61 protein-coding genes, 1 riboswitch and 2 other annotated features (1 of these 64 running past the window's edge) are annotated in these 57671 nt (G+C 40.1%); of the genes, 7 read left to right on the forward strand and 54 right to left on the reverse strand.

Translation table 11 applies throughout. From position 1 onward, the window contains the following. Positions 1 to 160 precede the first annotated feature (160 nt). From HNR53_RS14585 to proB, 9 genes are all read right to left on the reverse strand, one after another. A complete protein-coding gene (locus tag HNR53_RS14585) occupies positions 161 to 1354 on the reverse strand; it encodes an ABC transporter permease (RefSeq protein WP_184527279.1) in 1194 nt (397 codons plus the stop codon). After that, the gene (locus HNR53_RS14590; RefSeq protein WP_184527281.1) at positions 1351 to 2043 is read right to left on the reverse strand and encodes an ABC transporter ATP-binding protein; all 693 of its coding nucleotides are present in this window, start codon (positions 2041 to 2043) and stop codon (positions 1351 to 1353) included. Before HNR53_RS14590 ends, HNR53_RS14585 begins: the two co-directional genes overlap by 4 nt. Beyond that, a complete protein-coding gene (locus tag HNR53_RS14595; RefSeq protein ID WP_184527283.1) occupies positions 2040 to 3167 on the reverse strand; it encodes an efflux RND transporter periplasmic adaptor subunit in 1128 nt (375 codons plus the stop codon). The genes HNR53_RS14590 and HNR53_RS14595 overlap by 4 nt, the downstream gene beginning before the upstream one ends. Beyond that, positions 3167 to 3835 (reverse strand): YknW family membrane protein, encoded by a 669-nt coding sequence (gene yknW / locus HNR53_RS14600; protein ID WP_184527285.1) that lies wholly within the window; start codon positions 3833 to 3835, stop codon positions 3167 to 3169. Before yknW ends, HNR53_RS14595 begins: the two co-directional genes overlap by 1 nt. A gap of 156 nt (positions 3836 to 3991) precedes the next feature. Beyond that, positions 3992 to 4816, reverse strand: coding sequence for an alpha/beta hydrolase family protein (locus tag HNR53_RS14605; RefSeq protein WP_184527287.1), 825 nt, complete (start codon positions 4814 to 4816; stop codon positions 3992 to 3994). Then, positions 4813 to 4959 (reverse strand): Fur-regulated basic protein FbpA, encoded by a 147-nt coding sequence (locus HNR53_RS14610; RefSeq protein WP_246439590.1) that lies wholly within the window; start codon positions 4957 to 4959, stop codon positions 4813 to 4815. The genes HNR53_RS14605 and HNR53_RS14610 overlap by 4 nt, the downstream gene beginning before the upstream one ends. 122 nt (positions 4960 to 5081) lie before the next feature. Then, positions 5082 to 5498, reverse strand: coding sequence for a hypothetical protein (locus tag HNR53_RS14615; RefSeq protein ID WP_184527291.1), 417 nt, complete (start codon positions 5496 to 5498; stop codon positions 5082 to 5084). 343 nt (positions 5499 to 5841) lie between these two features. Then, entirely contained in the window at positions 5842 to 7089 is a 1248-nt protein-coding gene (locus tag HNR53_RS14620) for a glutamate-5-semialdehyde dehydrogenase (protein WP_184527293.1), read from the reverse strand. Between the two features lie 11 nt (positions 7090 to 7100). Then, positions 7101 to 8207, reverse strand: a complete 1107-nt coding sequence (proB, locus tag HNR53_RS14625) for a glutamate 5-kinase (protein WP_184527295.1) — start codon at positions 8205 to 8207, stop codon at positions 7101 to 7103. A gap of 570 nt (positions 8208 to 8777) precedes the next feature. After that, positions 8778 to 8853, forward strand: a riboswitch (glycine riboswitch). A gap of 123 nt (positions 8854 to 8976) precedes the next feature. Here proB and HNR53_RS14630 point away from each other — a divergent pair. Then, positions 8977 to 9252, forward strand: coding sequence for an ACT domain-containing protein (locus tag HNR53_RS14630; protein ID WP_184527297.1), 276 nt, complete (start codon positions 8977 to 8979; stop codon positions 9250 to 9252). Between the two features lie 17 nt (positions 9253 to 9269). Continuing rightward, entirely contained in the window at positions 9270 to 10631 is a 1362-nt protein-coding gene (locus HNR53_RS14635; protein WP_184527299.1) for a PFL family protein, read from the forward strand. A gap of 101 nt (positions 10632 to 10732) precedes the next feature. Here the strand turns inward: HNR53_RS14635 and HNR53_RS14640 are convergent, their stop codons facing one another. After that, a complete protein-coding gene (locus tag HNR53_RS14640; protein WP_184527649.1) occupies positions 10733 to 11572 on the reverse strand; it encodes a DMT family transporter in 840 nt (279 codons plus the stop codon). Positions 11573 to 11827: 255 nt separating this feature from the next. Here HNR53_RS14640 and HNR53_RS14645 point away from each other — a divergent pair, with 255 nt between their 5' ends. Beyond that, positions 11828 to 12928, forward strand: a complete 1101-nt coding sequence (locus tag HNR53_RS14645; RefSeq protein WP_184527301.1) for an AI-2E family transporter — start codon at positions 11828 to 11830, stop codon at positions 12926 to 12928. Between the two features lie 82 nt (positions 12929 to 13010). Here the strand turns inward: HNR53_RS14645 and cdaS are convergent, their stop codons facing one another. The 22 genes from cdaS to HNR53_RS14755 form a co-directional block, all read right to left on the reverse strand. Continuing rightward, the gene (cdaS, locus tag HNR53_RS14650; protein ID WP_184527303.1) at positions 13011 to 13607 is read right to left on the reverse strand and encodes a sporulation-specific diadenylate cyclase CdaS; all 597 of its coding nucleotides are present in this window, start codon (positions 13605 to 13607) and stop codon (positions 13011 to 13013) included. A gap of 474 nt (positions 13608 to 14081) precedes the next feature. After that, a complete protein-coding gene (locus HNR53_RS14655) occupies positions 14082 to 14696 on the reverse strand; it encodes a phosphoribosylanthranilate isomerase (RefSeq protein ID WP_184527305.1) in 615 nt (204 codons plus the stop codon). Further along, entirely contained in the window at positions 14693 to 15484 is a 792-nt protein-coding gene (trpC, locus tag HNR53_RS14660; protein WP_184527307.1) for an indole-3-glycerol phosphate synthase TrpC, read from the reverse strand. The genes HNR53_RS14655 and trpC overlap by 4 nt, the downstream gene beginning before the upstream one ends. Further along, on the reverse strand, positions 15485 to 16504 hold the full coding sequence (gene trpD / locus HNR53_RS14665) for an anthranilate phosphoribosyltransferase (protein WP_184527650.1): 1020 nt from the start codon (positions 16502 to 16504) through the stop codon (positions 15485 to 15487). Beyond that, positions 16504 to 17088 carry an anthranilate synthase component II gene (locus tag HNR53_RS14670; RefSeq protein WP_184527309.1) on the reverse strand — a complete coding sequence of 195 codons (585 nt, stop codon included), beginning with the start codon at positions 17086 to 17088 and terminating at the stop codon, positions 16504 to 16506. Before HNR53_RS14670 ends, trpD begins: the two co-directional genes overlap by 1 nt. After that, on the reverse strand, positions 17072 to 18484 hold the full coding sequence (gene trpE, locus HNR53_RS14675; RefSeq protein ID WP_184527311.1) for an anthranilate synthase component I: 1413 nt from the start codon (positions 18482 to 18484) through the stop codon (positions 17072 to 17074). Before trpE ends, HNR53_RS14670 begins: the two co-directional genes overlap by 17 nt. A gap of 78 nt (positions 18485 to 18562) precedes the next feature. Further along, positions 18563 to 18796, reverse strand: a binding site (T-box leader). 83 nt (positions 18797 to 18879) lie between these two features. Beyond that, positions 18880 to 19132 (reverse strand) — a binding site (T-box leader). Between the two features lie 148 nt (positions 19133 to 19280). Continuing rightward, positions 19281 to 20258: an NAD(P)H-dependent flavin oxidoreductase gene (locus HNR53_RS14680; RefSeq protein WP_184527313.1), complete on the reverse strand. Its 978-nt coding sequence runs from the start codon at positions 20256 to 20258 to the stop codon at positions 19281 to 19283. Positions 20259 to 20488: 230 nt separating this feature from the next. Further along, the gene (locus HNR53_RS14685; protein ID WP_184527315.1) at positions 20489 to 20644 is read right to left on the reverse strand and encodes a hypothetical protein; all 156 of its coding nucleotides are present in this window, start codon (positions 20642 to 20644) and stop codon (positions 20489 to 20491) included. A gap of 10 nt (positions 20645 to 20654) precedes the next feature. Then, entirely contained in the window at positions 20655 to 21683 is a 1029-nt protein-coding gene (gene splB, locus HNR53_RS14690) for a spore photoproduct lyase (RefSeq protein ID WP_184527317.1), read from the reverse strand. Positions 21684 to 21819: 136 nt separating this feature from the next. Next, positions 21820 to 22773, reverse strand: a complete 954-nt coding sequence (gene uvsE / locus HNR53_RS14695) for a UV DNA damage repair endonuclease UvsE (RefSeq protein ID WP_184527319.1) — start codon at positions 22771 to 22773, stop codon at positions 21820 to 21822. 154 nt (positions 22774 to 22927) lie between these two features. Continuing rightward, complete coding sequence (gene hprK / locus HNR53_RS14700) at positions 22928 to 23836, reverse strand: HPr(Ser) kinase/phosphatase (RefSeq protein WP_184527321.1); 909 nt, start codon at positions 23834 to 23836, stop codon at positions 22928 to 22930. A gap of 207 nt (positions 23837 to 24043) precedes the next feature. Then, positions 24044 to 24739, reverse strand: a complete 696-nt coding sequence (narI, locus tag HNR53_RS14705; protein WP_184527323.1) for a respiratory nitrate reductase subunit gamma — start codon at positions 24737 to 24739, stop codon at positions 24044 to 24046. 15 nt (positions 24740 to 24754) lie between these two features. Further along, entirely contained in the window at positions 24755 to 25351 is a 597-nt protein-coding gene (gene narJ / locus HNR53_RS14710) for a nitrate reductase molybdenum cofactor assembly chaperone (protein ID WP_184527325.1), read from the reverse strand. After that, positions 25348 to 26850, reverse strand: coding sequence for a nitrate reductase subunit beta (gene narH, locus HNR53_RS14715; protein ID WP_184527327.1), 1503 nt, complete (start codon positions 26848 to 26850; stop codon positions 25348 to 25350). Before narH ends, narJ begins: the two co-directional genes overlap by 4 nt. Further along, positions 26840 to 30502, reverse strand: a complete 3663-nt coding sequence (locus tag HNR53_RS14720) for a nitrate reductase subunit alpha (RefSeq protein ID WP_184527329.1) — start codon at positions 30500 to 30502, stop codon at positions 26840 to 26842. The genes narH and HNR53_RS14720 overlap by 11 nt, the downstream gene beginning before the upstream one ends. Beyond that, positions 30483 to 30779 carry a hypothetical protein gene (locus HNR53_RS14725; protein WP_184527331.1) on the reverse strand — a complete coding sequence of 99 codons (297 nt, stop codon included), beginning with the start codon at positions 30777 to 30779 and terminating at the stop codon, positions 30483 to 30485. Before HNR53_RS14725 ends, HNR53_RS14720 begins: the two co-directional genes overlap by 20 nt. A 72-nt stretch (positions 30780 to 30851) precedes the next feature. Further along, positions 30852 to 31277 (reverse strand): hemerythrin domain-containing protein, encoded by a 426-nt coding sequence (locus tag HNR53_RS14730; protein ID WP_184527333.1) that lies wholly within the window; start codon positions 31275 to 31277, stop codon positions 30852 to 30854. Positions 31278 to 31394: 117 nt separating this feature from the next. Further along, complete coding sequence (locus tag HNR53_RS14735; RefSeq protein WP_184527335.1) at positions 31395 to 32894, reverse strand: nitrate/nitrite transporter; 1500 nt, start codon at positions 32892 to 32894, stop codon at positions 31395 to 31397. Between the two features lie 190 nt (positions 32895 to 33084). Next, complete coding sequence (locus HNR53_RS14740; protein ID WP_246439592.1) at positions 33085 to 33360, reverse strand: YqhV family protein; 276 nt, start codon at positions 33358 to 33360, stop codon at positions 33085 to 33087. Positions 33361 to 33488: 128 nt separating this feature from the next. Continuing rightward, positions 33489 to 33959, reverse strand: a complete 471-nt coding sequence (locus HNR53_RS14745) for a 2-thiouracil desulfurase family protein (protein WP_184527340.1) — start codon at positions 33957 to 33959, stop codon at positions 33489 to 33491. Positions 33960 to 34104: 145 nt separating this feature from the next. Beyond that, on the reverse strand, positions 34105 to 34242 hold the full coding sequence (locus HNR53_RS14750; protein ID WP_184527342.1) for a hypothetical protein: 138 nt from the start codon (positions 34240 to 34242) through the stop codon (positions 34105 to 34107). Between the two features lie 182 nt (positions 34243 to 34424). Continuing rightward, positions 34425 to 35342 (reverse strand): Na/Pi symporter, encoded by a 918-nt coding sequence (locus HNR53_RS14755; protein WP_343065338.1) that lies wholly within the window; start codon positions 35340 to 35342, stop codon positions 34425 to 34427. 276 nt (positions 35343 to 35618) lie between these two features. On the opposite strand from HNR53_RS14755, the gene HNR53_RS14760 reads away from it, so the two are divergent. After that, positions 35619 to 35840 (forward strand): hypothetical protein, encoded by a 222-nt coding sequence (locus tag HNR53_RS14760; protein WP_184527346.1) that lies wholly within the window; start codon positions 35619 to 35621, stop codon positions 35838 to 35840. A 67-nt stretch (positions 35841 to 35907) separates the two neighbouring features. Here the strand turns inward: HNR53_RS14760 and HNR53_RS14765 are convergent, their stop codons facing one another. The 18 genes from HNR53_RS14765 to HNR53_RS14850 all read right to left on the reverse strand — a co-directional run bounded on the left by HNR53_RS14765 (position 35908) and on the right by HNR53_RS14850 (position 53862). Then, entirely contained in the window at positions 35908 to 36729 is an 822-nt protein-coding gene (locus HNR53_RS14765) for an alpha/beta fold hydrolase (RefSeq protein ID WP_184527348.1), read from the reverse strand. 444 nt (positions 36730 to 37173) lie between these two features. Then, positions 37174 to 37611, reverse strand: coding sequence for a GlcG/HbpS family heme-binding protein (locus HNR53_RS14770; RefSeq protein ID WP_184527351.1), 438 nt, complete (start codon positions 37609 to 37611; stop codon positions 37174 to 37176). Positions 37612 to 37755: 144 nt separating this feature from the next. Then, entirely contained in the window at positions 37756 to 38178 is a 423-nt protein-coding gene (locus HNR53_RS14775) for a universal stress protein (protein ID WP_184527353.1), read from the reverse strand. Positions 38179 to 38372: 194 nt separating this feature from the next. Beyond that, a complete protein-coding gene (locus tag HNR53_RS14780) occupies positions 38373 to 39536 on the reverse strand; it encodes a toxic anion resistance protein (protein ID WP_184527355.1) in 1164 nt (387 codons plus the stop codon). 3 nt (positions 39537 to 39539) lie between these two features. Beyond that, on the reverse strand, positions 39540 to 40184 hold the full coding sequence (locus tag HNR53_RS14785; protein ID WP_184527357.1) for a 5-bromo-4-chloroindolyl phosphate hydrolysis family protein: 645 nt from the start codon (positions 40182 to 40184) through the stop codon (positions 39540 to 39542). Between the two features lie 280 nt (positions 40185 to 40464). Further along, positions 40465 to 41244: a uroporphyrinogen-III C-methyltransferase gene (gene cobA, locus HNR53_RS14790; RefSeq protein ID WP_184527360.1), complete on the reverse strand. Its 780-nt coding sequence runs from the start codon at positions 41242 to 41244 to the stop codon at positions 40465 to 40467. A 76-nt stretch (positions 41245 to 41320) separates the two neighbouring features. Beyond that, complete coding sequence (cysC, locus tag HNR53_RS14795) at positions 41321 to 41920, reverse strand: adenylyl-sulfate kinase (protein ID WP_184527362.1); 600 nt, start codon at positions 41918 to 41920, stop codon at positions 41321 to 41323. A gap of 18 nt (positions 41921 to 41938) precedes the next feature. Beyond that, positions 41939 to 43087, reverse strand: a complete 1149-nt coding sequence (sat, locus tag HNR53_RS14800) for a sulfate adenylyltransferase (protein WP_184527364.1) — start codon at positions 43085 to 43087, stop codon at positions 41939 to 41941. Positions 43088 to 43151: 64 nt separating this feature from the next. After that, a complete protein-coding gene (gene cysP, locus HNR53_RS14805; protein WP_281391842.1) occupies positions 43152 to 44231 on the reverse strand; it encodes a sulfate permease in 1080 nt (359 codons plus the stop codon). A gap of 15 nt (positions 44232 to 44246) precedes the next feature. Continuing rightward, positions 44247 to 44960, reverse strand: coding sequence for a phosphoadenylyl-sulfate reductase (locus HNR53_RS14810; protein WP_184527367.1), 714 nt, complete (start codon positions 44958 to 44960; stop codon positions 44247 to 44249). Positions 44961 to 45348: 388 nt separating this feature from the next. Continuing rightward, a complete protein-coding gene (locus HNR53_RS14815; protein ID WP_343065339.1) occupies positions 45349 to 46557 on the reverse strand; it encodes an MFS transporter in 1209 nt (402 codons plus the stop codon). Between the two features lie 91 nt (positions 46558 to 46648). Beyond that, entirely contained in the window at positions 46649 to 48139 is a 1491-nt protein-coding gene (locus HNR53_RS14820) for an acyl-CoA synthetase (RefSeq protein ID WP_184527369.1), read from the reverse strand. A gap of 22 nt (positions 48140 to 48161) precedes the next feature. Continuing rightward, positions 48162 to 49043, reverse strand: a complete 882-nt coding sequence (gene phaZ, locus HNR53_RS14825; RefSeq protein WP_184527371.1) for an intracellular short-chain-length polyhydroxyalkanoate depolymerase — start codon at positions 49041 to 49043, stop codon at positions 48162 to 48164. A 139-nt stretch (positions 49044 to 49182) separates the two neighbouring features. Further along, positions 49183 to 50178 (reverse strand): branched-chain amino acid ABC transporter permease, encoded by a 996-nt coding sequence (locus tag HNR53_RS14830; RefSeq protein WP_184527373.1) that lies wholly within the window; start codon positions 50176 to 50178, stop codon positions 49183 to 49185. A 4-nt stretch (positions 50179 to 50182) separates the two neighbouring features. Then, positions 50183 to 51043 (reverse strand): branched-chain amino acid ABC transporter permease, encoded by an 861-nt coding sequence (locus tag HNR53_RS14835; protein WP_184527375.1) that lies wholly within the window; start codon positions 51041 to 51043, stop codon positions 50183 to 50185. A 17-nt stretch (positions 51044 to 51060) separates the two neighbouring features. Next, the gene (locus tag HNR53_RS14840) at positions 51061 to 51768 is read right to left on the reverse strand and encodes an ABC transporter ATP-binding protein (RefSeq protein WP_184527377.1); all 708 of its coding nucleotides are present in this window, start codon (positions 51766 to 51768) and stop codon (positions 51061 to 51063) included. Next, a complete protein-coding gene (locus HNR53_RS14845) occupies positions 51737 to 52519 on the reverse strand; it encodes an ATP-binding cassette domain-containing protein (RefSeq protein WP_184527379.1) in 783 nt (260 codons plus the stop codon). The genes HNR53_RS14840 and HNR53_RS14845 overlap by 32 nt, the downstream gene beginning before the upstream one ends. Before the next feature lie 125 nt (positions 52520 to 52644). Then, the gene (locus HNR53_RS14850) at positions 52645 to 53862 is read right to left on the reverse strand and encodes a substrate-binding domain-containing protein (protein WP_184527381.1); all 1218 of its coding nucleotides are present in this window, start codon (positions 53860 to 53862) and stop codon (positions 52645 to 52647) included. Positions 53863 to 54064: 202 nt separating this feature from the next. Here HNR53_RS14850 and HNR53_RS14855 point away from each other — a divergent pair, with 202 nt between their 5' ends. The 3 genes from HNR53_RS14855 (at position 54065) to HNR53_RS14865 (ending at position 56217) form a co-directional block, all read left to right on the forward strand. Then, positions 54065 to 54418, forward strand: a complete 354-nt coding sequence (locus tag HNR53_RS14855; RefSeq protein ID WP_184527383.1) for a DnaJ family domain-containing protein — start codon at positions 54065 to 54067, stop codon at positions 54416 to 54418. Positions 54419 to 54570: 152 nt separating this feature from the next. Then, a complete protein-coding gene (locus tag HNR53_RS14860; protein WP_246439599.1) occupies positions 54571 to 55479 on the forward strand; it encodes a DMT family transporter in 909 nt (302 codons plus the stop codon). 108 nt (positions 55480 to 55587) lie between these two features. After that, positions 55588 to 56217, forward strand: a complete 630-nt coding sequence (locus tag HNR53_RS14865) for a helix-turn-helix transcriptional regulator (protein WP_184527387.1) — start codon at positions 55588 to 55590, stop codon at positions 56215 to 56217. Positions 56218 to 56268: 51 nt separating this feature from the next. On the opposite strand, the gene HNR53_RS14870 is transcribed toward HNR53_RS14865, so the two are convergent. The 4 genes from HNR53_RS14870 to HNR53_RS14885 all read right to left on the reverse strand — a co-directional run. Beyond that, positions 56269 to 56565: a HesB/YadR/YfhF family protein gene (locus tag HNR53_RS14870; RefSeq protein ID WP_184527389.1), complete on the reverse strand. Its 297-nt coding sequence runs from the start codon at positions 56563 to 56565 to the stop codon at positions 56269 to 56271. Between the two features lie 147 nt (positions 56566 to 56712). Beyond that, positions 56713 to 57270: a 5' nucleotidase, NT5C type gene (locus tag HNR53_RS14875; protein ID WP_184527391.1), complete on the reverse strand. Its 558-nt coding sequence runs from the start codon at positions 57268 to 57270 to the stop codon at positions 56713 to 56715. A gap of 214 nt (positions 57271 to 57484) precedes the next feature. After that, positions 57485 to 57652 (reverse strand): YezD family protein, encoded by a 168-nt coding sequence (locus HNR53_RS14880; RefSeq protein ID WP_184527393.1) that lies wholly within the window; start codon positions 57650 to 57652, stop codon positions 57485 to 57487. Continuing rightward, positions 57636 to 57671 carry the 3' end of an RrF2 family transcriptional regulator gene (locus HNR53_RS14885; RefSeq protein ID WP_184527395.1) on the reverse strand. Its footprint extends 414 nt past the window's final position, so only the last 36 of its 450 coding nucleotides appear in the window; its start codon lies beyond the right edge, outside the window — the gene reads right to left on this strand; it ends in the stop codon at positions 57636 to 57638. The genes HNR53_RS14880 and HNR53_RS14885 overlap by 17 nt, the downstream gene beginning before the upstream one ends.

Consider the following 57671-nt stretch of genomic DNA (forward strand, 5'->3'; position numbering starts at 1 on the left):
ACGGCAATGCACTACCTGTCAGCTATACACTTCCGCCACTGCGGCGTGTTCGGGACTTTCACCCGTTAGTCCGATGCGCTGCCAAGCGCACAAAGGCACAGCTGTCCGCTGTACCATTTATTCCACCCCCAAGATTCCCTGATTGGGAAAAGAAGTAAACCTACTCATACCGCAGTGATTCAATCGGATCCAGTTTAGAGGCTTTGTTCGCCGGCAGCAATCCAAATACAATCCCTATCACCATCGAGAAAAGGACTCCTACGATGACAACCTGCCATGAGATAAGCGGAGGCCATCCGGCAAATGCGGCAACGATCGCCGCTACACCCCAACCCATTAATAGCCCCAATATTCCTCCAATTAAAGTTAAAATCATCGATTCAATTAAAAACTGAGTTAATACCTGTTTCCTTGTCGCTCCCAAAGCCATGCGAATGCCAATTTCCCTTGTTCTTTCGGTAACGGATACCAGCATAATATTCATGACACCGATTCCGCCGACAAGCAATGAAATCCCGGCGATACTGCCAATAATCAATGTCATAATCCTGGTAACTTGGCTGATTCCTTGAGCCATTTCTTCCATATTGACTACCTTGTATGATTCTTCCGTATTATGAAGAGTATTTAGCTTTTGCGCCGCCTTATTTCCAGCTGTCTCCACATCATCAGCGGATACCGCTTGGAGCGTTACTTGGGTGATATTCGATTGACCAAATATCGCTTTCCATGTGTTAAAAGGGAGATAGACTTCATTCGAATTAAAAGCAAACATACCGGTCGGCTTTTCAAGGACACCAATAATTTCGACCGGTTGGTTTCCTATCCGAATCACTTTTCCGACAGCAGAATCTTGTTCAAAAAGTTCTTCTTCAAGTGAAGCACTGATCACAACTGTCCTTCTTCCCCCAAGAAAATCGGAAGACGAAAAACTTTTTCCCTTTTTAATCTTTAAATCATTTACCTGTAGATAAGCTTCATTTATACCAGATACATTACTGTCTGCCGCTGTCTCCTGAAACCGAGCTGCTGTAAATTCAGAACTGGAGGTCACAACTTGTTTAATCTCCGGAATTTGCTTTAACGCACGAATATCTTCCTCTGTAAATAACGCTTCATAATAGATGTTAGGATTTGCCCGCAGTTCTTCTTCGCTTGGCTCATAATACACTTGGATTGTATTCCCTGAACCGATAATCTGCGATTTGAGCATCGCTTCCCCGCCTTGACCAATTGCCACCACAATAATCACTGCTCCAACACCAATAATTATTCCCAGCATCGTCAACATTGAACGCAGTTTATGTGATTGAAGGGAGCCGATAGCCATACTGATATTTTCCATCCAGCTCACAAGTCCTGCCCCCTTTTCATCCAATCATGGGAAACAATGATGCCATCACGCACAAATATGGTTCTGTTGGCATATTGGGCAATTTCAGGTTCATGTGTCACAATCACGACCGTTGTCCCTTCTTTATTTAGCCGGCTGAACTCTTCCATAATCGAGATGCTCGTTTTTGTATCTAATGCCCCTGTCGGCTCGTCGGCAAGTATTAATTTAGGCTCGTTGACAATCGCTCTGGCTATTGCTACACGCTGTTTTTGCCCGCCAGACAGTTCGTTAGGCAGATGCTCCATACGATCTGCCAAACCTACCTTTTCTAGTGCCGCTTTGGCACGTGATAGCCTGTCTTTTTTTGCAATACCACTGTAGATCATTGGCAATTCAACATTCTTTACAGCATTTAGTTTTGGCAGCAATTGAAACTGCTGAAAAACAAAGCCGAGGGATTCATTACGAACTTTCGCAAGCTCTGCATCCTTGTATCGGGATACATCTTCATGATCGAGAAAATAACTTCCTGATGTCGGCTTATCAAGACAGCCGATAATGTTCATCAAGGTTGATTTGCCTGAACCTGAAGGACCCATGATCGCGACAAACTCACCTTTTTCAATCGTCAGGTTAATTGATTTTAACACATCAATTTTGTCCTTTCCGATTGGATATGATTTTGTGATTTCTTCCAATCGGATCATTTTTTTCTCACTTCCATGCCATCAGTAAGCTCTTCTCCCGGCTCAACAATCACAATATCATCCGTTTTTAATCCTTTAATGATTTCAACCTTATCTCGGGATGTTACCCCGGCTTGTACCTTCTGGCGATAGGCTTTGTTATCCTTAACGATATAGACAAAGGATTGTTCTCCTGCACCAGAAAGAGCTTGTATAGGAATAACAAGACCTTTCTTATTCTCGGTTTCTATTTCCATGATCAGCTGAAACCCTGGTTTTAATGGCATTTTTTCGCTGTTCACTTTTACCGTTACAGGGTATTGAACCATCTGACCATCCCCTTGTGTACCAAAGGAAGTTTCTTTTGGAATGGCACCAATTTTCAAGACTTCCCCTTCCCACTTTTCTCCCGGTACTGCATCGGAGGTTAACATCACCCTCTGTCCGGCAACAACTTTCAACGTATCGTATTCAGATAATGTCCCGGTGGCCGCCATCACGTCCAAGTTCCCGCAATAAATGACCGGCTCCTGGCTGCTGCCTTCTTGAGCTGTCTTGACTTGATGATCAACTGAAAGAACCGTTCCATCAATTTTACTGGTAACTTGTAATTCCCCCTGCCGTTTTACCAGTGAATCTTTCTGCAGCAGAGTCTGCCTTAAATCTAAGTCAGCCATTTTCTTTTCCATATTTAATTGCTCTAATTCTGAAGACATCTGTTCTTTTGCCTCTTTTTCCCCAACCTGTTTCGCAAGCTCTTTTTGCTTTTTATCGAGAGCTTCTATTTGTTTATTCACTTGGTTCACTTTTAAATAGCCTGATTCGACAGCCAGTTTATTTTGTTCAACTTCTAAATCCAGCTGAGCATTTTCCATTTTTAGTAAAACGTCACCTTTTTTAACCTGTTGACCTTCTTGAACAAGAATTTCTTTTATTTCGCCCATTTCCGGTGAGAGGTATACTTTTTGTTCATCCTGAAGACTTAATATCCCCGGCACCATGATGGTGGAAGAGATTTCTTCCTCGTTTACCTTTTCGGTTTGCACAACAGGACCTTCTGCAAAGGCTTGTCGGTAGACGCTAATGCCTACCATCACTAAAATTAGCAAAGCAACTCCAAGTGCAATCCAGACTTTTTTCTTCATTACATACCCGCCATTCCTGAGAATAGCGCTCCAAGCGCAGCAAAACCTAGAGATATTAAGAAGAACACTACTGCTGTGATAATGCCTGCTGTTTTAGATAACTGCCCGACCTTATGTAAGCCCATTGCGATTAAGAATAATTTCCAAATAGCGAATAATTCAATCGCACCTAATATCGGTGAATCGCTATTTAATACTCCGGCTAGACTTGTTAGAGAAATCCCCGATCCTAACGAACCGCCAAGCAACACCCAAAGGATACTATTGAGTAAAGAACCAATTGCTGGAATGAAGAAAATAAATGTACTCATTGAAAGCAATTGCATAAATGTTGTATCTTTCTTGGCAATTTTAGTAATCATAAAATAAATAGCTGTGGAAATAAAAATAGTAAAAATGGGTGAAATAAATCCCGTCACAATCGTCGTTACTTTTGTAAAACCAAGGACCATCTCTGCTTGTTCAATAGGCAGACCTGCAGTTGTTAAATCCTTCGCCGTCAACGACAAAGCTGCAATAATAAATGATGCGGCATTAAGGATGACAACGAATAGCAGCGGAATCCATACTTTCGGATTTTGCCGTATTCTCTCAAACTGCTGCCCCGGACTCCAAATCACAGCAAAAAGATTTGGTTTGGTTTGTTTTGCAACTACTTCGTTTTCCATAAAAGCACTCCCTATCCTGAAAAAATGTGTTCTCTTCACTATACGCAGATATATGACAAAAGGTTTCAATTTTTTTACATTTTCAGAATTCTTTTCGCAATGAAAAACGCATCCGCAGCCGGATACGTTTTTTATTCAGGGATATTTACCTATCAATCAAACGATGAATGCATGATCATGCAAGCTATACTCCTGTAATGCTTGCTGTTTCCTTAACCAACTTCTCGTGTAGCCAATCAACTGGGTAAAATGCTCTGAATTTGAATAGGTATGATTAGCCTTTTGAATTTCATATGCTGTACATTCACCCGAATTTCTATCCGTAAATACCTTTTCATACTCACTAACATAATTGACTGGAATATCCTCATCGCCCGTGCCATGGATTAACAGCACAGCACCGGAAAAGCCCCGTGCTGCCTTCAATGGTTCATATCCGGATAAAGAATCAAAAAATGGTTTGGTCAGCTCGTAGCCTAAATAATCAATACTTGAATCTGGCTTCAATAATCTGACCTTTTCGCTTCCGACAATCCGGCTGATATCCTTGAATGGATGAGCAACAGCCGACCAAAGAATCAGCCTTTTGATCTGCTTTTCATTAGCTGCAGTGAGTGCTGCTGCCGCGCCACCTAGACTATGCCCGAGCAAGGTAATATTATTTCGATCAACTTGCTTTAAATTAAAACCGTATTCTATGACTGTTCGGGTTTGTTCTATTAAATCATGTAATCCTGTTTTTCCGTAATCACCGCTGCTCTCACCGCAGCCGCTATAGTCAAATCGCAGAACAATCATCCCGTCTTTTGTTAAAGCATCCGCTGTTTTGACAAACAACCGGTCAACTCCAACTTTGCTGCCGACAAATCCGTGACAAATAATAAGCAGGGGATAATTCCTATCTGTCAGCAGGTTCTCCGGATATTCTAATACTGCCGCTAATTTCTGTTGTTTCCAGTTAATCCATATTTGTTTTTTCATTTTCCATACTTCCTTTCCGGATTTTTCGTTCTGGTTTCGAGCAATTTATCATATTCATCCTGTAATTCCTGCAATGGCAATTCAAACAATTGAAAACTTCCTTTTTTGAACATGCCGAAGGCAAGCAGTTGGTCAATGAGCATTTCCTTTTTCTCTTCATTTGATTGGAACAATTCCATTTATTAATTATTAATTCTCCTTTAACTAAACTAATATAATATATCATATAAGTTTACTTGGTTTAAAGGGTAAAAAAACTGCCTTACTAAGGCTGCTTTATCACCGCATCCTCAAAAGGAGCATAAAATCTTCCCTTTGGAGCAATCATATCAGAATCTAAATTTCGAGTTTCTCCTTTTACATTGTATTCTCCTTCAGGGAAAAAATCAAATAACCCGCTCTCCTTATGTAATTCAACAAAATAATGATGAAGTTCACAGATTAATTGACGGTATTCATCTAAATCCACGATATCGCCAAATTCATCCAGTGCAAAATTCACTTTAATTGCTTCCTGAAATGCAAAATGATTGGATGTAGCAATCTCTAAATCAACATCACAGCATTCCAAGCAGAGCAGAACATCCTCATCTTTGATTTCTTCAAAAGAATGCACCACAATATCTTTTAAAATGTCGCTAATGATTTCTTCATTTTCTAACTGCTTCGTCGTATTCAGCATTTTCTCTCCCCCAAAACTATATCTATTATTTTACGGACGGTTAAACAACTTTTCAAGCAAGAAATCTTACGGTAGTTTTCTATATCTGACTTTATGATAGCAAAATAGATACATCCCAACAAATTTCGACATGAATCAACCGGAAAATTGTCTAATTCTGCGCTTTCCCGAGAAATAATTTGCTGAATGAGATATTCCCCAATACTATTAGATAGAGAAAACACCATTCATGTCATATCGCATAGGAATGGTGTTTTCTAATACGATGAAAGAATTCTTCCATTCAATTATACAGCAGAAATAAGGACAGCTGAGCTGCTGCCCTTTCTTATCTCTATTGCTATTATCCTCTTATCTGGCCCTCTCCATGAATCGTATATTTGCTTGATGTGAGTGCCTTCAGACCCATAGGACCGCGCGCATGCAGCTTCTGTGTACTGATTCCTATTTCAGCACCAAAGCCAAATTCAAAACCATCTGTAAATCTTGTTGATGCATTATGATACACCGCAGCAGCATCCACATAGGTTAAAAAGGCCTCAGCATTTTGCTTATTTTCGGTAATAATCGCTTCTGAATGCTTCGTACCATACTGATTAATGTGGTCAATCGCTTCCTTAACGTTTCCAACCACTTTAACACTCAAGGTTAAAGCTAAATACTCTGTATACCAGTCGTCTTCATCAGCTAATTGAATATCTGGCAATAATTTACAGATTGTTTCATCCCCGATTATTTTTACACCTTTCGCGTGCAAAGATTCGAGCAGCTGTACTCCGTTTTCTTTAAGCCATTCTTCATGAATTAAAATGGATTCAATCGCATTGCATACCGATGGCCGCTGCGTTTTTCCATTAATCGCAATGCGAACCGCCATTTCTGGCTGAGCACTTTCATCAATATAAATATGGCAATTTCCCGCTCCAGTTTCCAAAACGGGTACCGTAGATTCCCTCACAACGGTATCAATTAAATTCTTGCCGCCGCGAGGAATTAAAACATCCAAATATTCATTTAGATGAAACAACTCTTTTGCTGTTTCTCTGCTCGTATCATCTAAAAGCTGTACCGCATCTTTTACGATTGTTGTTTTTTCAAGGGCACGATGAATGGAAGATACTAACACTTTATTTGAATGATAGGCGGAGGAACTGCCTCGTAAAATAACGGCGTTTCCTGTTTTTAAAGCCAGGGTAGCGGCATCTATTGTTACATTGGGACGCGCTTCATAGATCATGCCAATGACCCCTAAAGGGACACGTTTACTTTCAATGAGCAAACCATTTTCCTTATGAATCGTTTCGATTATTTCCCCAATTGGATCATTTAATTGAATCAATTGCCCGATTGCTCCAGACATATCAGCAATTCGTTTTTCATTGAGCATGATTCGATCAAGGACTGAATCAGAAAACCCCTTCTCTTTTCCTGAGAGAAGATCTTTTTTATTTTCCGCTAATATTTCTTCCTGATCAAGCAGAAGCTGTTCGGCAATAGCGGCCAAGGCCTCATTTTTTTCAGCAGTAGTTTTTCCAATTAATTCATAGCTTGCACTCTTAGCTAATTTGCCTTTTTCTTTCACTTCACTCATTTTCATTCCCCCTATTTTTTAGCTTTGACCCAATTATCGCGATGAATGACTTCAATTGCGGCCACAACCATCTCTTTTTCCACTTCATCCGTTCGTTTTCCCATTACTTTTCTTAATTCCTCGGCCGAATAATATACTTCCCCTTTTCCAATTAAACCCTTTTCACCAAAAACTTCGACTACATCCCCTTTTTCAAAGGAACCAGTAATATCATGAATTCCAGCTGGCAGTAAACTGCTTCCTTTCGCTGTCAGTGCTAATTCAGCGCCTTGATCGATATAAATTTGACCTGACACCCGGGAATGCAGGGCAATCCATTGCTTTGGATTGTTGACGGTGGTCAAAGAATCATTTCCGATATAGGTCCCATCACCATGGCCATCTAGAATATCAAGCAGTTTTTGCCGGCCCTGTCCACGGCCGATAAAGACTCTTACGCCAAGAGACAGCGCGGTTTTCGCGGCTTGGAGCTTTGATTTCATTCCTCCTGTACCGACCTTTGAACCGGAACCTTCTGCAGCTTGCATCATTTCATCTGTAATCTCTTCCACTCGATCCCATTTCTTTGCCGCAGGATTAACGGCAGGATTGGAATCATACAAACCATTAATATCGGTTAAGATGATAAGCTTATGGGCATGAACCAGACCGCTGACAAGAGCCGATAGCATATCATTGTCGCCGAATGTTAATTCCTTAACCGATACCGTATCGTTTTCATTGATAATCGGTAATATTCCGCGTTCCAGAAGCTCTGTTATCGTGGCAAAAGCATTACGATAACGATCCTTTTTTGAAAAGTCATTTCTCGTCAATAATATTTGCGCTGGTATGATATCGAATCGGCTGAATTGTTCCATGTAGTTTTGAATCAGAATACTTTGCCCTACAGCAGCTGCCGCTTGCTTGCCCTTTATTGTAACAGGTCTTGATGGATAGCCAAGACTGGCAAAGCCTGCAGCAACGGCACCGGATGAGACGAGTATCACTTCATGCCCCTCACCCCTTAAAGCAGCTACCGCTACCACATGATCAATAAATTTCTCCTGATCAATTTCTCCTTTTGAATTCGTCAACGAACTGCTGCCGATTTTCACGACAATTCTCTTTTTCTCCATTCTTCAGCACTCCAACATGTATTTTACAATTTTGTTATTACAAATCCTAATCAACTATTTTAAACCAAAAAAGCCCTTTTCATCCTTATGTTAAAGGACGAAAAGGGCTCCAAAGCTCGTTTCCGTGGTACCACCTTCATTGGATGCAGTTTCGCATCCCGCTCGGCATGATAACGCTGTTAAAGCGCCTATGTTTTGCATAGGACTCGGATGGCAGGTTCTGAGGCTTTTCTGTGATGAGGTCTTTCAGCTGTAAACCTCACTCTCTAACACATAAAGATTCTCATACTAATCCATCTTTTTCGTTCATTATTTTAATCTATTATGAGGATGAAGTACTTTTCTGTCAAGAGTCTTAATCCTATTTTAGCTCCTTTTAGATACCTGTTCAAGCCTTCATGGCTTTTTCTAAGCTATTATCATATGTTTTCTGTTTGCACAATTCTAATCATGGCAATCTGTTGAAATGTTCATAAATTATATATTGACCTTTGACAAAAATATTGATATTATTTTTATTATTTTGAAATATAATAGGTTGCAATGAATGTTATGGGTTACACTATAGCTGGAGCAGCTTCTGGAGAGACCGTTTAGCCGGCGCCGAAGGATTCACAATCTCAGGCAAAAGGACAGAAGAGTAACGAATATTTCTTTTTGTTATTCCTGCCTCATGAGATTGGAAATTTAGTGCCAATCTCTTTTTATTTACCTATCTTTTACAAAAAAAAAATTTTTAATTGACTTAAAATCTAACGGGGTGAAAAAAATGAAACAAAGAAGAGCAATTGTAAGTGTCATTGGCAAAGACCAAGTAGGAATCATCGCAAAAGTAACAAATGTGCTCGCTGACAATCAGATCAATATTTTAGATATCAGCCAAACTATTTTACAAGACTTTTTCACGATGATGATGCTCGTTGACGTAGCTGAAGCAAAAGATCTTGAATCATTGCAGCACCAATTATCGGAACTAGCAAAACCAATGAATTTAAATATTAATGTTCAATTAGAAGAAATTTTCCAATCCATGCACCGTGTTTAAAGAGAGGATGAAGAAACATGAGTTTTTCCTTACATGAAATGATGGAGACCATCCGCATGGTCCAAGTAGAAAATTTAGATATCCGGACTGTCACAATGGGAATCAGCCTTCGTAATTGTGCGGATTCTGATTTTGAAAAAATGAAGCAGCGGGTTTATGAGAAAATTACCACATACGCTAAAGATTTAAAAGAAACAGTGGAAAAAGCGGAAAAAGAATTCGGTATCCCGATTATCAATAAAAGGATTTCCATTACACCTGCTGCTGAAATTCTTGGCAATGCAACAAAAGAGCAAGCGGTTGAGCTGGCAAAAACGCTCGATAAAGCAGCGGTTGCTCTTGGAGTTGATTTTATCGGCGGATTCTCTGCTCTTGTACATAAAGGAGTTTCTAAAGGGGATCAAACCCTGCTTGATGCACTTCCGGAAGCCCTAAGTGTAACGAATAGGGTGTGTGCTTCCGTTTCAGTTGGCACAACCCGAGCCGGTATTAATATGGATGCTGTTAGGCAAATGGGCATTATTATGAAGGAAGCAGCAGAATTGACAAAAGACAACAACGGAATGGCCTGCGCTAAACTTGTCGTTTTCTGTAATCCTGTTGAAGATAATCCGTTTATGGCCGGTGCATTCCATGGTTCCGGCGAAGGGGAAGTCGTGATCAATGTTGGAGTAAGCGGTCCCGGAGTGGTATTAAATTCATTAAAACGCTATCCCGATGCTGACCTTGGCGAAGTAGCAGATATCATTAAAAAGACAGCATTTAAAATTACCCGTGCCGGCGAATTAATCGGTCGTGTCGTCGCAGAAAGATTGAATGTTCCGTTTGGAATTATGGATTTATCCCTGGCTCCAACCAATGCAATCAATGACAGCGTTGCTGAAATTCTTGAGGAGATTGGACTTGAAAGAGTTGGCACACATGGCACAATTGCAGCACTCGCATTAATGAACGATGCGGTTAAGAAAGGCGGAGCCATGGCCAGCTCCTATGTTGGAGGATTAAGCGGCGCCTTCATTCCTGTCAGTGAAGATAATGGAATGATCCGTGGTATTATCGATCAATCTCTTACCCTGTCAAAGCTTGAAGCCATGACGTGTGTATGCTCAGTCGGTCTGGATATGATCGCTCTTACAGGAGATGTCACACCTGCAACTCTTTCAGCCATTATAGCGGATGAAGCCGCGATTGGCATGATTAATAAAAAAACTACAGCAGTCAGAATCATCCCCGTAATTGGAAAAAAAGAAGGGGAAATGGTTGAATTTGGAGGATTACTTGGACGTGCACCTGTAATGGGGGTTAATCCGTATAGTTCTGAAAAAATGATCAGGCGCGGAGGAAGAATTCCTGCCCCGCTTCAATCTTTAATAAACTAATCAATTCCAGCATAAAAAGACTGACATCACACGTCAGTCTTTTTATCATTCCCATCACTCATGAACTATCATATCCCGCTGACGCCATCTACTCTTTTAGCTTATATTTTGGTTAACACTAAACCAAATACGGCTGCAAAAATGCCGGCAATTTGATATATACGCAATCTTTCTTTAAAAAAATAACAGCCAACTAATACAACAATTAAGCAATTAAGACCCACAACAGGAAAGATAATACTAGCAATCCCTGATTTTAGGGCAAAAAAATAACTGCTGTAGCCAATGATGCTTATCAATCCGATACATGCTCCAACTAACTTTTCATTCGCGGTTGCTTTCTCTTTACGCAATAATAAGAATATGGCAAGATAACATGTTCCTCCACCATACATACTAACCAAAAGTGTTATCGAATCTATATGCAAATAAGAGGATGTTTTCATAAGCAATCCTAAAAGACCAAACGAAGCTATAGCAAGGATAATACGGTAAAGCCATGGCAGATACTCTGTTTCTCTTTTGGAACTTGGAGAATATTGAATGACAGCTGCTGCGATAAACATACATATGATCCCGCTCCATTGCAGACCCGATATCTGCTCATGGAACAGAATTCCCGCAAAAAGTACTGGAATGACGGCATTAGATGCAATTAAGGGAGCTGTAATACTAGCCGGTCCTTTTTCATAAGCTTTAGACATTTGGATATTTCCATTTGCATTTAATATCCCGATTAATGCTCCCAAACTAAGAGAAAGAAGATTCATATGGAGATTGTCCATGATAAAAAAGCCAAAGATAAAAGTAAGAATGAAAGCTAATAAATAAAAATAAAATTGTAGGTTTACTTTAGACATTCCTTTCATCGTACTCCACTTAAATAATGAGTTATTAATCCCAAAACAAAATGTTGTCACTATCGCTGCCAATAACCACATAAACAAAAATTCCTTCTTTCAACATAACAAATAAATCAAATTTGAGTGCAAAGATATTCCGAATAAACTACTTTCCTATTATAAACTTGTCCTAGTATTTAGGAAAGTTATTTTACTAATATAGTTATTTATCTGTTATGGAGGCAAATCATTGCCACAAGTTTTGCACAGGTTTCATCTGCAAAAGGAAATATTATGGTTAAAAGCAAATATTTGCTATAATATTCCTATCTTGAATGGAAAAGGTGAAAGATTTTGGCAAAAAATAAATTTCAGTATTGGTCACTGCAAGTACTCATTATTGTGAGTATCATTTATATCTCAACAAAAATATCCTTTTTATTTCAACCAATCGGGATTTTCGTCACAACATTGTTCTTCCCGATTATTATTTCGGGGTTTTTATATTTTCTATTGAATCCATTTGTCAACTACCTACAACGATTGAAGTTACCGAGAACACTGGCGATTCTCGTGATTTATATCATCATTATCGGATTAATTGGCCTTGTCATCGGCAACTTAATTCCAATGATCTCGAAACAGGTGACTGCTTTTGTAAACGATGTGCCAGACTATTACAATAAAACGATGGATTTTCTCAATTCGTTGTCGAAGTCGGAACAATTTAAATGGGTCATGACACAGGATTATGTCTCCATCAGCAATATTATTAATGATTTAAAGGATTTCGCTTCTACTCTTCCAACAAGACTTACGGAAAGTGTAACCAGTATTTTTGGCGTTGTCGCCAATATTGCCATAACCATTGTCACTGTACCATTTCTATTGTTTTATATGTTTAAAGATGGAAACAAATTTCCAGGTATGGTAGCTAAATTCTTCCCTGCTGCTTATCGTAATGATGGATTAAAAACGTTGAAAGAAACCGGAGAGACACTTTCAGCATACATACACGGCCAGGTAACGGTTGCCTTATTCGTCGGAACATTATCATTTATCGGTTATTTGATCATTGATCTGCCTTACGCATTAGTGATGGCTTTAATTGTTGCTGTCACAAATATTATCCCGTATGTCGGTCCGTTTTTAGGCGGCGCACCTGCTGTCATCATCGCTTTATTTGACTCTCCTACTAAAGCTATTTTAGTTGTCGTAGTGATAACCATTGCACAGCAAATGGAAGGAAACGTCCTTTCACCGCTTATCTTAGGAAAAAAATTGGACACTCATCCGGCAACGATTATTATTCTCCTCCTTGTTGCAGGGAATCTTGCTGGGATACTCGGAATGATCCTTGCTATTCCTTTCTATGCGGTAACGAAAACAATCATTCTAAATTTCGTCCGTTTTCTCAGGTCTCGAAAAACGGCAGCTGAAACGGAAAAAGGTTAAGTCTCCCCCACTCTATTGGGGGTTTTTCTTTTGTTGAACCACTCGTCATTGAAGTAGCAAGGGTGCGGCCGCAATTTCTCCATTATGCACGCACAACAAATAGTTTCCCATTTCGCGCAAACGAAATTCGCCCTGTCTCTTCCGAAACAACGATGATAATCGCATCTGTTTTTTCAGACAGGCCGATTGCCGCACGATGTCTTGTACCATGGTTCCGGTTTTGAAAGGTTATTTCCGTTAGCGGAAAAATATTCCCCGCCGAATGGATTTGATTCTTTCTAATTACTACCCCGCCATCGTGGAGCGGGTTGCCAGGGTAAAAAACGGTCTCAAGCAAGACATGACTGATATCTGCACCAATAAAGGTGCCATTATGAACATAATGGTCGAGATTATCATTTCGTTCCAGTGCGATTAAAGCGCCATGTTTTTTTTCCGAAAGGTGCTGGGCTGCAAGTGATAGACTGATGTATTGATCCGTATAAGGCGCCATATATGTTTGCAGATAATAAACAGCAGCAAGATTTTGCGCTTCAGAGACAAGCTTTTGCAGTTCGTCAAAATCTGATAATATGCAGCAGTCATGATCAGTCAAGGTTTCATTAATGGTATATAGCTGCTGGCTGATATTATCGATGTAATTAGATATCCCTTGAGTATACTGCTCTCTTTGATCCATGTGCCGTTCATTCCTTTAGGTTAATTTTGAGTCTTCATTAGAATGAAAAAGAGACTAACTATATCGATTAGTCTCTTTTTCATTCTGCATTCGTTTGTAGCATCCCCTAAAAGAAGCGAAAAAACAACAGAAAATATCAAATGCGCCTTGGCGTATTTGCGCCCGATTTTTTTCACGCTTCAAAACGCCACATCCTGTCGCGCTGAGCCCGATTGACTTTTCTAAGAACTAAAGTTCTAAGAAAAGCCTTATGGCTTCGCCTGACTAGGACGTCCTGTCCGTCGTCGAGCTTGCTCGAAAAATTTCCTTTGAAAAACGAGGCATCCGCCTGAGGCGCAGGCTTTTCAGCCGGGGTTGAACCCCCACTGAATCGGTAAAGTTATTGCATTCATCCCACCACTTATGGAAGTGGGGACTTCTGCTCCTGCGATTACTCGTCGCAAAAAACATTGCTGAATAAAGTGAATTATTACCCTAAAGCCGTGCACCTTTAACACAAGATAAAAATGCTTTGATTTTTGCCAGATCCTTTTGACCCTCGGTTTCAACACCGCTGCTTACATCAACCATAAATGGCGCTGCTTCCGTTATGGCTTCTGATACGTTTGCTTCGGTTAAACCGCCGGCAAGGATCACTTTCTTATCTTTAAAATCGAAGTCTGATAGTAAATTCCAGTCAAAGGAAATACCGTTTCCCCCGTGATATTTCTTTCCTTTCGGACCATCTAACAGCACATATTCACATGGATATTCGTGAATTTTTTCCAAGTCTGATGCGGACTCGATGCTGAATGCCTTGATCACTGGATACGAAATAGACGCACAAAATTCAGGAGTTTCTTCCCCATGAAGCTGGACGATATTGATTCCAGCAGTGGAAACAACCTCTTCAATCCACTCCTTCGAAGGATTGACGAAAACGCCTGCCTTTAGTAAATCTTTCGGCAGTTTTTCGATTATTTGCTTCGCAGACTCTATGGAAATTTCACGTTTACTTTTTGCAAACACAAAACCCAGTGCATCTGCACCATGTTGAACGGCGGTTTGAGCTGCGGCATCACTCATGATGCCGCATATTTTTACCCTCATATACGAGTCTCCCTTTGCAACGGCAGTTTCATTTGCTTTAGTGTATCGGCAAGACTGTCGGCTCTCATGAAGGTTTCCCCTACTAAAATGCCATTAGCGCCGGCTGCTACTACTCTTTTAACATCCTCAAGTGTACGGATTCCGCTTTCACTAATCAAAAAGGCGCCAGTTTTTTTCACCATTGGTGCCAATCTTTCGGTTACGCTCAAGTCAACTTCGAAGGTTTTTAGATCGCGATTATTTACTCCAATCAGTTGTCCGCCTGTCTTTAAAGCCACTTCCAGTTCCGCTTCGTTATGAACCTCAATTAGAACTTCTAACCCCAGATCGGTGGCATATTGATAAAGGGACATGAGTTTATCCTCATCCATCGCCGCCACAATTAATAAAATAATGTCAGCCCCTGCTCTTTTCGCCACATCGATTTGGGTTGGATCAATGATGAAATCTTTATTAAGGATCGGTGCTTCAATGGTTTTTCGTACATCCTCTAAATCATGGATAGAACCTTTGAAAAACACCTTATCCGTTAGCACAGAAACAGCACTTGCTCCATATTGAATATAGGACCTTGTTTGTTCCGCAGGACTCAATCCCGTATTGATATCCCCCTTTGAAGGACTTGCACGCTTAAACTCGGCAATAATCGATAATTCTTCTGCATTTTTTAAAATCGAGATAAAGGAATGATGTTTATGTTCAACGGCAGATTGATTTACTGTCTGCTTCTTTAATTTTTCTACCTCAATTTGTTTTTCTGATAGGATAGCATCTAGGATGGTTGCCAATTAAATCGCCTCTTTCTGTGCATTACTTGCTTCTATTAACCGTTGTAATTTCTCTAAAGCTGCTCCTGAGTCAATCAATTCTTTTGCCTTCTCAATCCCTTCCTGAATCGAGTCTGCTTTTCCTCCGGTAAAAATACCGATTCCGGCATTCAAAAGAACGGTATCACGGTGTGCGCCTTGTTTGCCTTTTAAGACATTCCGTAAGATTTCTGCGTTCTCAGCTGCATACCCGCCAACAATCGCTTCATTTGGGTATACCGGCAGACCGACATCTTCAGGGTGCAGCGTGACCTCTTTCATTGTACCATTATCTAAAATCACTAAGTAATTATCCCCTTGAAGTGATGCTTCATCCATTGAACCAGCACCGTTTAAAACAACAGCCCGTTTTCGTCCAAGCGCCTGCAAGACTTCGGCAAACATTTTCGTCAGATCACGACGATACACTCCTAGAAATTGGGTATCGAGATCAACCGGGTTCATCAGTGGTCCAAGCAAATTAAATACTGTCGGAATTCCCAAGTCCTTCCGAACCTTCTGAATACGTTTAATTTTTGGATGTACATTTGGGGCATATAAAAAAGCAATCCCTACCTCATCAATGATTTCCTGTAGTCTTTCTTCGGTAAGATTCAATTGAATTCCCAATTCTTCCAAAACATCTGCGCTGCCTGTTTTACTTGAAACACTGCGGTTGCCATGTTTTGCTACCGGTATTCCGGCTGCGGCAATCACAAATGCGGAGGTTGAACTGACATTAAACGTTTTTAATCCATCCCCGCCAGTACCGCAGTTATCCAAGCTGCCAGGGATCTTTTTAAATGGTAAAGCATTGGCCCGAATTCCATTAACCAGGCCGGCGATTTCCTCAATCGTTTCCCCTTTCATCTTTAACCCAATTAAAAAGGCGGAAATTTCACTGTCTGTCACTTCATCGGAGAATAATCGTTCCATCGCCATTCCGATTTCACGTTCTGTTAATGATTCTTTCTCAGCTAATCTCTCTAAAATCTCTCTCATCATAATACTTCCTTTCTCATCTCAGATAAAAAATTATTTAACAGTTGTTTCCCTTCCCCTGTTCCAACAGACTCCGGATGAAATTGCATCCCGTATAATGGGTAATGGCAGTGTTTTAGCGCCATGATCTCACCATCATCGGCAGATTCTGCCAATACATCGAAGTATGGCGGGAGTGTGCCTTTTTTAATGACCAGTGAGTGATAACGCATGACTTCTATTCCCTGTGGCATGGATTGGAATAATGTTTTTTCTCCATGGCGAATCTTTGAAGTTTTGCCGTGCATAATTTTACCAGCCTTCTCAATCACTGCGCCAAAGGAGTATCCAATGGCCTGATGACCAAGACAAATTCCGAGGATCGGAATCTTTTTATAAAACTGTTTGATGATTTCAACGGTATTCCCGGCATTTTCCGGTCTTCCCGGTCCCGGGGAAATAATGATGGCCTCCGGATTTAATTGCTCAATATCTTCCACGGTTATTTCATCATTTCGTTTGACTGTTAACGCTTCGCCAAGTTCACCAATATATTGATACAGGTTATAAGTAAAAGAGTCATAATTATCAATTAACAAAATCATCGAATTCACCTTCCAAAAACATTTTTAATTTATGAAGTGTTTCCTCGTATTCTTTTTCAGGTACCGAATCGTACACAATTCCGGCACCCGCCTGGATATAAGCCTGTTCCCCAATAATGACCATCGTACGAATCGTTAGGGCAAAATCCATATTTCCATTCGCTGAAAGATATCCAATGGCACCCGAGTATATTCCTCTTTTACTATTTTCTAATTCATTGATGATTTCCATGGCACGAATTTTAGGAGCACCTGAAACCGTTCCTGCAGGTAAACAGGAGGTCAATGCATCAATAGCGGCACAAGTCTGTTTCAGCTTCCCTTCTACTTCTGACACAAGATGTATCACATGTTTATATTTTTCAATTGAGAGTAATTTAGTCAGTTTAACAGAACCAAATTCACAGACACGGCCCAAATCATTCCGGCCTAAGTCGACGAGCATTTTATGCTCTGCCAATTCCTTTTCATCAGCAAGCAGGCCGGTGATCAGGGCTTCATCTTCTTCCGGACTTTTTCCTCTTGGCCTTGTACCGGCAATCGGATTGGTAATGACTTGTCTATCCGAAACCTTAATCAAGCTTTCCGGTGAAACCCCGGCAATCGCATAACCGTCGAAATCAAAATAATACATATAGGGTGATGGGTTTTTAATGCGTAATCTACGGTACAGTGAAAATGGGTCACCTTGTATATCTGCTGTTAACCGCTGCGATAACACCACTTGGAAAATATCGCCTTCCTCAATGTATGATTTTGCTTTACGGACATTATCGATAAATTTTTCTTTTGACATAGCTGCTTTGAAAGAAGTTAAGGTGACATCCGCTGCTTCTTCTACATTTAATCCCTCTATGATTTCCAAACGCTTTTTCTCCAGCCTTTTTTGCAGTTCTTCCTCTGTTGTACCAGAGTTTAGCGGTAATGCTGTCAGATACACCTTTTGTTCTAGATGGTCAAATACAATTAACTCTTCAAAAAAGAGAAAGTGTACATCGGGAAGACTGAACTCATCCTCCGGCACCTCACCGATATTTTCATATTGACGAATCGCATCATAACCGGCATAACCAACCGCACCGCCGACAAATGGAAATAAGGCACTTGGTTCAAAATCCTGCTGTGGCAGTATCTTTTTTAGCAGCTCCAGCGGCTTCTCTAAAACGATCTCTTCTGAGCCATTTTTAATCATATGGCTTGTTCCGCCAAAACCTTTTAACTCCATGTACGGTTCTGCGCCAATAAAGGAAAATCTCCCCGACTTCTCGTGTTTTAAGGAGCTTTCCAATAAAAACTTCTTCTTTCCCTTTAGACTTTGGTATATCGAAATAGGTGTTAATGTATCTCCCTCAATTTCTTTAACGATTAATTTTTTTTCATTTATCATCGATTTCATCGTCATACTCCTTTATTCAGAAAAATAGAAACTTATAAAAAAACAAAAAAGTCCCCTATTCACATAAAGATAATGTGAATAGAGGACGATTCATTGACCGCGGTGCCACCTCAGTTAGAGCAAATGTTTTGCTCTCTCTTTTCGGGTACTAAAATACCCTATCCTTTTAACGGTGGAATTCCGTGCATCCCTACTGCTGTTCAGGATACCTCTCGTAGGTCCATTCCAACGCTGAATTTGTACCGGTTCACAGCTCCCCCGGCTCTCTGGAACAAATTTCAATCGTGTACTACTCTTACTCAACAATTTTCTTTTATTTAATTTTTAATATATTCATACAGCATAGAATTTAGTATCATCATAAACCAAATAAATACAAAAAGGGCTTCCCGTCAAAAAAGGACGAGAAACCCGTGGTGCCACCTTCATTAGCTGATGTATCAGCTCACTTTACAGATATTAAATGCAAATATTTGTATTTAATATCTGTCTCTTGTAACGATGAGACCTTCGCCAAAGCCTACACCTTGCAAAAGGTTCGGTTTGGAGCTCAGAAGTCCATTCGCATTTCCATTCACACTGATTTGCACCAACCATCAGCTCTCTTTAGTGTCCAAAAATGCTACTACTCTTCATCACAGCCGTACGCTTTATTTGTTCTTTATGTTAATACTATTTTTTCACTACGTCAACTGTATTTTTTAAATTTACATAAATTAATAGTCAATTACAAAAGCTCAAAATGTTACGCCGCTTTTATTTTCATGAAAAAGGTCTAAAGAAAAAACTTGATCGTTTAACTGATCAAGCTTTTTTTCAATTTTAACGTTCTTTCATATTCTTCTGTCAAGTTATCAATAATTTGCTGAACTGGCAGAATGTCCGTAATTTCGTTTACTCTGGCACCTGCGAAAACGATTCCATTCTCTACATCACCATTAACCGTTGTAAACAATGATTCCAGTAAGCAAAAACGGTGGGAACAGTTTTTCAGGCAGTTTTGGCAATGGCTGATTTTCAGCTTATCTTGACTAATAAGAGAATCTGTTAATGAATTCGCAATCATTCTTCCCGGAAGTCCAACAGTTGTTTTGAGCAAAAGTGTATCTTCAATGCGTGCGTCAATATATTTTTGCTTAAAGGCTTCAGGTGCATCGCATTCGACACTTGCAGCAAATCGTGTTCCCATCTGTACGCCGGATGCTCCTACGCTAAGAGCCTTCGCGATATCTTCACCAGTCAGAATACCGCCTGCAGCAATGACCGGGATTTTTACCGCTTCTACGACTTCGGGAAGAATATCAAACATCGGCCGGTCTGTTCCAAGATGTCCTCCTGCCTCAAAACCTTCCACAACAACAGCCGCAGCGCCTAATCTTTCTGAGATTTTTGCTAATTTTGCTGAAGAAACGATTGAAAGAACAGGTATACCTGCTTCTCTTCCCCATGCGTACATATCTCTCGAAATTCCCGCACCGGAAATAATGAAATCCACTTTTTCTTCGAGTGCCGCTTTCATTTTTTCAGCGAAATCACTCATCGCAAATAATACATTGACGCCAATATATCCGGTCCCATTTACCGCTTTTTTCGCTCGGCGAATATGTTCGCGCATTTCAGCCACACTGATCCCTGTTCCAGAGATTGTACCAATCCCTCCGGCATTTGCGACGGCTGCTGCAAGTCTGCTTAATGAAATCCCGACACCCATTCCGCCCTGCATGATTGGAACCTTTGGTGTCATATGACCTATTTGTAATCGTGGAAAGTTCATGATTAATTCCCCGTTTCATTTATTATTTCACAATAACTACATCGAAGTTTAGCATGTTCATTTTTTATCTAATAGTGACGTTTGTCATTTTATGAAAAGGATTTGCAAATATTTACATTTCCCTTTTATACACTGGTTTTATAGTAAAAACATTAAAACAACTAAAAAAAACGGCTCTATCCATTAGGGCCGTTTAAATGCTATCTTTAAATATTTTTTATCACTTATTATCAATCTGATTTGGTTATTTCTTTCGCGGAAGGTTCCATGCTGTTTCCACCATAATCGGGCACATGAGCGGCATGCTCTTTATGATACTTTGTTCCGGAACCCGGCTGATACTTTCCTTTTTCTCCACCCTTGCTATCGTTTGTAGGAATTGACATATCCATCCTCCTAAGTAAAATATTCAAGCTTGGCATCTGGAAAGAATTTCTCCAAATAGGAAAATAAGTGGTTTTTTAAATTCTCTTCTTCCTCTTTTTGATAAATATATTTCCCAATACCATATTTACCCCATTTATATCTTCTTTTCTCCTCGTCTAATTCTAATTTTGTCTTTGGATAGTTTTTTTCGATTACTTTCTTTGCTGGTTTTGTAAAACGATGCTGAATGAACTCGAAACTAAGATCCCTTTTCGCTTCGATAGGTAATTCTGCTTCTAGACGCTCAAACATATGGAAGTATCCATCCTCCCAGCCCTCATGGAGATAAATAGGTGCAACAATAAAACCAAGGGGATATCCTGCTCGGGCCACTTTTCCAGCTGCCTCAATCCTTTTTTCCAGTGAAGAAGTTCCCGGCTCAAAGTTCTTGATTACATAGTCGGCATTGACACTAAAGCGAAACCGGGTTTTCCCGTTATGTTTCGCATCCAGCAAATGATCGACATGATGAAATTTAGTGACAAATCTTAACTTTCCGTAGTCCGTTTTACCAAAATGTTCGATCGCCTTTTTTAATGAATGGGTCAAATGATCGATTCCGACAATATCCGAAGTACAGGCTGCTTCAAACGTAGTAATTTCCGGCACTCTTTCTTCAATATATTTATCGGCTGCTTCGAAAATTTCATCCACGTTCACATATACGCGAATGTAAGGCTTGCTTCCCATCGTTGTCTGTAAGTAGCAGTAATGGCAATGACCCATACATCCGGTTGCGAGTGGAATGGCATATTCCGCAGAAGGTTTAGATGTATCAAATTTTAGCGTTTTTCTGATCCCTACTACTAAAGTGGATTTCGCAATCCGATATTTTTGCAAATCATTTTCACCAGGCAGATCTCTTACTTGATTATGTGATGTAGTATAGCGTACTTCAACATCCATCTTTTCAAACTTTTCCTGCAATTCTTTTCCTAAAGGGTAGTCCAACGCTTTCGGTTCAAAATAAACAAGTTTTGGTATAAAAGGATCATCCATTATGCTTCTCCTAGTAACAAGGTTAATTTCACCTGAGTGCCCTAATAAAAATGTTAATTTCACCTGAGTGCCCTAATAAAAATATTGCCTTTTAATCGACATTTTATGTTGTCATAAATATGGAATCTTACTTCCCTTACCATTTAACAGAGGCAGCCGTTAACCGCTTGACTCCTCTCATAGCAGCAATTTCCTCTACTAATTGGAGCATCGCAAGATTCTTAGCCTTGGCCTCAATCATTATGTCAAAATCTTGATTTAGCTTCTTTGCTTCTTCTAAAAATGGGCGGATAAACTCTAAGGAAACATAATCTGCGTGTGAACGGTATTCTTTTTCAGACTTTGGCGAAGATAGATGTACCTTTGGCAGCAGACTGGAAAATTTCCATGTATTAAAAATGCGCTCCAGATAGTTAGAAAAATCATGTTCTCCTTTATTCGCCATATAGTGATGATAATCAAAAATCATCGGAACATGTTCTTTTTCACAAGCAAGCAGCGTTTCCTCGATATTATAGGTTTTATCATCGTTTTCCAGCGTGGTTATCCTTTTAATATTATCTGGTAACTTTTTGAAATTTTGATGAAACCTTGTTAAAGTTTCTTTTTTATTTCCATAGGCCCCGCCAATATGAATATTTACAATAGACTGCTCGGCAATGCCCATAGCATGAAGCATCGTATAATGAAATTCCATATCCTTAATCGAGCTAAACGTTACATCGTCCCGGGGGCTTGAAAACAGAGTAAATTGGTTTGGATGAAAACTTGTCCGTATATTTCCACCTAATACCAGCTGGCCCAGTTCTCCCCATTCATGTTTAAATGGGGTAACGAAATCCCACATCACTTCGGGATGGGTAGCGAGTGGAACAAGTGAGCTTGAAAAACGATATAATTCTATACCATGGGCCAAATTATAATATAGAATTCTTTTTGTATGCTGTATATTTTGCGCCGTTACTTCTTTTAATTTTTCCATTCTCTCCTGTTTTGGCAAGGAAGAATAACGCGCAAATGTCACTGTCTTCGATGGACTTGCATCCCACAATCCTAAAGCAGTTGCTACATAGCCAAACCGGATCTTCATTTTATGCCCTCTCTCAATTTTTCTATATCAATCACCCTTCTTTTCAAGATTCATTTATCATTATGTTCCCATAATAAATGTTTTACATGCTCTCCTTTCCTCCTGCTTTTTAAAGATAGAAACAGAGCTGATACTTTTCGTATCAGCTCTTCATTTACATATTTTCAATTCGTTCGTAAAATTCATTTAGTGCCGTATATCCTTGCTGCTCAAGGCGCCAATTTTTTGCCGCTACCTCGATTAAGCTTGCTATATCCCGTCCTGGCCTGATTGGGATTTCAATATGCGGAACGGGGACATCTAAATACTCAATCATTTCTTTTGTGGTTTCAATCCCATCATAGTATTTTTTCACATCCCATGCCGAAAGAATAATATCTAAATTAATCGACGTTTCATCTTGAAAAGCGCCTGAACCATAAAGACGCGGCACATTGATCATCCCGATTCCTCTTAGGGATAAAAAGTCGCGGTTCGTCTGATTGTGTGTGCCGATCAACGTTTCTAGATCGATTCTTTTTAAAATAACTAAATCATCGGCAATAAGACGGTGCCCTTTTTCAATTAAAGAAAGGGCTGCTTCGCTTTTCCCAATACCGCTCTCACCTCTGATTAACAGTCCAACACCGAAAACATTCATACAAACAGCATGAATCCCAATACTTTTTGCTAATTCCTTTTCCAAATAACTATTTAATTTGCCTATAACCCTTGTTGTTTTTTCTTTCGCACGAAGAAGCGCCACTCCTTCTTCATTACAGTGCTTGATTAAATATGAAAGCCCTTCTTGATTTCGTGTAATAATAATACATGGCGGGTGCTCTTTAATAATATTTCCAATTCTCTCATCCCGCTGAGCCTTTGTTAAGGAATGAAGATAGGTAATTTCTTGTCTTCCTAGCAACTGAATTCTTTCGCTTGGAAAATACTTAAAATATCCTGTCAATTCAAGCCCTGGACGATGGATATCATCGTTATCAATAAGCTGATCGAGTCCTTCTTCGCCAGCGACAATTTCTAATTTTAGTTTATCAACTAATTGCCGTACAGTGATTGTATTCATATTAGCTCCCTATCTTTAATTAAGTCTATATTATTATTTTTAAGTTTATAATTAGATATTATCATTATTCTTGTATTATTTTGTACAAAAAAAGACCAAAAGTGAACAACTTTGGCCTTTTTTTATCCTATCTGTTTTATTAAGAATATTTTCTGCCTTTAAGAGCGTATCATGTTTTGTCACCTGAGCATGAAAACAACTCTCCCATTACCTGCTGTTCTTATTATATCCATCTCGCGCACGATATTGCTGTGGGGCCCGTGCCGGGTAACGCAGCGGGAAACTGAACATATGTACTAACTTCGTAAATGGGATGGCAGCAAATAATATAAATGACAAAATGATATGCAGCTTAAACAGAGCCGGGACTCCTGACATTAATTCTGCACGGGGATGAAAAGTGAATAAACTTCTAAACCAGGGACCGATAGATAAGCGGTATTCATATCCGCCCACAGTGGTGTTATAAATGATGGTCATATACGTTCCCAGTCCGGCGACCAAAATCAGCCAGATCAAAGTCAAATATCCACCAAGCGTTGTATGTGTACGTACCTTGGGAAAAGTAAGTTTTCTATACAACATGACAATTAATCCAAAGACAACCATTACACCCGCAACTCCACCGCCTGAAACTGCAAAAATATGATACATGTGTTCATTAACTCCCATTGCCTCATATATTTCAAGCGGAACCAGCATTCCCATCACATGTCCGATAAACGCAAAAATGATCCCGTAATGAAAAACAACCGATCCCAATTTGAGCCATTTTTTCTCAAAGATTTCCGTAGAGGGCGCCGTCCAGCTTTTCCCCCGGAAAACAAAGCGATAAAATGTCGCAACAATCAGGATTGTTCCGCAAATATAGGGATAAATGGTCCACCAAAAATTACTCTCCATGTCTGCCATCCTCCTTTAGCGATACAGCAATGGATAAGGAAGTTCTTCCAGATCTGCTTCTTCCCGTTCCTTTTCCAGCTGGGCAATTTCTTCCGAACGCGGGATCTCAAAGACATTTTTCATTAACAGTTCAACTGCATTGTAGTATGGGTTGGAACAAGGAATATGGCTCCATATTCTGTATATTGCATAAGCCAATCTCTTTGTTAAGAGAACAGCAGTCTTCTCTCCCGCAGCGGCCAAAAATTCCAGCAGCATGGGGATATAATCAGCTAACTGCTTAGAGTTATAAACAAGGCCGTTTTCATAAATCAGGTTTTGAATTTTTATCAGTGCAGCCCCCCGCTTCTTGCTGTCACCTAACTCATGTGCTGTTAAATATAGGTTTGTTTGTTCTTGGTAATCAAAGGTATCCACATACAGTTCCTGCAGTTCCTGCTCCTTCAGATTAAAAAGCGGGTTGATTCCCTTTTGTACTTCCTGCTGAAGATCTGATGAGAGACATTCATGAATACACTCATCAATAGCAGACCGTTCCTGGAAAAATAACTTATCCGGGTAATCTAATATTCTGGACATAATCACCAGCAATGCTTTATTTTCATCTGTCATCCATTTTCACTTCCTTCAAAGGGGTATTGGACCAGCCCTTCAGGCGGTGCTAACTCTTCAATACTGCATGCTCCCCTTTTATAATCCAAATCATCATTCATTTCACGCCGGCCGGTTGGAATGACAAATCGTTCATTATATTTGGCGACCGCTAGCAAACGGGCCATCTCTTCCAATTCCTCCGCACTCGTATTCGCTTCAGAAAGCAGTGTGTTCATTTTCTCCAAATCCGCTCCGCCTACTGTTTTGGCACGCATGTGAACCCGCATTGCTGCCATTTTTAATAAAACACGGCGAATAACATCCGTATCATCCGCGGACAGCAAGGAAGCCAAATATTCAAGTGGAATTCTCATCTGGTCCACTGCCGGTATATAGCCTTCAGCACTCAATTGCTGTTCATTTGTGATATGATTCATAATCGGGCTGAGCGGCGGTACATACCAAACCATTGGCAATGTCCGGTATTCCGGATGGAGCGGTAATGCAATTTTCCACTTTATAGCCATTTTATAGACCGGTGATTCCTGTGCACTCTGAATCCAGCTATTATTAATCCCTTGTTCCTGTGCTTTCTCAATCACTTCAGGATCAAACGGGTCGAGAAAAACGGAAAGCTGTGCTTCATACAACTCTTTTGGGTCGTTAACAGAAGCTGCTTCCTTTACCCCGTCAGCATCATATAATACAACCCCAATATAACGGATACGCCCGACACATGTTTCTGAACATATGGTCGGCAGTCCAGCCTCTGTGCGTGGATAACAAAAATTACACTTCTCTGCTTTATGTGTATTCCAGTTATAGTACACCTTATGGTAAGGACAGCCGTTCATGCAAAAACGCCAGCCTCTGCAAGCATCTTGATCCACTAAAACGATGCCGTCCTCATCACGTTTATATAAAGCACCTGAAGGACAGGAAGCTACACATGATGGATTTAAACAATGCTCACATATCCGCGGCAGATACATCATGAACGTTTTCTCGTATTCTAATGCGATATGTTCCTGCAGTTTTTGATAATTCGGATCCATCGGAACGACTTCCTTGCCTCCGGCAAGATCATCATCCCAGTTCGGTCCCCATTCCGGTTTATCCATGAATTTGCCGGTAATCACTGATTTAGGGCGGGCTACCGGTAAACTTTCACCCGTTTTCCGATGATGAAGATTCTGAAAATCATAGGTCCACGGCTCATAGAAATCATCCATTTCCGCCATATTTGGATTGTAAAAAATATTAGCTAGTTTTGAAATGGGACCGCCAGCCCGCAAATGAAGTTTTCCATTTCGCAAAACCCAGCCGCCTTTATAGCGATTCGTGTTTTCCCATTCTTTCGGGTAACCCGGTCCAGGGCGGGTTTCAACATTATTGAACCATACATATTCTGTACCCGGCCGATTTGTCCAAACATTTTTACAGGTTACAGAACAGGTATGGCAGCCGATACATTTATCAAGATGCATCACCATGGCCACCTGCGCTTTAATCCTCAAGCCAATCCACCTCCTTCAGCGGCCGGATGATCGCCATCGTATCCCTTTGGCTTCCTGTTGGTCCGTAGTAATTAAATCCATAGCTTAATTGTGAATATCCGCCAATCATATGAGTTGCTTTCGGATAAATTCTTGTGACACTATTATGGGTACCCCCGCGCTTCTTATTGATGCTGTTCCCCGGTACTCCCATTGTCCGGTCCTGAGCATGATACATGTAGATGGCACCGCGCGGCATTCGATAGGTAAGAACTGCTCGTGCCGTTACAACCCCGTTGCGGTTATATACCTCTATCCAGTCATTATCTTTTATCCCAATTTCTGCCGCATCCTCTTCATTCATCCAGATAACCTGCCAGCCGCGGAATAATTGCACCATATTCGTAGTATCCGTAAACATGGTATGAATGCCCCACTTCTGATGCGGAGTCATATACCTTAAAGAAATGGACTTCCCTTGATTTTCAACTTCTTTTTCACCCTTTAAAAAGGCTCCCTTGGTAATAGGAGGAATATATAAAGGCAGCGCTTCACCATAATCAAGGATCACTTCATGGTCCAGATAAAAGCTCTGCCGGCCTGTGAGTGTATGCCATGGAATATGGAATTCCTTATTCACCGTAAAAGGAGAATACCTTCTGTTGTCATTTTCCAACCCGCTCCAAACCGGAGTTGATATGGCCGGGCGCGGCTGAACCGTTAGTGCCTCTAATGTAAAATCCTCTTCTTCACGTCCCTCAGAAATATGACTTAGTTTTTTTCCCGTTTTGGTCTCCATCGATTTCCAGCCTTCAACCGCCCGTTTTCCATTTGTGGCACCGGACATGAGAAGAATGGCATTGATGGCCTTTTTATCAGAATATAAATCGGGATAACCCTTACCAATTCCCTCATGCTTGGATGGACCAAGCCGGGTTAGTAAATCCTGATAAACCTTGTCTCCCGGGATTTTCACACCTTTTGTTCCATATCCCTTTTGGATATTAGGTCCTATTGTAGTCCACATATCATAGACATGCGGGTAATCCCTCATAACAAAATTCAGATTCGGCATGGTTTTCCCAGGAATACCTTCAATTTCTCCTTTGCGCCAATCTTTCACTTTGCCAAACGGCTGGGCAATTTCATTGATTGTATCGTGGGCGAGCGGCGACATTACCAGATCTTCTTGTTCCGGAAGATGTACACTTGCAAGTTCAGAAAAACTTTTCGCAATTTCCCTAAAGGCCTCCCAGTCGCTCCTTGTATCCCAGGGAGGATTGATCGCCGCATTAAATGGGTGAACAAACGGATGAAGATCCGTACTGCTCAAGTCAAATTTTTCATACCATGTAGCCGCAGGCAAAATAATATCAGAGAAAAGACCGGAGCTTGTCATCCGGAAATCCATACTGACAAAAAGATCGGTTTTTCCTTCCGGGGGATTCTCTGAAATATTTATTTCTTCGGGCTGCCATGAATTTTCAACATCTGTCAGCAAAGAATCATCGGCACCAATGAGATGCTTGACAAAATACTCATGCCCTTTCCCGCTGTCTCCTAAAAGATTGGAGCGCCAATTAAAAAAGACACGCGGAAAATTCCGGGGATCATTTGGATTTTCAATAGCAAAATCAAGCTTTCCACTCGTCAGCTGCCTGGCAATATCCGCGGCAGCATCTGCGTCATCTTGGTGCCGGCTGCGCACATCCTTCATCACTTCCAGCGAATTTTGTGAAAGCTGCGGAAAACTTGGCAGCCATCCTAGACGTGCTGCAAGTGCATTAAAATCCGCCGGGTGTACAGAAGAATATTTACTGCCCCATTCGGTTTGCTCTTCATTCTTTTCATATTCATAACGGAATTGTTCGGTGGCAAAATAAAAGAAGGACGTACCATTCATAAATCTGGGCGATTTTACCCAGTCATTAGCAAAAGCAATCTGGGAAAACCCTTCAAGCGGACGAACTTTTTCTTGACCTACGTAGTGCGCCCAGCCACCGCCATTTACCCCTTGAGAGCCTGTAAGCAGGACCAGATTTAAAATAGAACGGTATATTAGATCACTATGAAACCAGTGATTGGTCCCGCCGCCCATCGCTATCATTGATTTTCCTTCCGTCAGGGCTGCATTTTCGGCAAATTCCCGGGCCACTTGAATACAATGGAATCGATTTACCCCCGTAATGCCTTCCTGCCAAGCAGGGGTGTAGGGACTGTCAGCATCATAATCTGCAGGAAAATCCCCCTTAAGACCTCTGCCAATCCCGGTATGTGCCAAGAGCAGGTCATAAACAGTTGTAATTAACATTTCTTGTCCAGTAACATCCGTTATCCTTTTAACAGGAACCCCGCGCTTAATGGAACCTCCATCCTTTTCACCAAAATAAGGGAATTCAATTAAAGCAACTTCATCCGGTTCATCAATAAAGCTCATCTTTGGATTAATCTCTTTTAAATCGAGATTCCATTGATTATCGTTGTCCCATCTAAACCCTTCGCTGCCATTTGGAACAGCAAAATTCTTCGTATTTTCGTCCCATACGACAGTTTTCCATTCACCGAGTTCATATTCCGCAGAAATATCTGATGCCCTTACAAAACGATCGGTACGATATGTATCACTCTTTTTATGCAAAATGACGAGGAAGGGCAAATCGGTATATTGTTTCGCGTATTTCATAAAATAAGGTGTTTCTTTATCAACATAGAATTCTTTTAAAATGACGTGTGTCATCGCCATGGCTAGTGCCCCATCTGTTCCCGCCTTTGCTGGCAGCCACAGATCGGCAAACTTTTCGTATTCCGCATAATCCGGACTTACTCCCACTACTTTTGTCCCGTTATACCTTGATTCCACCATAAAATGGGCATCCGGTGTTCTTGTTTGCGGGATATTCGTTCCCCAAATAATAAAATACTTCGAATTATACCAATCTCCGCTTTCTGGAACGTCCGTCTGATCGCCCCAAACTTGAGGTGAAGCAGGAGGAAGATCGGCATACCAATCATAAAAACTTAAAATCGTACCACCTATCAGGGATAGGAATCTCGCTCCACCGGCATAGCTCACCATTGACATGGCCGGAATAGGGCTAAAGCCGACAACCCGATCCGGACCGTATTTTTTGATCGTATAAATAGAGGCGGCTGCAATCATTTGACAGACATCTTTCCACGTCCCCCGCACAAACCCCCCTTTCCCGCGTGCCTTTACATATCGCTCCCTCTTTTCTGGGTCGGATACAATTTTCTCCCACGCCTGAACTGGATTATCTGAGCTGGAAAGCTCTTCTTTCCAAAGAGCATAAAGATCACCGCGAACATAGGGATACTTCACACGAGTGGGACTGTAGGTATACCAGGAAAAGCTCGCACCCCTTGGGCAGCCGCGCGGTTCATACTCCGGAAAATCATCACCTGTTGACGGGTAATCTGTTTGCTGTGTTTCCCATGTGATAATTCCGTCCTTTACATGAATTTTCCAGCTGCAGGAACCAGTGCAATTGACTCCATGTGTAGAGCGAACAATTTTGTCATGCCCCCAGCGATTTCGATAAACGGATTCCCAATCACGAGGACGAGGGCTTTCTTCTGTCCACCCCTCATTAATCCGCTCACCACGAACAAGATGTTTTAATGAATGAAGTAATTTATTTTTCTTTTGTTCCATTTATATCACCCCTTCCCTTTAATAAATCTCGTAACGGATTAAAATTTTCTCCCACTATCCTAATAGAGTTGTTTCCTGCATAAAATTCTTCCAGAAACACATGCCAATCTGCTGAATTGGCTGCAGCTAAGATCAGCCGCTGTAAAGTATGCAGATCATCAATAGCATAAACTTCTTCTATCATTGCACCCGTGATATTTCCAAACCTCATTTGGAGCACTGCTATTAAATCTTCTCTATCTTGTACGAGCATGACTTCGGATTCAAATGCAAACAAACCTGTTCAACTCCCATCTTAAGGCATACTCATCTGCCATGATCATCAACATTTTCTAAAACTTTCCAAACATTATTGTTTGATTCTAATCAGAAGTTTATTCATTTCATCTTCATTATGAATGGAATCTATAACAATCAGCGCATCTAATAAAGAAAGCATTCTCTCATTCATTTCATTCTTTATTAATAGCTCATTCATTTCTCCGACAATCCTGCGCATTAAATCGTGATCCCGTGTCAGTTGATTGACAAGTTTAGTTACATTGGGATCTTCTTGAACAAGCTCCTTATATAAACCGTCTTCTTCGGACTCCGCATGCTTCAATGTCCGTGATTCCCAATGTTCAATGATGATTTGTGCAACCTGCGTCGCCTTCTCCGATTCTTTGTTCTCGAGGCATTTTTTTAAGATTTCTCTTAATTCAATGGCTTCATTTAATGCCGCTTCATGGATGGATGAATGCGCATCCTGTTTTTTTAAACTCGGTCCCGACATTCTTGTTTCATCTCCTTTTCTTGTATATGCTCTACTTACTTCCTTTATTCAACAGCCTAACCATATTCGGATTCAATAAACTTACTTCATGACAGAAAAAAAGCTGATGCAGGGCAGTCAGCTCTTTTTCCCGGATATATCGCTAAATAACGCGAGATAGTTTTTTATTTCACCGGCATCATTTTTTACGGCACTAATCGTAAGCCATTCTAAATATATTTCGCCGTTTTTCCGTTTATTCCAAATCTCCCCCTGCCAATAGCCGTGTTCCTGGAGAGACTCCCACATCCTTTTATAGAAATTTTGATCGTGTCTTCCGGACTGCAATACCTTTGGGTTTCTTCCGATTACTTCATTAGAAGGATAGCCGGTAACGGCAGTAAACGCATGATTAACTTTTTCGATTGTTCCTTTTACATCTGTCACGATCATGCTCTGACCGATATGATCGAGAATTTTTATGTCGAGACTCATCTTTTCTAAATAATACATCCAAACGACAATCACAAAGCTGGCCATGGCAAACATAGCAAGTGACATAAATCCTATCGCATAATGCCCAGTTATATTAAAAATAACTGTAAGGACGATTGGGGGGAAAAATCCGCCTAATCCTCCCATCGCTGAGACGATTCCGTTCACAATACCAGCCTGTTTGGTAAAATAATAGGGTGCTAGCTTAAATACTGTACCATTTCCGACTCCCGCACAAGCTGCAACCGTTAAGCATCCGATTGAATACCACGTTATATTCGGTGAGAATGACAACAGTACGCCTGAGAAAGTTAATCCCCCAAAGACAGCTAATAAAATAATGAAGGGATTAAATTTATCACTCAGCCATCCCCCAATTGGACGTAAAAACGTTGCTAAAGTAATGAATCCTGCTGTTCTAAATCCGGCATCTACCGATGTTAATTGGAAATTTTCCACTAAAAAATTAGGGAGATAGACGGTAAATGCCACAAATGAACCAAACGTGATAAAATAAAATAAACTTAAAAACCATAGCTTTTCGTCTTTGTAAACACTCCTAATTTGGGCTGACAATGGATTGTCTGCTTTCGTTTCTTTCCTGTCACCGAACAGAAAATTTAAGAGGGCAAATAAAATAACAGGGATTAAAAACAAACGAACCGTACTTTGCCAGCCAATAGCATCAGCCAGTATCGGGGTTGAAAAGGATGTGAGGGCGGTGCCGATATTTCCTGCCCCATAAATACCGTTGATAAAACCGTGCCTTTCCTTCGGGTAATATTTCGGCAGTGAAGTGACACCAATTGAAAAAACAGCCCCTCCTATCCCAAGCAATAACCCTCCGATAAGTAAATCCGCTATAGAATTAGCCGCACTAATATAGGCAACGGGGAAAATTAACAAAATAAAACTGATAAAAAACAGGATTCTGGCGCCAAATCGGTTTGTCCAATACCCTAAAAGAATTCTTAATAATGAACCTAAGATAACCGGTACTGCTGTAACAAGGGAAATCTCATTTGGTGTTAAAGGAATATCTTTTTTTATATACGGCATTAAAGATGATATAATCACCCAGACCATGAAGCCTATGACAAGACTCAAAGTTTGAAGCGGTAATTGCCATTTTTTTGTTTGCATCCGCTCATTTTCCTCCTTTCAAATTGGACTATCTGACTAAATACCATTTTATTCTATTCCGAATTTCGGATGTTTTTATTATTGGCTTATACTCTTAAGTTATCCGCAGCATATCCACCTTGCCTGCTGTGGAATGACAAAGAGAGGATGTATTCATGTTAACATCCTCTTTTCCTCTTTTGATCTGTTCCTATTGACTTTTTACTCCATAGAGGATACATGCGACTCCTCCAAATACCCAAAATAATTTCGCGAATGAAATCTTCTCGGCAATTCCAAATAAACCAATGGTCGTGGTTGTAATCAAGATGATCGGCCCCACTAATGCAAGTGAGCTATTTAACATAAGGGCCTTTTCAAGATTATTATATTTTAAGAACATAAGGGCTACTATGATTTCTAAACTGCCTGATAAAATCCGCAATAGCGCCATTCCCAGGATTGCTTTTTCATATAAATGAAACAACCTGCCACCCCCATACATTATGCTTACTTCAATATATGCACAATTTGTTAAAAGAAGGACAAGTTCTTCCATAAAGATAAAGCTAAAAAATAGGTATTATTTAGAGCTTTCCAAGCGTTTATGTACTCTTAAATCTCCATTTTTTCAATTATATTCTCATAATTCTCCTCAGATACAACGATGATGCCATTTCGTTTTAAGAGAGCTGCTGTCACGCCGTTACCAGCTGTTTTTTCGCCGTTAAAATTCCCCTTATAGATCATGCTGCTGCCACAGGAAGGACTTCTTTCTTTCAAAATGATGATTTTAGCTCCCGTCTCTTTTACAATTTTCAATGTTTCTTCCGCACCAGCAATAAACTGCTCTGTCACATCTTTACCACTATTTGTCATCACTTTTGCTTTACCATCGAGAACATCCTCCCCAGTGCCACCTGCTATTTCTGCAGGTTCTCTTGGAATCGATAAGCCCCCTAGTACTTCTGGACATACGGGAATAGCCTTTTTCTCTGTGAACCATTCATTTATTTTGTTATTCAGATTATGCGACCCGTTATATTTCACTTCAAGCCCAGCTAAACATGCACTCACAACGATCATGCGATGCACTCCTTCCTTAAACTATTGTATCCGATCTTTTTGGCGATAAGTCCGCGTAATAAACATCAAAAACCCTGCAATTTATTATTATCGTTTGCAGGGTTAAGATATTCGTTCTATTACATGATCTTCCATCGATTCTCCTTTATTGAGCATTTTTGCAAAATTCCATTAGCTGGGATTCCGTTACATTTTTAATAAAATGGTGGAAATTCAGTGCTTCCATCCCATAGTTTTCACATATTCTTTTGTAAAATTCATATGCCTTATATTGTAATTCCATTTTCTCCCCTCCATTGTTATATAACAGTTTATTTTTATTAAATATAATATATAACAGTTTGTTGTACTTTGTCAATAACATTTACCAAGTTATCTAATTATTTATTATTTTTCAAATCACTTACCTAATCTTCTATTCACAAAAAATCGTGCCTGCAATGCCATGTCATTTGCTGTTGTCTATTAGTTATCATGTATAAGTAAAATCAGTTTTCCAAAGGCGTTTGCAAAAGGCAATACAACAAGAGAACAGATCACATTAAATAGAAGACTGATATGGGCCAGTTGTACATCAGCCGTCTCTGCCAGCATTGCTCCCGTTTTAGATAACCACTCAATGAACGGAAAAAAGATGAGGACACCAAGGACATTTAGCCAGATATGGGCATAGGCTGTCAGCCTTGCCTCCCGACCGCTGCCAATTGCTGCAATAAAAGCATCTACGCATGTACCAATATTGGAGCCAAGCATAATAGCAACACCCGTATCGATATCCATTGACTCCGATGATAAAAACCCCATAATAATGCCAACGGTGGCAGTACTCGACTGAATGATGCCGGTAATAATGGTTCCTGTCAAAATACTCCATATGTAACTGTTATCCAAAGTCAATAGCAGCATATCAATGATACCCAGTTGTTTTAAGGGAATCGCCAGACGTCCGAAGCCGTTCATCGCCATAAAGATAAATGAAATGCCAAGCAGAATCATACCAAAACTTTGAACTTTACCTCTTGGAATAAACAGCAGAATCAAAGCTAAAATCGTTATCGGAATGATAAAGGATTCAATGTCAAAGGTAATCAGTTCAGTTGTAATAGTTGTTCCGATATTTGTACCTAAAATAATGCCAATTGACTGAGAAAAAGTCAGCATTTTAGCTGCAATGAGACCAATTGTGATGATCATAACCGCAGAACTGCTTTGTAAAATACAAGTAATCAATATACCAGCTAAAAAGCTTTTCCAAGTGGCATCTGTAAATTTAGCCAGCCATTCCTTCAGAGCGTCTCCAGATAAATGAAACAGACCGCGTCTTAAAATGGACATCCCCAAAATAAATAATCCAATTAATAAGATAAATAGAAGCAGAACCACACTCTCACCCCCTATTACTAAATGATATGGGTTTATGAATATGGACATGTCCCTATTGAAACTTTTTATTTGCAATAAAGAAAAAGATCCACTTTGAACAAGATTTTGAGGAAAATGATAGAAATTTTGGAATTCATTGGAGATTATCTGTCTTTTCTATTACAATAGAGTTAATACTTATTGTTTATTTTTCCATATTGTGGGTAGGCTAGTATGTGTTCGTATAGTTTTGTGAAATGTTTATCAAAGTGAAGAGAAAGTCAGGGGGTAATCGATTTGGAATTACAAAGAAATATGGAGTTTGAAGTAAAAGCAAGTTTTGTCCCAAATATCAGCAATGCGGATAGTTTGAAGATCCTTGAGGTTTCAAATGATAGTGTGATTGTACAAATGAATAACTCTGGATGCAGAGGGGTTTTTCCAATGGATCACTTTCAATACTGGATCAGAAGAAGTTCATTAATTTATATTCATGACAGTCAGGAGAAAACTTCATAAGTAGCTTAAAAAATAAGGGTAGAACTAAAAATAGCACCGTTTTTGCAAACAGTGCTATTTTTAGTTCTTATCGGTTCAGGAATTGAATAACTTGGTCAGCAAACTCATGGGTTTTTTCAATTTGCACCCAGTGTCCGCAATGCGGGAATACATGTAATTCAGCTTGCGGCATATGCAATGCCAGTTTCATACTTGTTTCTTCTAAAGGTATGACACGATCCTCTCTGCCGTGAATTAATAGCGCAGGGAAATCAATCGCGTTCAGTTCATCAATAGTTAATGCCATAGCACCAACATGTCTTTGTCTTGGAGCTGGGAACATAGAAGAAAATGATTCATGGAATCCTGGTTGAATACTGGATTTATAGCGCATTTCCACCAAGTCGCCATTTTCAGCCATACTTTGATCGTATGCGAATATTTTGATTAGATTTTTCATATTTTCATGACTTGGTTCATAGCCCCAAACCGCATCTAATTCAGTCATTTTATGATCAATTCCCATACTGCCCATCATGATTAACTTATTAATTAATTCCGGACGTTTTTTCGCGATATGCAGTGCGATAGCACCACCGAAAGAATTCCCAATAATCGATACTTTCTTTTCACCGACTGCATCAAGAAAATCGATCATATGATCAGCCCATACATGGATATTGTACTCTTGTCCTTCAGGTCTATCTGTATATCCGAAACCGACTACATCTGGTGCATAAAGGTGAAAATGTTTTGAAAGAATTGGGAAAACAAGGCGCCAGTTCGCCCATGCAGATACTCCCGGACCTGAACCATGAATTAATAGTACTGCTTCCCCTTGTCCATCTTCATGATAATGTGTGTTAAGCCCTTTAACATCAATAAATTTTCCTTCTTCTACTGTTGCCATAATTAAATTTCCTCCATTCCAATATTTATTCTTTGTTTAAGCAAAATTACTTTTTCACAATAATAGTCATAAGGCACAATATAAAGGTTTCCCACTACCAATATTGCGTATTCTTTTTTTGCCAAAACAAATCATTGAAAAGTTCCCCATGTTTGTAAAACAGTTCACTTAATAAGATTCGACATTTTTCTTCTAAAACCTTCTAATTTCGATTATTTTTTTCAAATATTATCGTTTGTATATCAATTCACAAAATATAATAAATAAAATCTTGAATAAAGATTAAAAAGGCAAAAAATATTTTTATTATTATGTTAATCGAATAATTCGAATAAAAAAATGAAGAAGCAATGTTTTGTATTGGGATACTCCACCACAACGGCACAATACTCGCAGTCTATTACTTCTTCATTCTCACTAATCATAATGAAATTAAGGATAAAGTTATTCAGCCAGTTTCGCATTCAGTTCAAAAACTTCTAAACCTGCTTTTGCACATATCACATCTTCTTCAGAAGTCCCGCCGGATACTCCAATTCCGCCTACAATCACTCCATTAAAGAAAAGTGGAATCCCCCCGCCAAATACGACGAGTTTATTGGTGTGCACGATCCCTGTTAAAAGAGCCGGTTCATCTTTAATCATCGAATACCATTCATCCGTAGCTTTTCCAAAAGCTGCAGCTGTGTAAGCTTTATTTTGAGCGATCTCAGAGCTTAATAGTGCTGCTTCATCCATACGCATAAATGCTTTTAAATTTGCACCCTCATCCACTATTGCCGCGTTGATTTTAATCCCCAGTTCATCCGCTTTATTACAAATCGCATTTAGCATATCGAATGACAATAAACGAGTTAAAGCATATTTTTGATATAAACTCATCTTTCCTCCACTCCCCCAATGATATTTGCTTCATTTAATTTATATAGTAATTATATTATTAAAATAGCATGTTAAAATTTCATTATTGCTTTATACGCAACAAAAACATCATTATTTCGAAACAATTTTGAATATTGCTCCTCATTATTTTACAATCATTACTGGACATTTTACCCGTTTGACTACTTTATGGCTGACACCTCCAAGAACCATCTCTTGAAGGGCATTTAATCCTCTGCTTCCCAGGACGACTAAATCAAAATCATTTTCGTTGGCATAGGTGACAATAGTTTGCCCTGGTTCCCCGTGCTTAATGATCGTTTTACTATTCACATCTGCGGCTGAAATTTTCCCTTCTGTTAACTGCAGACGGCGTTTTCGTTCCTCGTTAATACTTTCCTGATCGATACTGCGAAGAACATCGTTTTTCTCTGTTTCAAAATCAACTACATAGACAATTTCAATAATAGCATCCGGGCCTGCCAGCTTTGCGATTTCCGCAGCCTTACCTGCGGCTCTTAATGCATGTTCAGAACCATCTGCTGCTAAAAGGATTTTCTTAAACATACGATAACCTCCTCCTATTGCCAATAAAGTATGTATCCCTAACGAGCAAATGAATGGGATCTTTTAACCATATTATATAATACCTATCTTTTTTAGTATTGAAATTTTCAAATAAAAATATGTCATTTAGCAAAACAAATGAAAATATAGAAGGAGCTGTCCGAAAAGCAAGGGACAGCCCCGTTCTTAAAATACTAATATTTATTTTTTAAATTAAGCAGTTTTTGTTTTAATTCTTGTTCCATCGAGATCAATTCCTGTTCAGCCTGATGCCGTTTGGTTCGGCCTTCTGCCTGAATCCGGAGTGTTTCCTCTAATGTAGAAACAAGATTTTCCTGGGTTTTCTTTAATGTTTCAATATCCACTACACCGCGTTCATTTTCCTTTGCTGTTTCGATCGAATTCATTTTCAGCATTTCTGAATTTTTTAACAGCAGTTCATTTGTTGTCTTCGATACTTGTTTTTGCGCTTCTACCGCATGGCGTTGGCGAATCAATGTGAGGGCGATGGCAATTTGATTCTTCCACAGCGGTATCGCAGTCATAATGGAGGATTGAATTTTTTCGGCCAAAGCCTGGTTGGTGTTTTGAATCAAACGAATCTGCGGTGCACTTTGTGTGGTAATTTGCCTCGATACCTTTAAATCATAAATCCGCTTGTCCAGCCGTTCGGCAAATTGCATCATATCATTCGCTTCCTGCACCTGCATTTGGTCCTGGCTTTGTTCAGCCGCAAGTTTCAGTCCCGGAATCACGTTATCCCTCAACTGCTCCAGCTTCGCTTCACCAGCAGCAATAAATATATTTAATGTAAGAAAATATTCTTTATTCTTTTCATATAATTCTTCCAAGAGCATATTATCTGTCAATAAAGCATTTTTACAATGCTCCAGCTTAACCGTAATCCGGTCAATTTGCGCACCTGTCTTTTGATATTTCGATAAAATTTCTTGTACAGACCCGGATATTTTTCCAAACAGCCTCGAGAAAAGTCCGCGTTTCTCCGGTGATAATTCATCTGGATTCACATTGTCCAGTTTGCTCATTAATTCCCCTAGAATGACGCCAATTTCTCCTACATCCTTGTTCTGTACATGCTCCAGCATGGAATGTGAAAAATTCAAGAGCTTTGATTGCGCCTGTGTTCCGTATTGAATAATGGCCTGATGGTTGCGTGTATCGATTTGATCCGCTAACTGCAATGCTTTCTGTCTATTGTCGTCGGAGAGTGTATCAATAATTCTCATTGGTTTAGGCTCAGCTTTTTGCACAGATCTAGCGGGATTCATAATTTCTATATCACCGAATGGATTGTTTAATAAATCCTCCATTTCTTTTCCCATTTTCTGCTCAGACATCTATTATTTCCTCCTATCTTCAATCTCCAAAGGCCGTTTTTGTAATTCCTGTTTGGCCACGTCCAACTCAAATTGCAGGTGGTCGATATCATCTTCAAGAACAATATATAAATCCTTTTCCAATGTATCTGTAAGCTGGTTGATCGTTACTTTCGTTTCTTTAAGGGAATCAGCCAATTCAGGAGTTTTGGAAGGCTGCGAATTTAAAAACGCATATTTCTCTGATAATTCCACTATGGAATCTAAATGGGAATAATAAAAGCGTTCAGCCTGAAAAAAACGTTTTGGTTCCTTTTTTGTAATGAAATAAATTCGATTGACAACCCGAATGATATCGATATTTTGCTTCATATTAGATAAAGAACGTCCGCGGATAAACGCTTTTTGCAAGCGATTAATTTTCAGCTTCGCTTCTTTTAAATTCCTCTTTATATACTGATATTCCCTTCTTGTTAACCCATTGCTCCGCAGAAATTGACGTCTATTAACCCACTTAAGCGTGAAGAATACCGCCATTCCGCTGACCAGACCATATAAAAGCGATATGACAATATCTTCATGAAAGGCTAAAAAGCTAATGGCCCAAACCAAAACAGAAACAAATCCGCCTGCAGCAGAGCGTAATACAAATTGGAAAAATGATTTCATAAAAAATCAACTCCTGTCGAATGGCATATCTATTATACGATTAAAATCATATGAAGGTTTCATCTTTATTTTAAGCGGTCTCCATTAGAAATGCTACATGTTTGCAATAAAATGGATACTGCGCTGTAGCTTGATCTACGTCTTGAGACTGAGTAAATAAAACGAAAAAACCTGGCTTCTTTGAAAAGAAACCAGGTGATCTTTCTGTTAATCTATTTAATCGCTCTAAAAGAATTCTAATTGGTTAATAGACCAGGCGTGGCAATGGTAAATCTGATTATTAAAGAGCATCATTTATGAGCAGGGGCTCATTTAATCCCCATTGTTCAAACCAATTGATTTTTTCACGAAGCTTAACCACTTCTCCAATGACAATCATACAAGGATTGGTTACATTTTCTCGCAAAGCTGACTCATAAGCAGAACCAAGTGTACTGATGACTGTCTTTTGTTTTTGCAACGTCCCCCATTGGATAAAGGCAATCGGTGTTTCGGGGCTTTTCCCGCATTGCAGGAGTCTTTCCTGGATGCGCGGCAGGTTTTTTACTCCCATATAAATAGCAATCGTATCTACCCCGCTGGCCAGGGTTTCCCATTTAATCCGGTCTTCTTCAAAGTTCTTGCTGTGACCTGTTACAAAGGCAAACGAGGAACTGATGTCCCTGTGAGTTAAGGGAATTCCTGCATAGGCAGAAGCAGCAATACCGGATGTAATACCAGGTACAATTTCAAACTCTACGCTGTTTTTTGCGAGAAACTCTGCTTCCTCACCGCCTCGTCCAAAAACAAACGGATCCCCGCCCTTTAATCTAGTCACTGTTTTTCCCTTTTTGGCATGTTTTACTAATAAATGATTGATAGTTTCCTGCTGTAATACATGATAATTAGGAAGTTTACCGCAAAATATTAATTCCGCATCAACTCTTGCATATTGCAAAATTTTCTCATTTACCAAACGATCATAAAGAATGACATCTGCTTTTTTTATGCACTTTAACCCTTTTAGAGTAATTAATTCAGGATCACCAGGTCCTGCTCCGACTAAAAATACTTTTGCCACTGCCCTCCAACCTTCCATTTATATAAATGGATAAACCATGTCATTGTAAATTGACATGGTTTATCAAAGAACTTTCTTAGATCAGTCCTTGTTGCTTTAAATATTGAAATACAATTTCCACACTTTCTTCAATGCTTTGGCTATTTGTTTCAATCACCAGTTCCGGATTTTCAGGCTCTTCATATGGAGAGTTGATCCCGGTAAAGTCTTTTATGATTCCTTGTCTAGCTTTAGCATAAAGCCCCTTCGGATCACGCTCTTCACACGTATCAATCGGGCATTTTACAAATACTTCAATGAATTCTTTATCTTGAAGCAAGTCACGCACTAAATTGCGGTCTGCTTTGAAAGGAGAGATAAAAGCCGTTAACACAACCTGCCCGCTGTCAACAAAAAGCTTTGCCACTTCACCGATTCTACGGATATTTTCCGTCCGATCCTCTTCAGAAAAACCAAGATCCTTATTTAATCCATGACGAATATTATCTCCGTCTAATACATAGTTTCTAACGTCTTCATGATAAAGCTTGCTGGCAACAGCATTGGCCAAGGTGGATTTTCCAGACCCGGACAATCCGGTAAACCAAATGACAAAACTGTTATGTCCATTTTGCTTTCTTCGCTCTTCTTTTGTTAATGATTGTTCATGCCAAACAATATTTGTATTTTTCCCCATCTTCATTTTCCCCCTTTATTATGATTGAACCGCGTGCCTTCTTAATCCTTCAATCAGAATTTCAACCACTTCTTTACGGCTGAATGTACTTGGAGGAATTTCTCCATTGCGTAATAATTCTCTTACTTTTGTACCTGATAAAATGACATGATCTTCCTTGCCATGCGGGCAGGTTTTAGCTGAAGCCATATTTTCGCATTTTGTGCAATAAAAACTATGCTCAAAGAATAACAAGGTGATTCCAAGCTCTTCTGCAGTAAAATTGCTAAATATTTTTTGTGCGTCATAAGTTCCGTAATAGTTGCCAACACCCGCATGGTCACGTCCAACAATAAAATGAGTGCAGCCGTAATTTTTTCTGACCATCGCATGGAAAATAGCTTCCCTTGGACCTGCATAACGCATAGCTGCTGGGAATACGGCTAAAAATACCCGATCAAGCGGATAATAGTTTTTCAATAATACTTGATAGCTTTCCATTCTGACGTCTGCAGGGATGTCATCAGATTTTGTTTCACCGACAAGAGGATTCAAAAATAAACCGTCAACGGTTTCTAACGCTGTTTTTTGAATATACTCATGGGCGCGATGCACCGGATTTCTGGTTTGGAAACCGACAACCGTTTTCCATCCTTTACTTAGAAATACTTCCCTTGTTTGCACGGGATCTAAATGGAACTCACTAAATTGTTCGCGCTCAATTCGTTTAACAAGGGTAATTTTTCCGCCAATATATACATTCCCGCGGCTGAGCATTTTAGCCACACCTGGGTGTGCAAGTTCAGTTGTACCATAAACTAATTCTGCTTCCTTTTGTTTATCAGGTACATAGATATCGGATACGGTAATCACTCCGTAAGTAGACCCTTCATAATCCAAGCGGAGCTCATCGCCGACAGCGATTGATTGGGCTTTTTCTTCAGAAACTGGCAATGTAATCGGAATACTCCAAACATATCCTGAATCGAGACGCATTTGATTTACAACACTTTCATAATCCTTTTGACCAAGAAAGCCTTCGATTGGGCTATATGCTCCAGTACCAATCAACTCTAAGTCACTTAAGCTGATATTGTCTAATTCAATTGAATTGGCAATATGTGAATAATCAAATTCCTTATTCCAACGGTTAATTAAAACTCCCCCATGCGGTGTACTTAATGCCATTACAAAATTCCTCCTATATATGATCCATATAAATTTAATGGGTTTTAAAGAAAATGAAATATAGCTAAATCCCTTCACCCTGTTCAACATAAGAACTGTTTTCTTTTTTTATCGTTTTCACTAAGCTTAAAATTCCAAAAGTAGCAACACTTACACTAAGCAATACAATAATAGTATAAATATCACTATCAACAAATATCTTAATCAAACTATAAGAAATAACCAATGAGACAATTGGTGAAACGACCCATACCTTTACAATTTTACTAATAACCTGCTTATTAACTGTATTTTTACCTTTTTTCGCCACTCCTATCCCCATGATTGCTGTACTCGTTACTTGAGTAAGGGGTACCGGAAGTCCAAATAGAGAGGCCGTAATAACAAGCAGCGATCCTGTGCCTGAAATCGTGCCGCCTTCAAGCAATGAGAACCTGGTAATCTTTTTCGCATTGGTTTGCAGCACATTGCCGCCTAACAGGATAGCACCCATCGCAATAAAAAATCCACCTAGTACGATACCCGTGTTCATCGAAATAAGATGGGCTCCGACTAAAGGTCCTATCGCATTGGCGACATTATTCATTCCGGCTGAAAATGCCTCGAAGAAACCAACAATGACCACAAAAACAGCCAGTATCTTTTGCGCCCTTTTTTCCCTTAACTGCGGATATTTTTTGTTCACTACCGCGATAAGCTTTCCTAATAGAAAGGCTATCGTAAAAGCGACAACGGGAACAATGACCCAAAATGCGGCAATCACAAAAATATTTTTTATATATAGTGCCTGCTGGGCAATGCCGACACCAACAATAGAACCAACCGTAATTTCACTCGTGGAAAGAGGTATCCCCAGCAGGTTTGCTAGAAACAGCGATAGAGCTGCGGAGGATAAAATAATAAGAACAACTTTAGCTGTTAACAGGTCTTGTGGAATAATCCCTGAACCAATCGTTTTCGCCACTTCGCTCCCGCCAGTAACTGCCCCTAGAAATATTGCTATACCGCATATCAATAAAGCCTTTTTTCTGCTTGCAATCGCTCCTGAACCGTAGGCTACACTGATTGATGCTGCTGCACCGCTAGCTCCGATATTCATGGCAAAGAAAAGTGCCACGATCCCAGATAAATAAGTCAAAATCATCGATGATTACTCCTTTTATAGATGCAGACCGCACTCCGTTTTGCCAGTGCCGCTCCATCTTCCGGATCGCAGGTCATCTGCGTTAATTGCAGGTTGTGTGCAAGGACTGCAGCCAATACTTGGATAACCGTTGTCATGCAGTTTGTTATAATCAAGTTGATGTTTATGGGCATAGCGCCAAATGTCCTTCCAAGTCCAATGAATTAATGGGCATATTTTGACTGATTTAAATCTATTATCTTGATTGATATACTGAGTATTTTGGCGCGTTTCAGATTGTTCCCTTCTTAATCCGGACAGCCATGCTACAGCTCCTGATAATACTTCATTTAATGGAAGGATTTTGCGGATTTCACAGCATTTATTCGGCTGCGCCTTCCAAAGTTCCTCACCGAATTGTTTCGCCTGTTCTTCGAGCGTCAAACTTGGCTTTTTCAGCTCGATTTCTAATTCGGGATAGCGCTCTTTTACTTTTTCGATTAATTCATAGGTTTCTTTAAAATGAAGGTCTGTATCAAGAAAAACGATTTTTGCCTGCTTATTTACTTGATAAATCAAATCGATTAAAACGATGCCTTCAATCCCGAAACTACAGGCGTAGATTAGTTTATCACCATAGTGGGAATATGCCCATTTCAGCGTTTCCAGTGCTCCCTTTGTGTCATCATCGGCCGGAAAATCCTGTAACGGGAATTGTGCAAAATTTTCATATGTTAATAGCTCTGTCATCTTTTCTCCTCCATTTAATTGAAATGGTTCTATGTGTCATCTATTCAATGAACGCATGGTAAACAAAAAAAGTTATTTCCATCTCTAAATAATCGCGGACGAGACAGTAATAACTTGAGAATTATCCATACGTGATAGCCTCTAGTATGTCTAGTCAGCAATAAGATTTATTTAAGGTAAATGCCTTACTTTTTAAAAATTTTATCACAAATTCATCATATGTCAATAAATTATATGTACTTACTCGGAATTATTTTTTGCAGCATAAAAAATATTCAGTTAACTTCCTCCCAAAGTTCATATCATTAGTTTTATAGGTAAATAAAAAAAGACAGTGAGACAAAAATGTACTCACTGTACTCATCACGCGTTCAGGAATCGAACACATTTAACGTTTATAAAAATTCAGCCAAATCATGATCGGAACTAAGCTAAGAGAAATTACTGTTATTCCCATCCAGCCGAAGAATTGCCAGATCACTCCGGCAAGAGTCCCCCCGGTTGCAACCCCCAAATAATAATGGACTAAATATAGACTGGAGGCCCCTGCCTTATGATGTGCAGCACGCTCATTTACAATAGCCGACATTAATGAATGAGAAACAAAAAATCCGAGGCACGTCAGACATAGCCCTATGATAACTGTTGGAAGTGATGGTATATTGGTCAGCCACGCCCCGGCAATTAATAGGAGTGTACCCATTGTCACCAGAATCGGCTTTTTCATATGTATAGACAACCTGCCCGCAGCAATGGAACCAAAAATGCCGGTTAAATAAGCTAAATACGTTAAGGATGTATCCCTTACTTGTAAATGGAACGGGTCATTTTCCAGATAAAAAGGCAAATAAGTCCATATACCAGTGAAGGAAAACTGCAATAAAACTCCCATAATAAAAGCAGGAATGAGCAAAACGTTTTTTAAATGGCTGAAAATACTGACTAAATCCTTGCCCGCAGATACTTGACTAGCCTGGAAATAATAAGATTTTGGCAGATTAACATAATAGATGATAAAAAGAATAAGAGCAAAACAAAACCAGATGAAAAGCGAAACCTTCCAGCTGGCAACATCGGCAATGTAGCCGACAAAAATCCTGCCAAACATTCCTCCGGCACCATTAGCAGCGATATACATCATGATCCCGAGACCCGTACTTTGCGGGGCAACTTCTTCACTAATGTAAACAATGGCGGCGGCTGGCAGCCCCGCGATAAAAAATCCCTGGAAAAAGCGCAGCAGCAAAAAAAGCACGAAATTCGGGACAAGCGGAAGCAGGATCAATGGAATGAGCGAGCAAATCAGTGTAACATTCATGACCTTCGTCCGCCCGATGCGATCCGATAAAAAGCTGAAAAATATCAAGCCCAAAATCATGGAAATGACGGCAACCGATAAAGAAAGTCCGGCGGAAGCGGAGGAAATGTTGAATGACCGCACCAATAAAGGCATGATCGGCTGTACAAAATATAGATTAGTAAACGTAATCACCGATGCAAAGGTTAAAGCCGCCATCATTTTCTTAAAGCTTGGATCACGAAATTTGTATTTTTGATGGTTATGTTCTAATTCGCTTAAGACAGCCAATCGTTTCACCTGTTTCCTCAATATTTTTTGTATATAATTCTGTAACGTTCATTATATACCTTTTAGAGAAAAATTGAGGAAAAATTGTGAACAATCTACTTTAAACTTGTTTCATTCCGAATTGTTTTAATTGATTTTTGTCAATCTTCCCGACAGGTGTCTTTGGAAGCTCCTTAAGGAAAATGATTTCTTTCGGAATTTTATAGCTTCCCAGCTTTACTTGACAATGCTGCTTTAACTCTTCTAATGTTAAACTCGTCTTATTCTGCAATACAATAAATGCGGTCACTTTTTCGCCCCATTTTGCATCAGGAATCCCGACTACAGCGGTTTCACTGACTTGAGGCAAACTAGAAATCCAATGCTCTACCTCCAGTGGATAGACATTTTCCCCGCCTGTGATAATCATATCTTTTTTCCGTCCGGCAATATAATAAAATCCATCCCTGTCTCTTCTTGCCAGATCGCCAGTATGAAGCCAGCCGAAATGCAGAACTTCTGCCGTTGCCTCAGCATTATTCCAGTAGCTTGTAAATAAATGCTTGCCTTTTAACAGCAGCTCTCCTGTTTCATCAGGTGCTGTTTCCGAACCGTCTGTTCGAATAATTTTCACTTCATTAAGCAGCATCGGTTGCCCGACAGAGCCTCGTTTTCCATGAACCTTCTGAAGATCCATGTAAAAATTATTTGGACCGGCTTCCGTTAATCCGTAGCCTTCTTTAAACTGCAAACCTTTTCGCTCAAATTCTGCATAGATTTCCAGTGGGCAAGGGGCGCCGCCGGAAAGAAAAACGATGGAAGGTGAAAAAGTCTGCTTTTGAAAAACCTCTGTACGAATCATCATATGATACATCGTCGGTACGAGCAGAATAATGGTACATTGATAATCGATCAGATAACGGACCGCCTCTTCAGGCCGATAATCATCGGCAAGAACAACTTTCCCGCCAATTAATAATAGCGGAATGGACAGAGCATTTAATCCCCCTGTATGAAACAACGGCATATATGTAATAGTCACGTCATGACTAGTCAAATTCCAGCTCATGATCGTATTCACTGCGTTATAGAAGATGGATTGATAGGATAAGACAACTCCTTTTGCTTTTCCTGTTGTACCCCCGGTATAAATGATCGCTAAAGGGTCCAAACTCGATAATTTTGCTTCCACCGGAATCCATTCCGTATTCTCAAGATACTCTTCTCGTTCTACTGCGAAATAAATTGTTTGCAGGAATGGAATGTCCTCCATTCTTCCGCGAAAACTTGGATGCACTCCTGCAAGCTTTGGGGTACAATCCTGCAAGATATATTCAATTTCTTCTCCAGCCAATCTCCAGTTGATCGGGACGAAAATGGCGCCTATTTTTGCGCAGGCAAAAAAGAGATCAAAATAGCAGATATGATTGGGCGCTAATAAGGCTACCCTGTCCCCCTTCTGTATCCCCCGTTTCAATAACCAGGCTGCCGCCGCAGTACTTCTCTGATTCAACTCGGCATAGGACCATGTCTTTTTCCTGGCTGCATCAGCAACCGCCTCCGCTTCCGGAGTTAATCTCGCCCGATTTCCTATCCAATCCAGTTCCTGCATTAGAGATAACTCTCCCTTCAATTCATTGGTACAAAAATTCAGAAATGTGTTTCAACAATCCAGCCAGATCATCGATTAATGGGGAATGACCGCAATCTTTTAATTCGGCAAACCTTACTGGACGACCAATATCCGCCAAGATTTCCTCGGTCATTTGTTTAGTGACCACCAAATCTCGGTCGCCGCGGAGAACGAGTACCGGAAGTTTAAGATTCCGCACAAGACCATTTCCACTGATCAACCCATTATGCTGATCGCTTATATTAAATGTATTTAATGCGTGGTACACCTCGGCCAGATTTTTCTGCGTCACCATATCTGCCGTATATTCGTTATACTTCTCCTCACCTGGCATATTTTTCGTATAAATCAGGCTATCCCATACAGCCTTTAAAAAAGCATAATCGTTCGTATCGTAGGCATGCTGAATCGGAATGGTTTTTCCCGGATCTGCTTTTACATCTTCATAAGAGGTCAGGCGCTTCCCTTCCAAATCAGTAAAAGGATAACCCCTAGTTGAAGCTGAAGCCAGCAGAACGAGCTTTTCACAGCAGCCGGGATAATCTGCCGCAAACTGCATCCCGACAGCCCCGCCTGTGGACCAGCCAATAATGGAAAAGTTCTTTAGCCCAATCAGATCAACAAACGCTTTAATATCGTCGGAAAAATCTTTGATTGAACTGATTTTCCGGTGATATGATGAAGCACCGAACCCCCTCATGTCAACAGCAAACAGTTTAAACATTGGATCCATTTTTTCTAATACTAAATCCCAATGTTTCGAAGATGTCATATTGCCATGAATCAGCAGGACATTTATCTCTCCGCCTTCACGCTCTTGATAGGCAATCGTCTCATCGTTTGGCAGCTTTATCGATTTATAGTGGATGTTTACTGCGTTCATTCATCTCTCCCTTTCCCTGTTTATCTGAACATTTAATGAATTCAGTTATCATCGGTAACACTATTGTAACTGATCTTTGGTTGTATTCCTATGAAACTCCTATAATCGATGCGGTTATTCCATGTTCTTTCAGAGCCCCCTATCCAGCAGCATTCTTTTCTGTTTTGACTACTTGTTTTTTACTCTTCTTCACCTTCAGTGATTTCAGTGCACCAACAATTCCTTGAGGAAAAAACATAACGGCAAGGATGTAAATAATCCCAAAGAAAATAATCCATCTCTCAAAGATCCAATGGATTTTCGCCATCGCTGTCAGCCAGTGATGAGCAAACTCGATCAAACCTGCTCCGATGACCGCTCCAATAAGAGTACCGACACCCCCGATAATCGACATTAATAGTGCATCTAATGTAATATCGATAGAAAATACACTTGTATTGACAAATCGTAAAGAAATAGCATAGAGCATCCCCGCGATCCCGGCAATCACACCGGAGACAACACTTGAAATGATTTTATAGTGCAGCACACTATAACCTAATGATTCCGTCCGCTGCTCATTCTCCCTGATCGCCTGAATAACGCGGCCTAGCGGTGAATTGATTAATCTTCGCAGAAAAACAAAGACCATGACCAGCAATACCAGGCATATCAGGTAGAAATCTGTCCGGTCACGCAGTAGTTCAGGCACTCTAAAGGTAAAACCATCATTCCCATATGTCATGGTGCGCCATTTTTCCGCCAGGACAAGGAATAACCCGGCAAATGCCAGGGTAAGCATGGCATAAAAATGACTTTTCAAGCGGAGTGTCAAGAGACCGATAAAAAAGCTGATAACTGCGGTAAAGAGAATAACCAGCAAAAGAGCAAGGAAAAGATTGGCTAGTGTGGGTTCGAATCTTTTCATGAAAATCCCCATCGTATAAGCCCCGATGCCGAAAAACATTGCATGACCAAATGAAACGATCCCTGTAAAGCCAAGCAGCAAATCATAGCTCATGGCAAAAATTGAAAAAATAAACACTTGTGTAAGCAAGATGAGAAGAGTTCTAGAATCATAGATAAACGGGAGAATGAGAAGAATGAGGGTGGCAATGAGATAAATAACCCTAGATTGATTTTTTCGTCTCAGCATCCTCTCACCCCTTTAATCCCAATAAACCTTGCGGCCTGAAGATCAATACAATTGCCATTAAGAGCATATTCACGGCTAAGCTTAGATCAGGTACATAGTAAGCCATAAATGAACCGGATAGTCCAACCAAAACAGCGGCCAGAATGGAACCAGGGAAACTGCCCATTCCGCCAATCACGACAACAATAAAAGCTAAGATAGCAAATTCCATTCCCATTCCCGCATGAATGACCCCGGAATAAGGTCCCAACAGAACACCGCCAAGGGCGGCCATAGCAGATCCTGCCATAAAAACGAACATAAATACCCTTTGAATATTAATCCCCAGTGACTGGACCATCTCTTTATTCATCACACCTGCGCGGACGACTAAACCAATCTTTGTCTTTTTAAGAATATATTGGACGATGGTAAACATGAAAAGTCCAACAGCAATGATAAAAGCACGATATTTAATAATCACGACCTCTCCCGCCTGCCAACTCCCTTTTAACGCTTCAGGAGGCATGGCCGATATTTGGTTTGGACCCCAGACAACCTTTAATAATTCAGCTAAGACCAGCATCAGCCCCAAAGTAATCAGGATCTGCTGGACATGATTGCCATAAACGGGTGTAATGATCCACTTTTCCGTCATCCATCCCAGCAGAAGTCCCGTTCCCAGGGCACCGATTATCCCGATGAGAAAACTTCCACTTACCGTATAAATCCAAGTACCGCTGTAAGCGCCCCAAGCAAACAATCCACCGTGAGCAAAATTCAGCACATCCATTAAACCGAAAATTAAGGTTAATCCTGCGGCAAGGAGAAAAATCAGCATTCCGGTAGCCAGACCATTAATCGTCAGATTGATAAATACATCCATTCGGCACTCCCTCTCCTTTAGGCAATTCCTAAATATTTGCGCCGTAATTCCTCATTTTCCCGCAAAACACTCATGGTGCCATTTTGCACGGTTTTCCCATCATCGATAATATAAAACCGGTCACCAATCGTACTGGCCATCATAAAATTCTGCTCGACAAGGACAATCGTCGTTGTTTCTTTCATCGCCACCAGCGATTCCATCACCTTTTCGACCATGATGGGTGCCAGCCCTTTGCTGGGTTCATCAATAAGAAGCAAATCATTTTCATTTACATAAGCTCTGGCAATGGATAACATTTGCTTTTGTCCGCCGCTTAAGTATCCGCCATTCTTTTTCCAAAACCGTTGTAAATCAGGAAACAATTGTAAAATATATTCCAGCCGTTCCTTTGTTGCTTCATTATTCGTTTTCATGGCTACTTTCATATTTTCTTCTACCGTTAAATAGGGGAAAACTCCCTGATCCTCCGGGACATACCCGATTCCCTTGTTTGCAATCCTAAAAGTCTGATATTGCTGAATCTGCTCTCCTTTCCATTCAATGATTCCTTTTGCTGCTGGATTCAGCCCCATAATCGTGCGTAATGTCGTTGTTTTCCCGGCACCATTTCTCCCAAGTAATACAGTAACCTCTCCTTGCTTCACTTCGAGGGAGACCCCCTGAAGAATATGATACTGACCAATATAAGTTTCAATCTCCATTAACTTCAGTTGAACGCTCATGCAAATTCCCCCCTAAATAAGCGGTCTGCACCGTTTCATTTTGCATCATTTCTTCTGGTGTCCCATCAGCTAAAAGTGTGCCATTATATAAAACCATCACCGAATCAGACAAATCCAAAATCATATCCATCTTGTGTTCAATTAAGAGAATCGTTCGCTCACCCTCTTCCTTTATTTTCTTAATAACTTCCAAAATGGCCGGCACCTCTTCTAAAGACATTCCCGCAGTTGGTTCATCCAGCAGGAGAACTTCGGTATTTAATGCCAAAAGCATGGCAATTTCCAGTTTACGCTTTTCACCATGGGCAAGATTCTTGGCCAGAGTATCTCCCTTTAATTGTAATAGCACCATTTCCAGCCACTTGAAGGTCTCTGTTTCAATTTCTTTATATTTACGAAAATGAGTCAGCATTCGATAGCGGATCCCCGCCTGTGACTGAACAGCCAGCCGGACATTTTCAAAAACGGTCAAATTCGGAAAAACATTGGTAATCTGAAAGGAGCGCCCGATTCCCTTCCTGGTTCTCATCGTTGATGATAGATTGGTAATATCCTCACCCTTTAAAAAAATCCGACCGGCTGTAGGTTTTAACTGGCCGCTTAAAAGGTTAAAAAAGGTTGTCTTCCCTGCACCATTGGGACCAATAACCGATTTAAAATGATTTTTAGGTACCGTCATGCTGACGGCATCTACCGCTGTATGTCCGCCAAAGGAAATCGATAAATCACTGGTTTCAATGATCGCGTCCACTGCTTCCCCCTCCTGTTTAACCTTATAAAACCCGGGGGCTTTCTCCATTGATACGTAAAGCCCCCGGGTGAAAACACGTTACCTTTGCTCCTAAATAAGCAGCTTTAAGCTGTCTTTATAACCATCTACTTATTTCGGATTGGCGGTGCCGTTTCCTCAGGGGTTAATTCGCGGATCAGCACCGGAACCGGATAATTAACGCCCTCCTTTTTCTCTAATTTAATCGCATAAAGTGTTTGCAGTGCCTGATGATCCTCTTTTCTGAAGGTCATTTTTCCTTTAGCCGTTTCAAAACTCATTCCTTCCATTGTCTCGATTAATTTCGCACTGTCTGTATTGCCCTCCGTTTTCTTCACCGCTTCAACGATGGCAATCGCGGCACTCATGCCGCCCGGTGTAAATAAATCTGGCACATCACCGTTAAAACGCTTCTTATGTTCTGCAACGAGCCAGTCATTTACTTCATTTTGCGGGAGCTGATGATAATAAACGGTAAAACCCTCCATCCCAATAAGCGGCTCCATTGTACTTAGAGCTGCGATATCAGGGGCTCCAGTGGATATTTTAATCCCTTTATCCTGAACCTTCATATCGGCTATTTGGTTCCATGGTGTATTGGCCCCTGCCCAGATGACAAATAAATAGTCAGGCTTAGCATCAATCACCTTCTGTACATTGGATGTGAAATCTGTTGCCACCGGGTCTGCATATTCTTCGTGAATAATCTCAGCTCCCAGCTTGACAGCGCTTTCCTTAAATGCCGCAACTCCATCGCGTCCAAAGGAATTATCAGGAGCAAGCGTAACAATTTTTACGCCCTTTTCTGCGATGGCAGCAGCCCCAGCAACAGCATCCTGTGAGGAATTGCGCGCAGTGCGAAAAATGTATGGATTAAACTCAGATCCGGTGATACTGTCGGCAACCGCCGGCTCAACAACCATTATGGTTTCATACTCTTCGGCAAGCGGCAGCACAGCCAGCGTATCACCACTGCTTGACGAACCGACAAGAAAATCAACCCCATCCTCTTCTAATAGCTTTGTCGCCTTTTGTACAGCGACCTCTGGCTTTGTTTCTGTATCCTCCACAATATATTCAATTTTGCGTCCTGCGACTGTCCTTGTTCCCCCGGTTGCATAATCTAAACCGAGTTCAAACCCACGAACCGTTTGTTCACCGTAAGATTCCAAGGCACCGGTTCGTGATGCCAAAACACCAATTTTAATCGCCTCTTGATTGGAATTGTTCTCATTTCCTTCTGTTTTTTCGGAACTACAGGCACTGGCAATAACCATGACAAACAGCACAATCACCATAACAAAACGATGCTTTAATGTTTTCATTCTCTTCCTCCTAATTTTGAATATTCTGATTTTAATACACAAGACTTATTCGACAAACTTTTATTTAATTTCTTGTATACTAAAAGAACAGAATGAGAACCTGATATAATATAGTTATCCAGCTTATTTATATATTTTACATTGACAATCTATTCACCTGCTAAACTGAGGAAATACTTGATACAATAATAGGAGTATGGTTATGTATTATTATTTTGTTGAAGAAAAAATTAAAAAAGCTGTGGAAGACGGAGAATTCGATCATCTTCCCGGTAAAGGAAAACCGCTTGACTTAACAGATGATATGCCGGGACTGTCTCCTGAACTGAAAATGGTCTACAAAGTACTGAAAAATGCAGGCTATCTTACTGAAACGAAGGATACAGAACAAGAAAAGATAACGTTTAAAGATTTATACACTAGTGCAACGGATGGTCATGTTCAGGCAAATTATCAGAAACGGATGGAATTCTATGAAATGATTAAAAATCGTAAACTCAACCGTAACAAAACATTTCATTCATATGCCGAAAAAATTTTCAAAAAGTTTTTTTAGCAGCAACCGGCCTATGTGTCGGTTTTTTTTCGTAGAAGGTGCTTTCATAGTGTTGCACAGATTGACAAACAGGCGATAATATCCTACTATAATAGCATTTTCAATGATAGACAGATTTTTATGAGAAACAGTATTAGGAGGATTACAAATTGATGAAACGAGGGCTGGGACTGCTCCTTATTGCAACGATTCTTTGGGGTGGAAATTATATTTGCGGACGGTTTCTTGGGCCTTCTTTGCCTGCAACACTATTGAATACGATCCGCTGGACAATCTCAACATTGATTCTTTTCGGAATTCTTTCCCTTAATCATAAGAGATTGCCATTGTTTAAAGAGTGGAAGAAATTTGCCCTGCTTGGTTTTACAGGGATCTTTGCATTTTCCACATTAAATTACTTAGCTCTACGATCGATCAGCGCCTCACAGGCAGGGATGATTTCAGCTGGTACACCGATTGCCATTCTTCTATTTACACCTTTTGTACTGAAGGAAAACATCAGCCGAAAAGCCTGGATTTGTGCCTTTATCTCCATTTTCGGCGTGATCATCCTCTTTCAGGGACAAAATAACGCAGCTGCCGGCGGCTCCCTTTTGGGAAATATCGAAATGGTATTAGCCTGCCTGGCCTGGGGAATCTACACCGTACTTGGGAAAAAATTCAGCAAAGAAATAGATCCGCTGACGCAAACGGCAGGGGCTGCTTTTTTTGGCACCATTTTCAGTGCGATCAGCTGCATTGGTACAGTGGATGCCGACATGATCCAAATGAATCTCCCTGTTATTTTGAGCATTCTTTACGTCAGTACCCTGGCTTCAGTCGGTGCCTATCTGGCATGGAATGCAGGAGTCAAGATCGTCGGCGCCAGTCAGGCAGCTCCTTATATCAACATGCTGCCGGTATGGACCGTTGTCTTCGGTGTCATTCTGTTAAATGAACAAATATCCCTTTTATCCGGTATCGGCGGTGTCATCACTATTATCGGAGCCGTATTAGCAACCATGGAACGCGGCTATTTTCGTTCCTTGTTTAAAAGACATACAATTGAAAAGCGTATTTAATGTATATGAAAAACCTGCCCTAATCACTTTTAAGGGCAGGTCCGTATCTGCTTCTACATTCTTTACAAGTAAATCCTACTTGTAAGTATCTTCAGGAGGTGATAATCATTGGATCCCACAAAAAAATCTACGAAGGATAAAATCCTTGAATTATTGAAAAAAGACGGCTTATTGTCAGTTAATGACCTGACAGAGCGTTTAAATATTACACATATGGCAGTAAGAAAACATCTTACGCAGTTAGAAAAAGATGCATTAATTCAAGTAAGCGAACTGAAGCAGCCTGTCGGCAGACCATTGCGAATCTATTCATTAACAGAAATAGGAGAAAGATTATTTTCCAAAAATTATGAAGGGATTACACTCGAATTTCTCCGTTATTTGCAAGAACTCCACGGACCAGAATCCATTGACATATTATTTAATAAGCGCGAGGAGAGGATGACAACGGAACTAAGCACAAAATTAAACCCTTTTTCTAAAACTGAAAAGGTGAAGCAACTGACAAGGCTCCAGAATGAAAAAGGCTATATGGCCGACCTGATTCAAACCGCCCCTGAAACATTTGAACTGATAGAACATAACTGTCCCATTTTGGCAGTTGCTCAAGTTTACACTATCGCCTGCACCTGCGAAACAAATATGCTGAAAAAGGTGCTGCAAACCGATAATATAACTCGAGAATCCTGCAAAACGGATGGCAGCCATCATTGTCGATTCTCCATTAAATTCAAATAAAAAAGGCTCACTGCAGCGTTCATCTGCAAGGGAGCCCTTTTTAATATAAGCCTATTCTGATTTAGTATACTGATATTCAATTTCATCCTTTTTTTCATGATAATCGACATGTAAATCATGTCCGGCAAAATACCACAGATCAGACTCCTCTACAAAAAATATAATTCCTTCTGCCAAAGTGCTTGCTGCCATGTCAATTGGCTCGTCTTTTGTAAACCCCAAAGAGAAAGTTTCCTGTACCGGGCTGGATCCGTAAAATTGGATATAAAATCTGACATAGTCACCTTGTTTTAATTCCATTTCTTCTTTAAACCATTGGCTCGCCCGTTCACTTATTACTATTTTCATGAGAAACTCCTCCTGTTGAATAGTTAAAAACAATATAGAGATTCGCTTCTTCCCTATTATTTCATGAAGCTGATTATTTTATCTTCATTTCTGTGACGGTGCTGCAAAATAAAACCTCCAGTACCTAATTTGGCTGGAGGCAATTGGTTAGAGAATTTTCATTAAATCAGACCATTCCATAATTCTTGGTATATCGAGATGACGATTATAGGATTGGTCCTTCACATATACTTTTAATGAATCCTGATTCAAGGTATTTAATACGGCAGGTTTATCGTCAAAATAATAATCAAGGTCAAGCTCTTCAATAATATGAATTTTTTCTTCATCCTGCATGCCATAAAAGAATCTTTCATCCCGCACAGGGAATCCTTTATCTATCATCCATTGTCTCGTCCGTTCCCCGTGTTTTTTCGGTCTTGCCGTAATATAGTAAATTTCATGTCCTCTTTTATCTAACTCCTGCAAAGTTTCAATCGCAGCCGGATATGGGGGACAATCGGTAAAATAGATCTCTTCCATTGAACTGATCCACATCTGTTTCCCCTGCTCGGCTGTTAAGTCAAAGATTTCATGGATATTTACTTTATCTAAGGCGTGGAAAGCCGCAATATCTACGTCCTTGCCAAGCTTTCTCGTATAAATATGAAATGCATGTTCTCTTAAGTTAATGAGTGTATCATCAATATCGAAGCCTAATTTCATTTTTCATCCCTCAGAAGTCTAGTTTTGTTTTAATCATATGTGGAATGGGGATGCAGGTCAAGAAATCCGAACTCATAAGACATGATGATAAGGGGATAGAATACAATATCAAAAGCCCCTGTTGCTTGTGGCAGCATTCAGGAGCCTACTGTTGATCAATCAGCTTAAAATGATTAATTGATCGATTTACAAGGTGTGTTGCTCATGTCTCAGTTTAATTTTGAATGGCTTTTTTTAAACTAAAGCGATATTTTTCGCCTTTTTCAATTTGAGTAACTTGTGAATCATGAACGGTAATTTGAATGGTTCCATACTCGATATTTTCTAATAAACTAACAATTTTTTCGATGATCTCTTGATCAATTTTATTTTTTGAAGACAACAAAATCCTCTCCTTTTAA

It is taken from the genome of Bacillus benzoevorans (assembly GCF_014207535.1).
Taxonomy (GTDB): Bacteria; Bacillota; Bacilli; order Bacillales; family Cytobacillaceae; genus Bacillus_BD; species Bacillus_BD benzoevorans.

What these genes read in the sequence shown, in the direction of transcription:
- HNR53_RS14590 (WP_184527281.1), bottom strand. Translation starts at nt 2,043, where the DNA reads ATGATCCGATTGGAAGAAATCACAAAATCATATCCAATCGGAAAGGAC.
- HNR53_RS14595 (WP_184527283.1), bottom strand. Translation starts at nt 3,167, where the DNA reads ATGAAGAAAAAAGTCTGGATTGCACTTGGAGTTGCTTTGCTAATTTTA.
- yknW (WP_184527285.1), bottom strand. Translation starts at nt 3,835, where the DNA reads ATGGAAAACGAAGTAGTTGCAAAACAAACCAAACCAAATCTTTTTGCT.
- HNR53_RS14605 (WP_184527287.1), bottom strand. Translation starts at nt 4,816, where the DNA reads ATGAAAAAACAAATATGGATTAACTGGAAACAACAGAAATTAGCGGCA.
- HNR53_RS14610 (WP_246439590.1), bottom strand. Translation starts at nt 4,959, where the DNA reads ATGCTCATTGACCAACTGCTTGCCTTCGGCATGTTCAAAAAAGGAAGT.
- HNR53_RS14615 (WP_184527291.1), bottom strand. Translation starts at nt 5,498, where the DNA reads ATGCTGAATACGACGAAGCAGTTAGAAAATGAAGAAATCATTAGCGAC.
- HNR53_RS14620 (WP_184527293.1), bottom strand. Translation starts at nt 7,089, where the DNA reads ATGAGTGAAGTGAAAGAAAAAGGCAAATTAGCTAAGAGTGCAAGCTAT.
- proB (WP_184527295.1), bottom strand. Translation starts at nt 8,207, where the DNA reads ATGGAGAAAAAGAGAATTGTCGTGAAAATCGGCAGCAGTTCGTTGACG.
- HNR53_RS14630 (WP_184527297.1), top strand. Translation starts at nt 8,977, where the DNA reads ATGAAACAAAGAAGAGCAATTGTAAGTGTCATTGGCAAAGACCAAGTA.
- HNR53_RS14635 (WP_184527299.1), top strand. Translation starts at nt 9,270, where the DNA reads ATGAGTTTTTCCTTACATGAAATGATGGAGACCATCCGCATGGTCCAA.
- HNR53_RS14640 (WP_184527649.1), bottom strand. Translation starts at nt 11,572, where the DNA reads ATGTGGTTATTGGCAGCGATAGTGACAACATTTTGTTTTGGGATTAAT.
- cdaS (WP_184527303.1), bottom strand. Translation starts at nt 13,607, where the DNA reads ATGGATCAAAGAGAGCAGTATACTCAAGGGATATCTAATTACATCGAT.
- HNR53_RS14655 (WP_184527305.1), bottom strand. Translation starts at nt 14,696, where the DNA reads ATGAGGGTAAAAATATGCGGCATCATGAGTGATGCCGCAGCTCAAACC.
- trpD (WP_184527650.1), bottom strand. Translation starts at nt 16,504, where the DNA reads ATGAGAGAGATTTTAGAGAGATTAGCTGAGAAAGAATCATTAACAGAA.
- HNR53_RS14670 (WP_184527309.1), bottom strand. Translation starts at nt 17,088, where the DNA reads ATGATTTTGTTAATTGATAATTATGACTCTTTTACTTATAACCTGTAT.
- trpE (WP_184527311.1), bottom strand. Translation starts at nt 18,484, where the DNA reads ATGAAATCGATGATAAATGAAAAAAAATTAATCGTTAAAGAAATTGAG.
- HNR53_RS14680 (WP_184527313.1), bottom strand. Translation starts at nt 20,258, where the DNA reads ATGAACTTTCCACGATTACAAATAGGTCATATGACACCAAAGGTTCCA.
- HNR53_RS14685 (WP_184527315.1), bottom strand. Translation starts at nt 20,644, where the DNA reads ATGTCAATTCCTACAAACGATAGCAAGGGTGGAGAAAAAGGAAAGTAT.
- splB (WP_184527317.1), bottom strand. Translation starts at nt 21,683, where the DNA reads ATGGATGATCCTTTTATACCAAAACTTGTTTATTTTGAACCGAAAGCG.
- uvsE (WP_184527319.1), bottom strand. Translation starts at nt 22,773, where the DNA reads ATGAAGATCCGGTTTGGCTATGTAGCAACTGCTTTAGGATTGTGGGAT.
- hprK (WP_184527321.1), bottom strand. Translation starts at nt 23,836, where the DNA reads ATGAATACAATCACTGTACGGCAATTAGTTGATAAACTAAAATTAGAA.
- narI (WP_184527323.1), bottom strand. Translation starts at nt 24,739, where the DNA reads ATGGAGAGTAATTTTTGGTGGACCATTTATCCCTATATTTGCGGAACA.
- narJ (WP_184527325.1), bottom strand. Translation starts at nt 25,351, where the DNA reads ATGACAGATGAAAATAAAGCATTGCTGGTGATTATGTCCAGAATATTA.
- HNR53_RS14720 (WP_184527329.1), bottom strand. Translation starts at nt 30,502, where the DNA reads ATGGAACAAAAGAAAAATAAATTACTTCATTCATTAAAACATCTTGTT.
- HNR53_RS14730 (WP_184527333.1), bottom strand. Translation starts at nt 31,277, where the DNA reads ATGTCGGGACCGAGTTTAAAAAAACAGGATGCGCATTCATCCATCCAT.
- HNR53_RS14735 (WP_184527335.1), bottom strand. Translation starts at nt 32,894, where the DNA reads ATGCAAACAAAAAAATGGCAATTACCGCTTCAAACTTTGAGTCTTGTC.
- HNR53_RS14745 (WP_184527340.1), bottom strand. Translation starts at nt 33,959, where the DNA reads ATGATCGTTGTGAGTGCATGTTTAGCTGGGCTTGAAGTGAAATATAAC.
- HNR53_RS14750 (WP_184527342.1), bottom strand. Translation starts at nt 34,242, where the DNA reads ATGGAATTACAATATAAGGCATATGAATTTTACAAAAGAATATGTGAA.
- HNR53_RS14765 (WP_184527348.1), bottom strand. Translation starts at nt 36,729, where the DNA reads ATGGCAACAGTAGAAGAAGGAAAATTTATTGATGTTAAAGGGCTTAAC.
- HNR53_RS14770 (WP_184527351.1), bottom strand. Translation starts at nt 37,611, where the DNA reads ATGAGTTTATATCAAAAATATGCTTTAACTCGTTTATTGTCATTCGAT.
- HNR53_RS14775 (WP_184527353.1), bottom strand. Translation starts at nt 38,178, where the DNA reads ATGTTTAAGAAAATCCTTTTAGCAGCAGATGGTTCTGAACATGCATTA.
- HNR53_RS14780 (WP_184527355.1), bottom strand. Translation starts at nt 39,536, where the DNA reads ATGTCTGAGCAGAAAATGGGAAAAGAAATGGAGGATTTATTAAACAAT.
- HNR53_RS14785 (WP_184527357.1), bottom strand. Translation starts at nt 40,184, where the DNA reads ATGAAATCATTTTTCCAATTTGTATTACGCTCTGCTGCAGGCGGATTT.
- cysC (WP_184527362.1), bottom strand. Translation starts at nt 41,920, where the DNA reads ATGGGGAAAAATACAAATATTGTTTGGCATGAACAATCATTAACAAAA.
- sat (WP_184527364.1), bottom strand. Translation starts at nt 43,087, where the DNA reads ATGGCATTAAGTACACCGCATGGGGGAGTTTTAATTAACCGTTGGAAT.
- cysP (WP_281391842.1), bottom strand. Translation starts at nt 44,231, where the DNA reads ATGATTTTGACTTATTTATCTGGGATCGTGGCACTTTTCTTTGCCATG.
- HNR53_RS14810 (WP_184527367.1), bottom strand. Translation starts at nt 44,960, where the DNA reads ATGACAGAGCTATTAACATATGAAAATTTTGCACAATTCCCGTTACAG.
- HNR53_RS14820 (WP_184527369.1), bottom strand. Translation starts at nt 48,139, where the DNA reads ATGCAGGAACTGGATTGGATAGGAAATCGGGCGAGATTAACTCCGGAA.
- phaZ (WP_184527371.1), bottom strand. Translation starts at nt 49,043, where the DNA reads ATGAACGCAGTAAACATCCACTATAAATCGATAAAGCTGCCAAACGAT.
- HNR53_RS14830 (WP_184527373.1), bottom strand. Translation starts at nt 50,178, where the DNA reads ATGCTGAGACGAAAAAATCAATCTAGGGTTATTTATCTCATTGCCACC.
- HNR53_RS14835 (WP_184527375.1), bottom strand. Translation starts at nt 51,043, where the DNA reads ATGGATGTATTTATCAATCTGACGATTAATGGTCTGGCTACCGGAATG.
- HNR53_RS14840 (WP_184527377.1), bottom strand. Translation starts at nt 51,768, where the DNA reads ATGAGCGTTCAACTGAAGTTAATGGAGATTGAAACTTATATTGGTCAG.
- HNR53_RS14850 (WP_184527381.1), bottom strand. Translation starts at nt 53,862, where the DNA reads ATGAAAACATTAAAGCATCGTTTTGTTATGGTGATTGTGCTGTTTGTC.
- HNR53_RS14855 (WP_184527383.1), top strand. Translation starts at nt 54,065, where the DNA reads ATGTATTATTATTTTGTTGAAGAAAAAATTAAAAAAGCTGTGGAAGAC.
- HNR53_RS14860 (WP_246439599.1), top strand. Translation starts at nt 54,571, where the DNA reads ATGAAACGAGGGCTGGGACTGCTCCTTATTGCAACGATTCTTTGGGGT.
- HNR53_RS14870 (WP_184527389.1), bottom strand. Translation starts at nt 56,565, where the DNA reads ATGAAAATAGTAATAAGTGAACGGGCGAGCCAATGGTTTAAAGAAGAA.
- HNR53_RS14875 (WP_184527391.1), bottom strand. Translation starts at nt 57,270, where the DNA reads ATGAAATTAGGCTTCGATATTGATGATACACTCATTAACTTAAGAGAA.